54 protein-coding genes and 1 pseudogene (1 of these 55 only partly in view) are annotated in these 54,582 nt (G+C 69.3%); 25 read left to right on the top strand and 30 right to left on the bottom strand.

Features of this window, described 5'->3' with window-relative positions:
* The 4 genes in view from PKA16_RS05715 to PKA16_RS05700 are tightly spaced (at most 19 nt apart) and all read right to left on the bottom strand, a layout consistent with a single transcriptional unit that may run on beyond the window.
* Positions 1 to 1,244: the 5' portion of a TRAP transporter large permease subunit gene (locus PKA16_RS05715; RefSeq protein WP_324401272.1), read on the bottom strand. Its footprint begins 88 nt before the window's first position; 1,244 of the gene's 1,332 nt are visible here — the first part of the coding sequence; the start codon lies at positions 1,242 to 1,244; its stop codon lies beyond the left edge, outside the window.
* The gene (locus PKA16_RS05710; RefSeq protein WP_324401270.1) at positions 1,241 to 1,804 is read right to left on the bottom strand and encodes a TRAP transporter small permease; all 564 of its coding nucleotides are present in this window, start codon (positions 1,802 to 1,804) and stop codon (positions 1,241 to 1,243) included. The genes PKA16_RS05715 and PKA16_RS05710 overlap by 4 nt, the downstream gene beginning before the upstream one ends.
* A gap of 19 nt (positions 1,805 to 1,823) precedes the next feature.
* The gene (locus PKA16_RS05705) at positions 1,824 to 2,891 is read right to left on the bottom strand and encodes a C4-dicarboxylate TRAP transporter substrate-binding protein (protein WP_324401269.1); all 1,068 of its coding nucleotides are present in this window, start codon (positions 2,889 to 2,891) and stop codon (positions 1,824 to 1,826) included.
* A 16-nt stretch (positions 2,892 to 2,907) separates the two neighbouring features.
* Positions 2,908 to 3,588, bottom strand: coding sequence for a TetR/AcrR family transcriptional regulator (locus PKA16_RS05700; protein ID WP_324401267.1), 681 nt, complete (start codon positions 3,586 to 3,588; stop codon positions 2,908 to 2,910).
* Between the two features lie 108 nt (positions 3,589 to 3,696).
* Between PKA16_RS05700 and PKA16_RS05695 the strand changes: the two genes are divergently transcribed.
* The 6 genes from PKA16_RS05695 (at position 3,697) to PKA16_RS05670 (ending at position 10,737) form a co-directional block, all read left to right on the top strand.
* Positions 3,697 to 5,784 carry an acetoacetate--CoA ligase gene (locus PKA16_RS05695; RefSeq protein WP_324401265.1) on the top strand — a complete coding sequence of 696 codons (2,088 nt, stop codon included), beginning with the start codon at positions 3,697 to 3,699 and terminating at the stop codon, positions 5,782 to 5,784.
* A 147-nt stretch (positions 5,785 to 5,931) separates the two neighbouring features.
* A complete protein-coding gene (locus PKA16_RS05690; protein ID WP_324401264.1) occupies positions 5,932 to 7,047 on the top strand; it encodes a hypothetical protein in 1,116 nt (371 codons plus the stop codon).
* Positions 7,048 to 7,057: 10 nt separating this feature from the next.
* On the top strand, positions 7,058 to 8,164 hold the full coding sequence (locus PKA16_RS05685; RefSeq protein WP_324401262.1) for a hypothetical protein: 1,107 nt from the start codon (positions 7,058 to 7,060) through the stop codon (positions 8,162 to 8,164).
* Between the two features lie 14 nt (positions 8,165 to 8,178).
* The gene (locus PKA16_RS05680) at positions 8,179 to 9,162 is read left to right on the top strand and encodes a polysaccharide pyruvyl transferase family protein (RefSeq protein ID WP_324401260.1); all 984 of its coding nucleotides are present in this window, start codon (positions 8,179 to 8,181) and stop codon (positions 9,160 to 9,162) included.
* A complete protein-coding gene (locus PKA16_RS05675; RefSeq protein ID WP_324401258.1) occupies positions 9,071 to 9,811 on the top strand; it encodes a glycosyltransferase family 25 protein in 741 nt (246 codons plus the stop codon). The genes PKA16_RS05680 and PKA16_RS05675 overlap by 92 nt, the downstream gene beginning before the upstream one ends.
* A 20-nt stretch (positions 9,812 to 9,831) precedes the next feature.
* Positions 9,832 to 10,737, top strand: coding sequence for an SDR family oxidoreductase (locus tag PKA16_RS05670; protein ID WP_324401255.1), 906 nt, complete (start codon positions 9,832 to 9,834; stop codon positions 10,735 to 10,737).
* 22 nt (positions 10,738 to 10,759) lie between these two features.
* Here PKA16_RS05670 and PKA16_RS05665 read toward each other — a convergent pair whose 3' ends face one another.
* The 4 genes from PKA16_RS05665 to PKA16_RS05650 all read right to left on the bottom strand — a co-directional run bounded on the left by PKA16_RS05665 (position 10,760) and on the right by PKA16_RS05650 (position 13,704).
* Positions 10,760 to 10,990, bottom strand: coding sequence for a DUF2501 domain-containing protein (locus tag PKA16_RS05665; protein WP_324401254.1), 231 nt, complete (start codon positions 10,988 to 10,990; stop codon positions 10,760 to 10,762).
* Between the two features lie 280 nt (positions 10,991 to 11,270).
* Positions 11,271 to 11,861: a peroxidase-related enzyme gene (locus PKA16_RS05660; protein ID WP_324401252.1), complete on the bottom strand. Its 591-nt coding sequence runs from the start codon at positions 11,859 to 11,861 to the stop codon at positions 11,271 to 11,273.
* A 64-nt stretch (positions 11,862 to 11,925) separates the two neighbouring features.
* A complete protein-coding gene (locus PKA16_RS05655) occupies positions 11,926 to 12,783 on the bottom strand; it encodes a hypothetical protein (RefSeq protein ID WP_324401250.1) in 858 nt (285 codons plus the stop codon).
* A 75-nt stretch (positions 12,784 to 12,858) separates the two neighbouring features.
* Positions 12,859 to 13,704 (bottom strand): aldo/keto reductase, encoded by an 846-nt coding sequence (locus PKA16_RS05650; protein WP_324401249.1) that lies wholly within the window; start codon positions 13,702 to 13,704, stop codon positions 12,859 to 12,861.
* Positions 13,705 to 13,838: 134 nt separating this feature from the next.
* Between PKA16_RS05650 and PKA16_RS05645 the strand changes: the two genes are divergently transcribed.
* The 4 genes from PKA16_RS05645 to PKA16_RS05630 all read left to right on the top strand — a co-directional run bounded on the left by PKA16_RS05645 (position 13,839) and on the right by PKA16_RS05630 (position 15,935).
* Positions 13,839 to 14,177, top strand: a complete 339-nt coding sequence (locus PKA16_RS05645) for a hypothetical protein (protein ID WP_324401247.1) — start codon at positions 13,839 to 13,841, stop codon at positions 14,175 to 14,177.
* Between the two features lie 49 nt (positions 14,178 to 14,226).
* Positions 14,227 to 14,613 carry an MAPEG family protein gene (locus PKA16_RS05640; protein ID WP_324401246.1) on the top strand — a complete coding sequence of 129 codons (387 nt, stop codon included), beginning with the start codon at positions 14,227 to 14,229 and terminating at the stop codon, positions 14,611 to 14,613.
* 19 nt (positions 14,614 to 14,632) lie between these two features.
* Positions 14,633 to 14,920 carry a DUF1330 domain-containing protein gene (locus PKA16_RS05635; RefSeq protein WP_324401244.1) on the top strand — a complete coding sequence of 96 codons (288 nt, stop codon included), beginning with the start codon at positions 14,633 to 14,635 and terminating at the stop codon, positions 14,918 to 14,920.
* 256 nt (positions 14,921 to 15,176) lie between these two features.
* On the top strand, positions 15,177 to 15,935 hold the full coding sequence (locus PKA16_RS05630; RefSeq protein WP_324401242.1) for a glycine zipper 2TM domain-containing protein: 759 nt from the start codon (positions 15,177 to 15,179) through the stop codon (positions 15,933 to 15,935).
* Between the two features lie 15 nt (positions 15,936 to 15,950).
* On the opposite strand, the gene PKA16_RS05625 is transcribed toward PKA16_RS05630, so the two are convergent.
* The 4 genes from PKA16_RS05625 to PKA16_RS05610 form a co-directional block, all read right to left on the bottom strand.
* Positions 15,951 to 16,265, bottom strand: a complete 315-nt coding sequence (locus tag PKA16_RS05625; protein WP_324401241.1) for a MerR family transcriptional regulator — start codon at positions 16,263 to 16,265, stop codon at positions 15,951 to 15,953.
* Positions 16,266 to 16,403: 138 nt separating this feature from the next.
* Positions 16,404 to 17,360: a DnaJ C-terminal domain-containing protein gene (locus PKA16_RS05620; protein WP_324401239.1), complete on the bottom strand. Its 957-nt coding sequence runs from the start codon at positions 17,358 to 17,360 to the stop codon at positions 16,404 to 16,406.
* A gap of 56 nt (positions 17,361 to 17,416) precedes the next feature.
* Positions 17,417 to 18,346, bottom strand: coding sequence for a DMT family transporter (locus PKA16_RS05615; RefSeq protein ID WP_324401237.1), 930 nt, complete (start codon positions 18,344 to 18,346; stop codon positions 17,417 to 17,419).
* Positions 18,347 to 18,376: 30 nt separating this feature from the next.
* Complete coding sequence (locus tag PKA16_RS05610; protein WP_324401235.1) at positions 18,377 to 18,913, bottom strand: flavin reductase family protein; 537 nt, start codon at positions 18,911 to 18,913, stop codon at positions 18,377 to 18,379.
* A gap of 66 nt (positions 18,914 to 18,979) precedes the next feature.
* Here PKA16_RS05610 and PKA16_RS05605 point away from each other — a divergent pair, with 66 nt between their 5' ends.
* Positions 18,980 to 19,768: an alpha/beta fold hydrolase gene (locus tag PKA16_RS05605; protein ID WP_324401233.1), complete on the top strand. Its 789-nt coding sequence runs from the start codon at positions 18,980 to 18,982 to the stop codon at positions 19,766 to 19,768.
* Between the two features lie 135 nt (positions 19,769 to 19,903).
* Positions 19,904 to 20,794, top strand: coding sequence for a fructose bisphosphate aldolase (locus tag PKA16_RS05600; protein WP_324401231.1), 891 nt, complete (start codon positions 19,904 to 19,906; stop codon positions 20,792 to 20,794).
* A gap of 57 nt (positions 20,795 to 20,851) precedes the next feature.
* Here the strand turns inward: PKA16_RS05600 and PKA16_RS05595 are convergent, their stop codons facing one another.
* Positions 20,852 to 21,697: a hypothetical protein gene (locus PKA16_RS05595; protein WP_324401229.1), complete on the bottom strand. Its 846-nt coding sequence runs from the start codon at positions 21,695 to 21,697 to the stop codon at positions 20,852 to 20,854.
* 70 nt (positions 21,698 to 21,767) lie between these two features.
* On the opposite strand from PKA16_RS05595, the gene PKA16_RS05590 reads away from it, so the two are divergent.
* Positions 21,768 to 22,670, top strand: a complete 903-nt coding sequence (locus PKA16_RS05590) for a phosphoribosylaminoimidazolesuccinocarboxamide synthase (RefSeq protein WP_324401227.1) — start codon at positions 21,768 to 21,770, stop codon at positions 22,668 to 22,670.
* A gap of 271 nt (positions 22,671 to 22,941) precedes the next feature.
* Here PKA16_RS05590 and PKA16_RS05585 read toward each other — a convergent pair.
* The 4 genes and pseudogenes from PKA16_RS05585 to PKA16_RS05570 all read right to left on the bottom strand — a co-directional run.
* Positions 22,942 to 23,208, bottom strand: a pseudogene (locus PKA16_RS05585) (DUF302 domain-containing protein); the annotation flags it as partial.
* 12 nt (positions 23,209 to 23,220) lie between these two features.
* The gene (locus tag PKA16_RS05580) at positions 23,221 to 24,438 is read right to left on the bottom strand and encodes an MFS transporter (RefSeq protein WP_324401225.1); all 1,218 of its coding nucleotides are present in this window, start codon (positions 24,436 to 24,438) and stop codon (positions 23,221 to 23,223) included.
* A 118-nt stretch (positions 24,439 to 24,556) separates the two neighbouring features.
* On the bottom strand, positions 24,557 to 25,363 hold the full coding sequence (locus PKA16_RS05575) for a YggS family pyridoxal phosphate-dependent enzyme (protein WP_324401223.1): 807 nt from the start codon (positions 25,361 to 25,363) through the stop codon (positions 24,557 to 24,559).
* Complete coding sequence (locus tag PKA16_RS05570; protein ID WP_324401222.1) at positions 25,347 to 26,465, bottom strand: phosphoserine transaminase; 1,119 nt, start codon at positions 26,463 to 26,465, stop codon at positions 25,347 to 25,349. The genes PKA16_RS05575 and PKA16_RS05570 overlap by 17 nt, the downstream gene beginning before the upstream one ends.
* A 123-nt stretch (positions 26,466 to 26,588) precedes the next feature.
* Between PKA16_RS05570 and pyrF the strand changes: the two genes are divergently transcribed.
* The 3 genes from pyrF (at position 26,589) to PKA16_RS05555 (ending at position 30,977) form a co-directional block, all read left to right on the top strand.
* Positions 26,589 to 27,413, top strand: a complete 825-nt coding sequence (gene pyrF, locus PKA16_RS05565) for an orotidine-5'-phosphate decarboxylase (protein WP_324401220.1) — start codon at positions 26,589 to 26,591, stop codon at positions 27,411 to 27,413.
* An 860-nt stretch (positions 27,414 to 28,273) separates the two neighbouring features.
* Positions 28,274 to 28,537: a hypothetical protein gene (locus PKA16_RS05560; RefSeq protein ID WP_324401218.1), complete on the top strand. Its 264-nt coding sequence runs from the start codon at positions 28,274 to 28,276 to the stop codon at positions 28,535 to 28,537.
* An 82-nt stretch (positions 28,538 to 28,619) separates the two neighbouring features.
* Positions 28,620 to 30,977 (top strand): hypothetical protein, encoded by a 2,358-nt coding sequence (locus PKA16_RS05555; protein WP_324401216.1) that lies wholly within the window; start codon positions 28,620 to 28,622, stop codon positions 30,975 to 30,977.
* A gap of 33 nt (positions 30,978 to 31,010) precedes the next feature.
* On the opposite strand, the gene PKA16_RS05550 is transcribed toward PKA16_RS05555, so the two are convergent.
* The 8 genes from PKA16_RS05550 to PKA16_RS05515 form a co-directional block, all read right to left on the bottom strand.
* Complete coding sequence (locus PKA16_RS05550) at positions 31,011 to 32,216, bottom strand: DNA methyltransferase (RefSeq protein WP_324401214.1); 1,206 nt, start codon at positions 32,214 to 32,216, stop codon at positions 31,011 to 31,013.
* 7 nt (positions 32,217 to 32,223) lie between these two features.
* Positions 32,224 to 32,418 carry a ribbon-helix-helix protein, CopG family gene (locus tag PKA16_RS05545; protein WP_324401212.1) on the bottom strand — a complete coding sequence of 65 codons (195 nt, stop codon included), beginning with the start codon at positions 32,416 to 32,418 and terminating at the stop codon, positions 32,224 to 32,226.
* A gap of 236 nt (positions 32,419 to 32,654) precedes the next feature.
* Entirely contained in the window at positions 32,655 to 33,086 is a 432-nt protein-coding gene (tnpA, locus tag PKA16_RS05540) for an IS200/IS605 family transposase (RefSeq protein WP_324401323.1), read from the bottom strand.
* Positions 33,087 to 33,157: 71 nt separating this feature from the next.
* Complete coding sequence (locus tag PKA16_RS05535) at positions 33,158 to 35,122, bottom strand: sodium:proton antiporter (RefSeq protein ID WP_324401210.1); 1,965 nt, start codon at positions 35,120 to 35,122, stop codon at positions 33,158 to 33,160.
* Between the two features lie 210 nt (positions 35,123 to 35,332).
* On the bottom strand, positions 35,333 to 36,148 hold the full coding sequence (locus PKA16_RS05530; protein ID WP_324401208.1) for a M48 family metallopeptidase: 816 nt from the start codon (positions 36,146 to 36,148) through the stop codon (positions 35,333 to 35,335).
* Positions 36,149 to 36,231: 83 nt separating this feature from the next.
* Positions 36,232 to 36,405: a hypothetical protein gene (locus PKA16_RS05525; RefSeq protein ID WP_324401206.1), complete on the bottom strand. Its 174-nt coding sequence runs from the start codon at positions 36,403 to 36,405 to the stop codon at positions 36,232 to 36,234.
* Positions 36,402 to 37,562 carry a YeeE/YedE thiosulfate transporter family protein gene (locus tag PKA16_RS05520; protein WP_324401204.1) on the bottom strand — a complete coding sequence of 387 codons (1,161 nt, stop codon included), beginning with the start codon at positions 37,560 to 37,562 and terminating at the stop codon, positions 36,402 to 36,404. Before PKA16_RS05520 ends, PKA16_RS05525 begins: the two co-directional genes overlap by 4 nt.
* An 11-nt stretch (positions 37,563 to 37,573) precedes the next feature.
* Positions 37,574 to 38,548 carry a rhodanese-like domain-containing protein gene (locus PKA16_RS05515; protein WP_324401202.1) on the bottom strand — a complete coding sequence of 325 codons (975 nt, stop codon included), beginning with the start codon at positions 38,546 to 38,548 and terminating at the stop codon, positions 37,574 to 37,576.
* A gap of 176 nt (positions 38,549 to 38,724) precedes the next feature.
* On the opposite strand from PKA16_RS05515, the gene PKA16_RS05510 reads away from it, so the two are divergent.
* Entirely contained in the window at positions 38,725 to 39,345 is a 621-nt protein-coding gene (locus PKA16_RS05510) for a glutathione S-transferase family protein (protein ID WP_324401200.1), read from the top strand.
* Positions 39,346 to 39,664: 319 nt separating this feature from the next.
* Positions 39,665 to 39,916: a hypothetical protein gene (locus PKA16_RS05505; RefSeq protein ID WP_324401198.1), complete on the top strand. Its 252-nt coding sequence runs from the start codon at positions 39,665 to 39,667 to the stop codon at positions 39,914 to 39,916.
* Positions 39,917 to 39,951: 35 nt separating this feature from the next.
* Here the strand turns inward: PKA16_RS05505 and uvrA are convergent, their stop codons facing one another.
* On the bottom strand, positions 39,952 to 42,963 hold the full coding sequence (uvrA, locus tag PKA16_RS05500) for an excinuclease ABC subunit UvrA (RefSeq protein ID WP_324401197.1): 3,012 nt from the start codon (positions 42,961 to 42,963) through the stop codon (positions 39,952 to 39,954).
* 170 nt (positions 42,964 to 43,133) lie between these two features.
* On the opposite strand from uvrA, the gene PKA16_RS05495 reads away from it, so the two are divergent.
* Positions 43,134 to 43,655, top strand: coding sequence for a DsrE family protein (locus PKA16_RS05495; RefSeq protein ID WP_324401195.1), 522 nt, complete (start codon positions 43,134 to 43,136; stop codon positions 43,653 to 43,655).
* 29 nt (positions 43,656 to 43,684) lie between these two features.
* On the opposite strand, the gene corA is transcribed toward PKA16_RS05495, so the two are convergent.
* The 3 genes from corA to PKA16_RS05480 all read right to left on the bottom strand — a co-directional run bounded on the left by corA (position 43,685) and on the right by PKA16_RS05480 (position 46,206).
* Positions 43,685 to 44,809, bottom strand: coding sequence for a magnesium/cobalt transporter CorA (gene corA, locus PKA16_RS05490; RefSeq protein ID WP_324401193.1), 1,125 nt, complete (start codon positions 44,807 to 44,809; stop codon positions 43,685 to 43,687).
* 277 nt (positions 44,810 to 45,086) lie between these two features.
* On the bottom strand, positions 45,087 to 45,665 hold the full coding sequence (locus tag PKA16_RS05485; protein ID WP_324401191.1) for a DedA family protein: 579 nt from the start codon (positions 45,663 to 45,665) through the stop codon (positions 45,087 to 45,089).
* Positions 45,666 to 45,699: 34 nt separating this feature from the next.
* Positions 45,700 to 46,206: an ecotin family protein gene (locus PKA16_RS05480; protein WP_324401189.1), complete on the bottom strand. Its 507-nt coding sequence runs from the start codon at positions 46,204 to 46,206 to the stop codon at positions 45,700 to 45,702.
* A gap of 124 nt (positions 46,207 to 46,330) precedes the next feature.
* On the opposite strand from PKA16_RS05480, the gene PKA16_RS05475 reads away from it, so the two are divergent.
* The 3 genes from PKA16_RS05475 to PKA16_RS05465 all read left to right on the top strand — a co-directional run bounded on the left by PKA16_RS05475 (position 46,331) and on the right by PKA16_RS05465 (position 49,203).
* On the top strand, positions 46,331 to 47,509 hold the full coding sequence (locus PKA16_RS05475) for an MFS transporter (RefSeq protein ID WP_324401321.1): 1,179 nt from the start codon (positions 46,331 to 46,333) through the stop codon (positions 47,507 to 47,509).
* Positions 47,510 to 47,578: 69 nt separating this feature from the next.
* Positions 47,579 to 48,064: a single-stranded DNA-binding protein gene (gene ssb, locus PKA16_RS05470; RefSeq protein ID WP_324401187.1), complete on the top strand. Its 486-nt coding sequence runs from the start codon at positions 47,579 to 47,581 to the stop codon at positions 48,062 to 48,064.
* A gap of 116 nt (positions 48,065 to 48,180) precedes the next feature.
* Positions 48,181 to 49,203: a C4-dicarboxylate ABC transporter gene (locus PKA16_RS05465; protein ID WP_324401185.1), complete on the top strand. Its 1,023-nt coding sequence runs from the start codon at positions 48,181 to 48,183 to the stop codon at positions 49,201 to 49,203.
* 127 nt (positions 49,204 to 49,330) lie between these two features.
* Here PKA16_RS05465 and PKA16_RS05460 read toward each other — a convergent pair whose 3' ends face one another.
* Positions 49,331 to 50,845: an aminomethyltransferase beta-barrel domain-containing protein gene (locus tag PKA16_RS05460; RefSeq protein ID WP_324401183.1), complete on the bottom strand. Its 1,515-nt coding sequence runs from the start codon at positions 50,843 to 50,845 to the stop codon at positions 49,331 to 49,333.
* 251 nt (positions 50,846 to 51,096) lie between these two features.
* Between PKA16_RS05460 and rpsL the strand changes: the two genes are divergently transcribed.
* From rpsL to fusA, 3 genes are all read left to right on the top strand, one after another.
* Positions 51,097 to 51,474 (top strand): 30S ribosomal protein S12, encoded by a 378-nt coding sequence (gene rpsL / locus PKA16_RS05455; protein ID WP_324401181.1) that lies wholly within the window; start codon positions 51,097 to 51,099, stop codon positions 51,472 to 51,474.
* Between the two features lie 170 nt (positions 51,475 to 51,644).
* Positions 51,645 to 52,115, top strand: coding sequence for a 30S ribosomal protein S7 (rpsG, locus tag PKA16_RS05450; RefSeq protein WP_324401179.1), 471 nt, complete (start codon positions 51,645 to 51,647; stop codon positions 52,113 to 52,115).
* Positions 52,116 to 52,198: 83 nt separating this feature from the next.
* The gene (gene fusA, locus PKA16_RS05445; RefSeq protein WP_324401177.1) at positions 52,199 to 54,307 is read left to right on the top strand and encodes an elongation factor G; all 2,109 of its coding nucleotides are present in this window, start codon (positions 52,199 to 52,201) and stop codon (positions 54,305 to 54,307) included.
* The last annotated feature ends 275 nt before the right edge of the window (positions 54,308 to 54,582 follow it).

The raw sequence follows: 54,582 nt of genomic DNA, 5'->3' as shown, positions 1-54,582 counted from the left end.
GGCGCCGTGCCGCGGAAGATGTCGCCCAGCGAGATGCGCGGGTCGTTCAGCGTGCTCTTGATCACGTACACGGAAAGGCCGAAGGGCGGCGTCAGCAGGCCGATCTCGACGGCCACCACCGTGAGCACGCCGAACCAGATCAGGTTCAGGCCGAACTGCTCGGCCATCGGCAGCATCAACGGCAGCATGATCAGCAGGATCGACGATGAGTCGATGATGGTGCCCAGCGCCACCGCGATCAGCACGTAGATGATCAGGAAGCCGGTGGCCCCCAGGCCCGCCTGCGTCAGCCACTCCACCAGGAACTGCGGCATGCCCGACATCGCCAGCATGCGCGTGTAGATGGTGGCGCAGATGATCAGGAAGCTCACCGACACCGTCACGTGCCCGGTCTCGGTCAGCACGCCCCACAGCGACTTCAGGTTCAGCTTGCGCCGCAGCAGGGCGATCGCCAGCGCTACCGCGGCCCCGGTGGCGCCGGCCTCGGTGGCGGTGAAGAAGCCCGCGTACAGCCCGCCCAGCACCGAGGCGATCAGCAGCACGCTGGGCAGCAGCTTGGCCAGCAGCGTGCCCACGGGCATCAGGGCCTGGGGCTCCGCGCTCTGGGGCCGCCCGTGCTCGTACACGGAGCGTGGCCACAACGTCGCCATCAGCACGATGCCGATGGCATACACCGTGGCCAGCAGCAGGCCCGGCACGATGCCGGCGGTGAACAGATCGCCCACCGACTGGTTGGCCAGGAATCCGTACAGGATCATCAGCAGGCTGGGCGGGATCAGCATGCCCAGCACCGAGGAGCCGGCCACCACGCCGACGGCAAAGCGCCGGTCATAGCCGAAGCGCAGCATCTCCGGCACCGCGACGCGCGTGAACACTGCGGCCGACGCGATCGAGATGCCGGTGATGGCCGCGAACACCGCATTCGACGCCACGGTGGCAATGCCCAGGCCGCCACGGATGCGGCGCAGCACCTGGTTGGCGACCTCGAAGGCGTCCTTGCCGACGTCGGCGATCGCCACCAGGAAGCCCGTCAGCACGAACAGCGGCACCACGCCGAAGATGTGGCTGGCGATCGCGTCCTGGCTCGCCTGCGCCAGCAGGCTGGCGGCGATGTCCATGTCGCCGCGGATCAGCCAGACGCCGACGAACGACACCACCGCCAGCACCACCGCGACGTGCAGGCCGGCCCAGATCAGCCCCAGCATCGCCAGCAGCGACAGGCCGGCCACCAGGATCGGGCTCATCCGCCGCCTCCCGTCAGCCGGCGCATGCGCCACAGGTCCAGCCACGCCAGCAGCAGGAAGGTGACGAGCGTCGCCACCATGCCCACCAGCATGATCAGGCGCACCGGCCACACCGGCGCGGTGAAGTCGCCCAGCGCGCCCACGTATTCCCGGATGCGGATCGATTCCACCAGCGGCTCCCATGCAGCCCACAGGATCACGGCCATCAGCAAGGCGCCCACCACATGGTAGATGGCCTGCAGCAACGCGGCGAGCCGGGGCTGGTTGCGCTTGAGGCGGTCCAGCAGCACGTCGGCGCGGGTCAGGCGGCCGGTTGCCAGCGTGTCGGCCAGTTGCAGGAAGACGATGCCGACGATCGACAGCGACACCAGCTCGGTCGTGCCGCGCACCGGTGCATTCATCAGCTCGCGTCCCAGCACGTCGCTGTTGATCAGCACCATCAGTGCCACGATCCACAGCGTGCCCAGCGCGTTGAGCGCCTGCGTCACGCGTTCGAAGCGCCCCGGGAGCGGCTGTCCGTAGGAATCCGGCGGCGCGGTGCCCTGATTGGCGCCACTCATCGCGAATCCGCGCAGCGCCTCAGTTGGCCCAGTCGCGCGCCGGGTGGGCGCCGGCCTTCTTCAGTCCGTTCATGAAGCCGTGCAGCACCTGGTCGCCTGGCAGGTTCCTGGCCTGCAGATCCGCCGCAAAGGTCTTGGCGATCGGGGGCAGGGTGTCGGCCCAGCGCGTGCGCTCGGCGGGCGTCAGCTCGCTGATCCTGGCGCCAGCCTCCTCGGCCTTCTTCAGCAGCGCGGCCGCCGTCTGGGTCTGCGTCGCGGCAAAGCGCTCGCTGTACTCGGCACCTACCTCGCGCATCACCTTCTGCACTTCGGCCGGGAGCTTGTCGAAGCGCTTCTTGTTGATCGCCAGGCCGCCCGCGTACTGCGCGCCGAAGTTGACCTTGGTGATATAGGGCGCCACCTCGTGCACCTTGGCGCCCCAGGCGCCGGTGGCGAAGGTGACGACGCCGTTGGAGACGCCGGACTTGATGTCCTCGTAGTAGGTGTTCAGGTTGCCCGCCACCGCGACGGCGCCGGTGCCCTTGATCCAGTTGGCGGCCGGCCCGGGGGCGGTGATCTTCTTGCCCTTCAGGTCGTCGATCGACTTGAGCGGGAAATTGGTCCAGATGTGATAGGCATCCAGCGCCGCGCCGCCCAGGTAGACCAGGTTGTTGCTGGTCCATGCCTGGCCCATGGCGGGAATGCTGTTCTGCATGTCGTTGACCACCCGGGTGACGATGCCGATGTCGTCGGTGCCGAACGGCGCGTAGTAGCTCACGTTCTGCATCGGGAACTTGGCGGCCTCGAAGATGGTGCCGACGAAGCCCAGGTCGGCGACGCCGTCGGCGATGCCCTTGGACTCGGCGCCCAGCTTGATCAGCGTGCCGCCCCAGGCCCGGGTCCATTCGATCCGGACCTTGCTGCCGGCGTCGGCCAGCCGCTTGTCCACCTCGGGGATGAAGAACTCGTCCACCAGCTTGACCCACAGGAACACGGGCGGGTGGCCGGCGGCCGCGGTCAGGCGAATGGTCTGCTGTGCCTGCGCGGGGACGGTCAGGCTGGCAGCGGCCAGCAGGGCAGCGGTGGCAATCAGGCGGCGCGTCATCATGGGTGGGTCTCCTGCTTCAGGTGGATGGGGCGGAAGGCAGCACGGCCTCGAGGCCGGCGGTGATGAAATCGATCAGCAATGGCCCGGCGTGGGGGTCGTTGCACGTGTTCTGATGGTGCGACAGGCGCTCCACCCGGTAATCCGCCAGGTGATGCAGCAGTGCACCGATGGCGAACTGGTAGGCCCAGGCCACGCGCGCGCGCGACCAGTGCGGGCGCAGTTGCTGCAGCGCATCGATGAAGGCGTGCGCCATCGGGTCGAAGGTGTCGGCCAGGATGCGTTCGGTCTCGGGCGTGCGGTACTGCAGCTCGCGTGCCACCAGCATGGCGTAGGACTCGCCCTCGCTGCTGGCACGCAAGGCCAGCACGGGCGCCACGAAGGCCTGCACGATGCGCCGCAGCGTGGGCGGCTCGTCCTCCGCCAGCGCTTCGCTCAGCAGCGCCAGCCGCTGCTCGATGCTCGGCAGCCAGTGCAGGAAGATGCTGTGAAACAGCGCCTGCTTGCTACCGTAGTAATAGCCCACCAGCGCAAGCGGGACCTCGGCCTCGGCGGCGATCTGGCGGATCGAGACGGCGTGGTAGCCGTGCTGCGCGAACAGCCGCTCGGCCGCCAGCAGGATGGCCGACTTGCGATCCGGACGCGGCGCATCGTCCAGCGTCGAGGGTGTCGGAACCAGATCGGCTTGCACGGCGCGCATCCCGCTGATTGAACGATCGTTCAAACTTTTTGTACAACCGTACAAACCCCTAGCCGACGCGCGGGCGCACCCAGTGGACAAGCGGGTGTTGTTGCGAATAATGCGCGCATGACCACCGCTGCCGCTCCGTATACCCCCCTCATCCGCATCTACCAGGACTGGCTGCGCGAGCGCCACGGCCTCTCGTTCGCCAGCTACCACGACCTGTGGCGCTGGTCGGTGACGGACCTGGATGCCTTCTGGCAGAGCATGTGGGACTTCTTCGACCTGCAGTCGCCGACGCCGCACCGCGCCGTGCTGGGCCGCAACGTGATGCCGGGCGCCCAGTGGTTCCCCGGCGCCCAGGTCAACTACACCCAGCAGGCGCTGCGCCACGTCGACGCCGCGCACGCCGCCGGCCTGCCGGCCATCATCAGCGAGAACGAGAAGGGCGTGGTGCGCGAGCTGTCCTGGCCCGAACTGCGCCGCCAGGTCGCCTCGTTCGCGCTGCATCTGCAGGCGCAGGGCGTGCAGCCGGGCGACCGCGTGGCAGCCTACCTGCCCAACATCCCCGAGGCCATGGTGGCCTTCCTCGCGGTTGCGGCGATCGGCGCCGTGTGGAGCGTGTGCGCGCCCGACATGGGCACCAGCGCCGTGCTCGACCGCTTCCGCCAGATCGAGCCGAAGGTGCTGATCGCCGTCGACGGCCTGGCCTGGGCCGGGCGCGACATCGACCGCAGCGACGTGGTGCGCCAGTTGCGCGCCGAGCTGCCGACGCTGCGCCACGTCGTCGCCGTGCGCTATCTCCAGGGTGCCGGTGCCATCCCGGACGCGGCCGACTTCGCCGACGCCTGCGCGCGCCACGATGCGCAGACCGATGCCTTCACGCCCGCCTGGCTGCCCTTCGACCACCCGCTCTGGGTGGTCTATTCCAGCGGCACCACCGGCCTGCCCAAGCCGATCGTGCATTCGCATGGCGGCATCCTGCTGGTGGCCGTGGCTGGCGCGGTGCACACGGACATCGGCTGCAGCTACGCGCCCAACAGCTTCGGCGAGCGCTTCTGCTGGTACAGCTCCACGGGCTGGATCATGTGGAACATGCAGGTCGCGGGGCTGCTGTCGGGCACCACCTGCGTCATCCTGGACGGCAGCCCGGCCGGCTCGCGCGACGCGCCCGACTGGGGCACCCTCTGGCGCTTTGCCGGGCGACACCGCGTCACCTTCCTCGGCACCGGCGCGGCGGTCTATGCCGGTTGCCTGAAGGCCGGGGTCGACCTGTCGCGCTGTGGTGACCTGTCGAGCATCCGCGCCATCGGCACCACCGGCTCGCCGCTCTCTCCCGAGGTACAGCAGTGGGGCACCGACCAGTTCCGCGCCATCGCCCGCACCGAAGCGCAGCAGGACATCTGGTGGTTCAACATCTCGGGCGGCACCGACTTCGCGGGGGGATTCATCGGCGGCCTGCGCACGCTGCCGCAGCAGCCGGGGGTGATGCAGTGCCGCATCCTGGGTGCGGCCGTGGAAGCCTGGAACGACGCGGGCGCGCCGGTCGTGGGCGAGGTCGGCGAGCTGGTGTGCACCCAGCCGATTCCGTCGATGCCGCTGCATTTCCTGAATGACCCCGGCAACGCGCGCTACCTGGCCAGTTACTTCGAGATGTACCCGCCGGGGCACGGCCGCAAGCCCGGTGGCGGCGACCTGGGCCCGGAGGCCGGCAGCGTCTGGCGTCACGGCGACTGGTTGCGCATCGGCGACGAGCATGGCGAGGGCGAGTGGTGCGTGATCTTCGGGCGCTCGGACGCCACCATCAACCGCCACGGCCTGCGCATGGGCACGAGCGAGATCTACAGCGCCGTCGAGGGCCTGCCCGAGGTGCTGGACAGCATGGTGGTGGACCTGGAATTCCTCGGTCGTGCCAGCTACATGCCGTTGTTCGTGGTGCTGCGTCCCGGCGTGGCGCTGGACGATGCGCTCAAGCAGCGCATCGGTGATGCCATCCGCACGGCCTTGAGCCCGCGCTTCGTGCCCGACGAGATCCTGCAGGTGCCCGAGATCCCGCGCACCCTGTCGGGCAAGAAGCAGGAACTGCCGATCAAGAAGCTGCTGCTGGGCCAGCCGTTGGAGAAGGTGGTGAACCGGGAAGCCATGGCCAATCCGGGATCACTGGCGTGGTATGTAGAATTTGCGAGCGCGCGGCTGGCGGCCGCCGGGGCCTGAGACGATCGCCCAGGGCCGGGTCAGGGTGCCCGGCAGCGCCTCTGCCGGCAAGGCGGTCGCCCGGGCAGTGTCCGTCCGGGTCGTGCAGCGCCGTGTGCCGTGCAGGTGCCTGGCGCCGCAGTCGCTGCCTGCTTTCGATCCGGCACCATGAGACTGCTTTCGCGCCTCTCCAACCGCCTGCGTTCCGATGTCCGCATCGATGGCGCAGTCCGCAGCGGCAACACGGTGAGCATGCGGGTGGATCAGCAGCGCCTGCTGGTCCGCTGCGACAGCCATCGCCTGCGCTTGATGCCGGAAGCGGTGGCGAGCGCCTTGCAGGTTCCGGCGCTGTCTCAGGGGCGCCGGCTGGTGATGGCGGATGCCGATGCGACCTGGCATCGCAACCAGGCTGACTACCAGAAGATCGTGTGTGGGTGGTGGGGCTACCCGCCGCAGCCGATCCAGGCCGGAGTGCTGCGGCCGCCGGCTCGGCGTCCGGCTGGGCGCGTCGGCCTGGCTTTCAGCCTGGGCGTGGATTCACTGCATTCCTGCTTCTTCGAGGCGCGGCAGCCGGACCTGCTCATCTTGGTAGGCGGCTTCGATGTCCCTTACGCCGATCATGCGGTGTTCGGGGCCATGCAGGCGTCGACGCGCCAGGTGGCCGCTGAACTGGGTATCGGGTATGCCGTGCTGCGCACCAACCTCCGCACATTGCATTTGTTCCGACGCGAGAACTGGGAGCGCACGCATGGCGGCGCGCTCGCCCTGGTCGGCCTGTGCATGGCCGAGCACGTCGGCGCGCTGCAGATCAGTTCCAGCATGAGCTGGGACAACATCATGGCCTGGGGAACTCACCCCGAGCTGGATCACCTCATGGGCACCAGCGACTTCCAGTTCCACCACCTGGGGGCGGAAACGTCCCGCCTCGACAAGGTGGCGCGGCTGCTGTCGGACCCGGTGAGTCGCACCCTGTTTCGCCAGCACGTGCGCGTCTGCTGGGAGGATCCCAGCGCCGAAGGCGGGTGTGGACGTTGCGAAAAGTGCATGCACCTCAAGCTCATCCTGTTGGCGCTGGATGCCGGCTTCATTCCGGATCGGATGCGCGCTGCGCCGCCGCTCGAGGTTCTGCTCGACGCAGCGCCTGCGCTGCGCAATCCAGTGGTGATTCGAAATCGGCGGCGCTTGCTGGGCTTGCGTGATCGGCGAGTCAACGCAGCGTTGCAACGGTACGTCGATCGCAGTGAAGCGGCACTGGCGCAGGCCAGCGGCCGCACTGACCCATGAAGGGTTCGCCATGAAGCTCCTGTCCAAGCTCGCCAACCGCCTCGGCACCGAGGTCTGCTTCCACTGCGCCGCGCCGCGGGGCCATGCACTGTCCGTCGGCGTGGATCACCAGCGCATCACGCTGGATTGCCCGAGCCACGAACTGCAGCTGCAGCCCGAGGCCCTGGGCACGGCCTTCCTGATCCCGAGCCTGTCCCAGCGGCGCCAGATGGTGCTGGATTCGGCCAACGCGAGCTGGCACGCGAACCAGCCGAAGCTGCAGTCGATGCTGGCCGACTGGTGGGGTTACGAGCCGCGGCCGGTGCAGGTCGGGACCGTGCGTCCGCCCGCGCCGCGCGGGCTGGGGCGCGTCGGCCTGGCCTTCAGCCTCGGCATCGATTCGATGTATTCGTGCTTCTTTGCCGAACCGCGTCCGAACCTGCTGCTGCTGGTGGGCGGCTTCGACGTGCCGCACAACCAGCACGCCACCATCGACGCCATGGCGGCCTCGGCGCGTGCGGTGGCGGCCGAGCTCGGCATGGACTGCGCCGTGGTGCGCACCAACCTGCGGCGCAACCACCTGTTCCGGCGCCAGAGCTGGGAGCGCACCTACGGCAGCGCCGTCGCCTTCGTCGGCCTGGCACTGGCCGAGCACATCGACACCCTGCTCATCAGCGCCGGCCAGCACCGCGACGACCTGATGCCGCACGGCAGTCACCCCGAGCTGGACCCGCTCTGGGGCACGAGCTACCTGCGCATCCAGCATGTCGGCCATGAAGCCACCCGGCTCGAGAAGATGCAGCGCATCGTGTCGGATCCGGTCAGCCGCGAGCTGTTCCGCAAGCACATGCGCGTCTGCTTCATCAGCCCCAACCCGCAGGGCAACTGCGGCCGCTGCCGCAAGTGCGTCGGCGTCAAGCTCGGGCTGCTCAAGCTGGACGCGGGCTTCTGCCCAGAGACCATGCCCAACGACCGGCCGTTGCACGAGCTGATCGACCAGATGGAACTGCTCACCGACCCGGCCTCCATTGCCTACCGCAAGGAGCTGCTGGGGCTCTCCGACGCCCGCGTCGACCAGGCGCTGCGGCGCTACCTCGAGCGCAGCGAGGCGGCGCTCGAAGCCCGGTCCGCGAACTGAGCGACGCCGTCGAGATGCAACCGCCACTCGAGGATCGCCTGCGCCGGTGGCTGGATCCACAGGCCCGGACGCTCTACATCCCCAACCCCGGCAACGCCGGCGATGCGGCCATCGCCAGTGCCACGATGCAGATGCTGCGCCGCACCGGCGTGCCGCTGGCCTGCGGCACGGCGCCGGACATCGCTTCCGGCATGGACGTCATCATCGGTGGCGGCGGCAACCTCGTGCCCGACTACAACGACGTGCGCGAGCTCCTGCGGGCCTGCGTGGCGCGCTCGGTGCGTCGCTGCCTGCTGCTGTCGCACACGGTGCGCGGCCATGCCGACGTGCTGGCGCAGCTGGATGGGCGCTTCCTGCTCTGGTGCCGCGATCGGGAAAGCCTTGCCCACGTGAAACAGCAGGCGCCGCGGGCACAGGCCGAGCTGGTGCCGGACATGGTGCTGGTGCTCGACATTCCCGAGCTTGCACGCCGCACCGCGAGCCGGGCGCATCGGCTGGCGCTGCTGCGCGATGGGCGCTGGCTGCGCCGGCTGCCGCGCTGGCGCCTCGCGCTGGCGCGCATCCGGCCCGGAGCCGACGGCACCCTGCACATCCTGCGGTATGACGTCGAGTCGGCCGACCTGGCACAGGCCCGGCCCGGCCATGACCTGATGCGTCACCACGGCATCCGCGGCTACGGCGCGGCCGCCGACCAGATCACGATGGACGTGGTGCGCTGCATCGACCGTGCGCAGCGCGTCGTCACCGATCGCCTGCACGTGTCACTGATCGCGGCGCTGCTCGGCAAGCCGGTGTGCCTGGTCGAGAACAGCTATGGCAAGCTGTCGGCGGTGTGGGAAGTGGCGCAGCAAGCCTGGTCCAGGGAGGCCAGGACGCGACCGGAACAACAACAGGAAGAAAAACGGCATGGACCAGACGGAAGTGGTGGTGATCTCGCTCACGCGCGCAGCGGCGCGCCGGGACGGCGTGGCCCGGGAGCTCGGGCGGCTGGGCATTGATTTTCGGTTCTTCGACGCCGTCGACGGCGCGCGGCTCGAGTCCCTGCCGGCGCAATACGACCGCCAGCGTCGCCTGCGGCAGTACGGCGTCGACCTGTCTGCCGGCGAGCTGGGCTGCTTCCTGTCGCATCGCGCGGTCTGGCAGGAATGCGTGGCCAGCCAGCGCGACTTCCTGGTGCTGGAGGACGACTTCCGCGTGGCGGGCGACCTGGCGGCCATCGTCGACGGCATCGCGCAGGTCAGCGAACCGTGGGACTTCATTCGCCTGAGCGGCGATCGCGAGCAGCGCCGGATTGCGGTGCCGGTGCGCAGCCTGGGCGCGTTCACCGTGGTGGAGGAACTCAGCGAATCGCTGCTGACCACGGGCTACGTGGTGAATCCGCGCGGCGCGGCGCGCCTGCTGCGCAGCTCGGAGCGCTTCTGGATGCCGGTCGACAACTTCATGGAGATGCGCTACGCGCACGGGATCCGCTCGCTTTCCGTGCTGCCGTATCCGATCGAGCACCTGCCGCTGGGTTCGACCATCGGCGATCGGGCGGTGCGCGACAAGCCCATGGGCTGGCGCCTGTGGTTCCGTTCGCTGCACGACCTGAACCGCTATGCTTGGGTGGCGCGCCGGTTCTGCGCGCGCAAGCTGTACGGTTCATGACGGCACAAGAGGAGCGCGCGATGCGAACAACCAGCCCTGTCGAGCCACCCCTCATCCTCATCACCGGCGCAACCGGGCAGATCGGCGGCGCCGTGCTTTCCATCCTGTCGCGCCAGGGGCAGCGACTGCGCGCCCTGGCGCGCGGACCGGCGCCGACCGGTGGCCCGGAAGGCGTGCAGTGGGTGCAGGGCGACTACGACCAACCGGCGTCGCTGGCAGCCGCGCTGGACGGCGTCGACGTGCTGCTGCTCACCGGCCGCGACAACCCGCAGGCCGTGGCCCAGGGCCTGCGCGTGCTGGATGCCGCGCGTGCCGCGGGCGTGCGCCACGTGGTCCGGCTGTCGGCGCTGGGCGCGCGCGCCGATTCGCCCATTGCGCTGATGCGCGAGCACGCCGAGGTCGATGCCGCGCTGCGCGCCAGCGGCATGGCCTGGACGCTGGTCCAGCCGCACCTCTACATGCAGAACCTGCTGCGCGCGGCCGAGGCCGTGCGGCGCGACGGCGTACTCGCCGCGCCCATGGGGCGGCAGGCCTTCCCGCTGGTGGACACGCGCGACGTGGCGGCCGCCGCGGCGGTCATCCTGCGCGATGTCGCTCGCCACGCGGGCCGGACCCATGTGCTCACCGGCCCGGCGCCGGTCGATTACGCCGAAGTGGCGGCGACGCTCGGGCGGGCGCTCGGGCGCACGGTGACCTACGAGGCGGTGCCGCCCACCGAATACGAGCAGCGCCTGCTGGCGGCCGGCATGCCGGGCTGGCGCGCCTTCGACCTGGCGCACATCGCGTCCGCCTATGGCGAGGCCGACCATGCGGTGCGGGCGGACCTGGGCGAACTGCTGGGTCATGCGCCAGGCACGCTGGCGCGCTTCGTGGCCGATCACGTCGCGGTGTTTGCCGGCGTGGCGGCCGACGACGCCGGCGCTTGAGCGCGTGCCCGGCGCCGGCCGCTCAGAGCAGCGAGCCGGCGTGGTCGAGCACGAAGTCGCAGGCCTTTTCGCGCAGGTCGCCCTTGACCTTGTCGATGTCGAAGCGCTTGCCGCCCGAGCCGGTGACCAGGCCGGCCAGGCCGCTCTGGTAGCCCGCGTCCTTCGGCTCCTCCTTCGCGCCCAGGCCCATCTTGCCCAGCAACTGCCCCTTCATCCGCGCCGCCTTGTCGAGGTTGAGGTAGTTGTTCTTCATGCAGTAGGTGATGACGCCGGCGGCATTGCCCAGGCTGGACGGGCCGACCAGGCCGGCGGCCGAAAGCGCTGCCGCGCCGGTACCGCCGCCCAGCGCACCGCCGAGGCCCGAGGCGCCGCCGAGCTTGTCCCCCAGTGCGTTTTGCCCAGGCCGGCTGCCTGCAGGCTCGTGGTCAGGCTGCCGAGGCTGATCGCGATGGCGAGGACGGTTGTCTTTCGCATGGTGCCTTCCTTTCGATGTCGGGCGCAGGGAGCGTGTTGGCGCGCGGACGGGCGCCGGTTCAGCGCTTTTCGCGCAGCACGCGTCCCATCAGGTAGTACTCGGGGTTGGGCATGATGTTGCCGAAGTTGGCGCTGCGGTTGCCCATGCAGTAGAAGCCCACGATGTGGGCGATGTCCCACGCGTCCTCGTCGTCGAAGCCGTGTGCGTGCAGGGCCTCGAAGTCGGCATCCTGCAGCGCGTTCGACTGGTGCAGCACCTTCATCGCGAATTCCAGCATGGCGCGCTGGCGCGGGCTGATGTCGGCCTTGCGCCAGTTCACCGCCACCTGGTCGGCCACCAGCGGCTTCTTCTCGTAGAGACGCAGCGCCGCGCCGTGCATGACGACGCAGTTCATGCAGCCGTTGGCGCTGCTCACGGCAACCACGATCATCTCGCGGTCGCCCTTGCTCAGGTGGCTGCTGCGGCCGCAGCTTTCGGGGTCCATCAGCGCGTCGTGGTAGGCGAAGAAGGCGCGCCATTCGGCTGGCCGGCGCGCCAGCACCATGAACACGTTGGGCACGAAGCCGAGCTTCTCCTGCACCGCGAGCAGCTTCTCCTTGATGTCGGCGGGCAGGGTGTCGATGTCGGGATGCGGGTAGCGATTGCTCATGGCTGGGTTTCGTCGGGTTTGCGGGGTTGGACAACCCGCATCTTCGCATCAAGGGACCGGCGCCTCATTTGCCTCCGAGTTCGATGCGGTACAGGTCCTCCCACCGCTTCCAGTCATTGCCGTCGCGGCGCATCAGCACCAGGCCGGAAACCCCGCTGCCGTCGTTCGTGTCGCCGCGGATCTGCAGCGCGGCCTGGCTGTCGGTGGCGCGGCCGCTGGTGACGGTGACGTGGCGCAGGCGCAGCTTCTTCATCATCGGCATCAGGACTTCGTCCACGCGCTCGGGCACCACGGTCTGGCGCACGGCCTGCTCGTCCTCCTGCCGGATGGCCGCCACCCCCCGCAGCAGTGCGGCGCCGGGAGCGCCGCCACCCGCGCCCAGGGGATTGCCGGCCAGCGCGCCACGCCCGACCCGGGCATCGAAATCCAGGCTGTACTGGTAGCGTTCACCCAGGTGGTCTTCCTCGCCGTTCGTCCGCACCTGGCCCGCGATCCGGTCGGCACCGGCCTTGCGCAAGGTCAGGCGACCGGCGGCATTCTGTCCGGCTGGGTACTCGCCATCGATGTGCAGCATGACCCGCTCGATGCGTGCCTCTTTCAGGTCGAGCGGTACCAGCAGCATGAGATGGCTGCCACCAGCTTGCTTGACTTGATCCGCGAGAACGCTCTGCGGAAGGAAGCTCGCGTCGGCTGCAGTGCAGTCGAGCGGCCGGTCCGCGGCGAACACCAGCCGCACGGTCGCCTCGTCCGGAAACGCCTGTCCGCCGGGGACTTCGTGCGCGCACACGGCCTTCAGCTCCACCCGCTGGCCGTCGCGTTGCAGGAAGCCGCTGGCCGTATCGGCCGCCAGGGCCGCGTCGGGCGGCGCCAGCAGGGCGACGCCGAGGGTACAGGCGAGTTGGAGGCGTGCGTGTGCGTTCACGGGATCTCTCCTGCCGGCCTGCGGGCCGGCCTGGGCGCACGGTACGACGCGCGCACGGGTGCGTCAATGCCTCCTTCAGATCATCGGCAGGTGGTGCGGCTTGCGCCCGCGCGGAAAGGCGGCGTCGATGCGGAGCAGTTCCGCCTCGCTGAGCACCAGGTCGCCCGCGCCGGCGTTGTCCTCGGTGTGCGCCGGCGTGGACGACTTGGGGATGGTGAACAGCCCCGGCAGGCGCATCAGGAAGGCCAGCGCCACCTGGCGCGGCGTGGCGCCGTGGGCGGCGGCGATCTCGGCCAGCACGCGGCCGCCGGCGCTGGCGGCGGCGGGAAAGCCGTCGTGGCCGAACGGGCTGTAGGCCACCACCGCCACGCCGTGGCGCTGGCACCAGGGAATGACGGCGTGCTCGATCGCGCGCTCCTGCAGGTGGTAGAGCACCTGGTTGCAGGCGATGCGGCCCGGGCCGGCGACGTCCAGCGCCTCCTGCAGGTCGCCCTCATCGAAATTGCTCACGCCCCAGTCCAGGATCTTGCCGTCCTGCTGCAGCCGCTCGAAGGCGTCGAAGGTCTCGGCCAGCGGGTGCGCGCCGCGCCAGTGCAGCAGGTAGCAGTCCAGCCGGTCGGTGCGCAGTGCCTTGAGCGAGCGCTCGCAGGCGGCGATGGTGCCGCGCACGGACGCGTTGGAAGGCAGCACCTTGGAGACCAGGAACACCTCGTCGCGGCGACCGGCGATGGCCTCGCCGACCAGCGTCTCGGCGGCGCCGGAGCCATACATCTCGGCCGTGTCGATGTGCGTCATCCCCAGGTCCAGCCCGCGTTGCAGCGCGGCGATTCCCTGCTTGCGGCTGCCGGCGTCGAGATACCAGGTGCCCTGGCCGATGACGGAGACCTCGCGCCCGGTGGATCCGAAGCGACGCTGTTGCATGGCGGGTTCCTTTCTGTTCCTGTGCTGCGTGCCGGCTCGCCCCGATTGTTCGACTTCGTGTCGCCTGCGACAATGCCCAGCACGCGCTCGCGCCCGGAGTCGAGGCGCGCGCCTGCAGGCCAAGGAGCTGGATCATGAGCATACCGGTTGAACTGCCACGGCTGGGCGAGACGCTGGCGCGCTTCGACTTCGCCTATCTGCTCACCCATGGCGGCGAGGGCGCGCCGCGGGCGCTTGCCGTGCGCCCGGTGCTGCGCGAGGGCGTGCTGTGCATCGACGGCGTCGGCGAGCGCATGCGCAACAAGGCCGAGGCGCATCCGGCCGTCGGCCTGGTGTGGCCGCCGCAGGCGGAAGACGGGTATTCGCTCATCGTCGACGGCGAGGCCAGGGTGGTTGACGCCCAGGTGCGCGTGACGCCCTCGCACGCCGTGCTGCACCGGCCGGCGCCCAAGGCCACGGCCGGACAGGGTTGAAGGCGCGCTGTCGCAGCACGCCACGGGCAGGGCTGCCAGAATGGCCGGCATGAACTGGATCCACCTCGTCGCCGTGCTGGCCCTGCTCGAATACCTGGCATTCACCGTGCTGACGGGCCGGGCGCGTGTCAAGTACAAGATCAGGGCCCCGGCAACGTCCGGGCACGAGATGTTCGAACGCGCCTACCGCGTGCAGATGAATACGCTGGAGCAGCTGGTGGTGTTCCTGCCGGTGCTGTTTCTGGCGGGCCGGTACTGGCCGCCCGCGGTCGTCGCCGGCGTGGGTGCGGTGTTCCTGCTGGGCCGCGTGCTGTATCGCCATCAATACGTGAAGGATCCGGCCAGCCGCGCGCCGGGCTTCATCCTCACCCTGCTGCCCAACGCGGCTCTGCTGCTGGCAGCGCTGCTGGGCGCGCTGCGCGGCGCGGCGGCATGAGCGCGCAAGGAGGACGGACGTGAGCCAAGCCTACGTGGTCGGCCACATCAAGGTGCGGGACGGCCAGAAGTGGACCGAATACCAGTCGCGCGTGCCGGCAACCCTGGCGCCCTGGGGCGCCGAACTGCAGTTCCGCGCCCGGCAGGCGGCGGCGTTCTCGGGCGAGCTGCCCTATACCGACATCGTCGTGATCCGCTTTGCCAGCCTCGCCGACGCGCAGGGCTGGTTTTCCTCGGCCGCCTACCAGGCACTGCTGCCCCTGCGCACGCAGGCGGCCGACGTGCTGCTGCATGCGTACGAAGCCTGACGGGTCACGACTTGTTGTCGCACGGTAAAGCCTGGTAAAGCCGGTCGGCTGCGGGACCGAGTGACCCGTTGTCGTGGGTGTGCGCTGCCGTACCTGCATTTGGCAGTCGGCTGCTTGCAAACGTCTCGAAAGCCGCATGAGCATTGACCTTGGCCGCTGCGACTGGGGCCACCGGTCGGGCGAGGGCACATGCAGCTGGCGCAGGTGAGTTGAAGCGGCCATGCGGTTCGGGCAGCGCATCGGAAAGGAGCCGACCATGAACAGACTTTCTGCCATCACGCTGGCGCTCGCGGCTGTGCTGGCCGCCACGGGCGCGCAGGCGCAGGCGACCGTGAATGCGCGCGTGCTCGCGGCCACCCCCGTGTATGAGAACGTGCCGGTGCAGCAGTGCGCGCCGGCTGGCTACGGTGGCTACACGAACGGCGCCGGCGCCGCGATCGGGGCACTGCTGGGCGGACTGATCGGCAGCCAGTTCGGCAGTGGCAGCGGCCATGCCGCGGGTGCCGTCCTGGGCACGATCGGGGGCGCCTTCCTCGGCAACGCGGCCGAGGCGCAGCAACGCGGCCATTCCGGCGGCGGCTGCGATACCGCTTACGAGACGCACCTGACCGGCTACGACGTGACCTATGAATACGGCGGCCGCCAGTACCAGACCCGCACGGATCGCGCCCCGGGGCGCTGGCTCCAGGTGCCGGTCGCGGACGCCTACGGCGGTGGCTATGGTGCACCGGCGCAGGCCTACCCGGTGGCGCCGCCGCCAGTGGGCGGATATCCGTTACCCGGTCATCCGGCTGCGGGTGCGCCAGTGGTGACCGCCCCGACTGGCGTGGTGGGCGGAGGCGCCTATCCGCATGCCGTACCGGCCGGCGCGGCTCCGGCGCATGCGGCTCCCGCCTACGCGGAGCAGGTCGTGCGCGCGCCGGCCTATGTCACGCCGGTGGGGATCAGCCTGTCGGCGGGCGGCGGCGCCGGCCGCCATGGGGGCTGGGGCGTGGGCGTCGGCGATGCGTGGTGAGGCGGCGGATCGCCGTCAGAGGCCGTGCAGCGCGCGACGCAACCGCGCGACCTCCTCGATCAGGTCCGCGGTCAGCGCCGCCAGTTGCGGGTCGGCATCGTAGGTCCGTTCCAGTTGCACGATGCGGCGCGCGCGCATCACCGTGGTGCTGGCAAAGCGCCACTCCACCGCGCGTTCGCCCTGTGCCACCTGCAGCGTGCCGGCTTCGACGTGGCGCATCACCCATTCGGGCGTGACGCGGCAACACACGGCAAGCTCGTGTAGCGTGAGCGCTGCATCGCCCAGCAACTCGACCTGGCCGGGCGGGACGGGAATCGGCGGGTTCGGCATCTCGTTCGTCTCCATCGTTCAGCCCAGATCCGGCAGCCGGCTGTGCCGGCCCGACCGGTGAACGCAGTCGAAGGGGTCAAGATCAATGTTCATGCGGGTTTCCGGGCATTCACGAGCGGTCGGCTGCCGGGTTGGGGCTCAGGCGCCGCGCGGGTCGAAGCCGGGGTAGGCCTTGCCCAGGCCCTCCCAGGCGGCCTTCTGCTCGGGCGTGATGGCGCCCGGCACGGCGATGTCGAGCACCAGGTAGAGGTCGCCCGGCGCACTGGCCGACGGAATGCCGCGGCCCTTCAGGCGCAGCTTGCGCCCGCTGCCCGAGCCGGGCGGCACGCCGACCTCGACCGCCACGCCGTCGGGCGTGTGGGTGCGCACCTGGGCGCCGAGCGCGGCTTCCCAGGGCGTGACGCGCAGGCGCTGGCTGACGTCGCGGCCATCGACCTGCCAGCGCGCATCGGGCGCGAAGCGCACCTCCAGCAGCAGGTCGCCGGCCGGTCCGCCGCCGATGCCGGGGCTGCCCTGGCCCGCGAGTCGGATGAGCTGGCCTTCCTTCACCCCCTTGGGGATCTTCACCTGCAGCGTGCGCTCCTCGGGCACGACGTGGCCGCTGGCGTCCAGCCGCGCGCTGCGCAACGTGATCTGGCGTTCGGCGCCGCGGTAGGCGTCGATCAGCCCGAGCTCGATGCGCGCGTGCTGGTCCTCGCCGCGCATGCGTGCCTGCGTGCCGCGACGCGCCTGGGTACCGGCCTGGGCGCGACCGAACATCTGCTCGAAGAACTCGCTGAAGTCGCCGCCGCCGCTGCCGCCGCCGTCGCCGAACTCGTAACCGGCGTTCCAGCCGGGCGGCGGCCGCACGTCGTCGCCCGAGCGCGCGCCGGCGGCCCAGGCCTGGGCACCGACGGTGTCGTAGGCGGCGCGCTTTTCAGCGTCGCCCAGCACCGCATAGGCCTCGTTCACCTCGGCCATGCGCTTCTCGGCATCGCTTTCCTTGCTGACGTCCGGGTGGTACTTGCGCGCCAGCTTGCGGTAGGCCTTCTTGATGGCGTCCGCGCTGGCACCCTTGTCGACGCCGAGGATCTGGTAGTAGTCCTTGAATTCCATCGGATTCCTGCCGTGTGGACGCCGCTGGCCGGCGCCCGATCGTCCATAGGATGAGGTCAATGCGCCGACTTTGCAACCGCCGGCAGCGGCGCGCGCCGGTTCACCAGCACGATGCCGAGCGCCACCAGGGCCAGCCCCGCCAGCAGGCCGGGGCTGACCGGCTCGCCCAGCCACAGCACGCCGGTGACGAGGGCGAACAGGGGCGTCAGGAACACGAAGGCCGAGACCCGGGTGGCCGGGTAGTGCACCAGCAGCCACATCCAGGCCAGGTAGCTGGCAAAGGCCCCCACCAGCACCTGCAGCAGCACCGAGGTCCAGGCGAAGGCGCTCCAGTCCCAGTTCCAGGCTTCACCCAGTCCGAGCGACAGCAGCGGCAGCAGCGCCGTGCTCGCTGCCACCTGGTAGAACAGCGTCTTTTCGGGCGCCACGCGCACCAGCACGCTGGCGCGGATCGTCACCGTCGTCAGTCCCCACAGCGCGCCCGCCAGCAGGCCGAGCGCGTCGCCCTGCCAGCTCACGCGCGGGTCCGGCTGCAGCAGGCCGTCGCGCAGCGCGACGGCGACGCCGGCAAAGGCACACAGCAGACCCAGCCACTGCAGCGCGCGCAGGCGCTCGGCCGGCACCAGCAGGTGCAGCAGCAGCGCGACCCAGAACGGCGAGGTGTAGAGGAACACCGTGATGCGCGAGGCGGTGGTGTGCTGCAGTCCCAGGAACAGGGCGGCGAACTCGGCCGCGAACAGCAGCCCCGCCAGCAGCCCGGCCCAGAGCGTGCCGTCGCGCTTGAACAGGCGCACCCCGCGCCAGGCGCACCAGGCCCAGAGCATCAGGGTGGAGCCGGCAAAGCGCACCGCGGCCTGGAAGATCGGCGCCAGCTCGGGCAGCGTCGCCTTCACCAGCACCTGTTGCACGCCCCAGAACAGGCAGCACGCCAGCAGGATCGAACTGGCCAGGCCGTCCAGGTGGTCCTTGCGCGCGATCGGGGGCATGGGGCGACCTGCGGGTGCGTGCGGCGCGGTTCAGGGACGCGCCGCGGCCGGGTGCGCGCGCAGCTCGTGCTCGGTGTAGTAGCGCCCGCCGTGGAACAGCAGCGGCCGCGCCCGCGGATCGTGGTCGCAGTGCTCGACCAGACCGACGAAGATCACGTGGTCCCCTTCGGCGTAGCGGCTGCGGTTGGCGCACTCGAAGTGTGCCACCGCGCCCTCGATCAGCGGCGCGCCGGCCACGCTGCGGCGCCAGGCCACGCCCTCCCAGCGATCGCGCCCTGGCGCGGCGAAACGCTCCGCCAGCGCCAGCTGGTCGGCTGCCAGCACGTTGATCGCGTAGTGCGTGCCGGCGCGAAACGCGGCCATCGAGGCCGAGCGGTTGCTCAGGCTCCACAACACCAGGGGCGGGTGCAGCGAGACCGAATTGAAGGAATTGGCGGTCAGCCCGACCGGCTGGCCGCGCCCACCGCACGCGGTGACGATGGTCACGCCGGTGGCGAACATGCCCAGCGCGGCGCGGAACTGGGAGGCCGAAAAGGCGGCGGTGGCGGCAGCGGCGGGCGGTGACATGAGGCGGGGCCATGATAGCAAGCGCCCCGTGCGCCTGCACCGCACGGGCTGGCTTACCATGCGCCCATGCCGCTGCCGACCTTCACCACGCTGGGCCATGGGCCGCTGGTGCTGATGCTGCACGGTTCGGGCGGCGGCTTTCGCGCGTTCGCGCCGCAGGTCGAGACCCTGGCCAGCCTGGGCTGGCGCGCCGTCGCCTGGGACATGCCGGGCTACGGCTACAGCCCGCCGATCGAACCCTATGCCTTCAAGGGCCTGGCTGAGCGCTGCAGCGCGCTGATCGAGGCCTTGCAGCCCGGCGGTGGCGGCGTGATCCTGGTTGGCCAGGGCATGGGCGGCATGGTGGCTCAGGAGGTGGCGGCGCGCCGCCCCGACCAGGTGCGTGCCCTGGTGCTGGTGGCCACCAGCGCTGCCGTGCCGGCCGGCGAGGCCTACGCGCGCCACATCGCCGACTGCCTCGACTGGCTGGCGGCCGGCCACGACATGGAGGCGATCGCCGAGCTGCGCCTGCCGCGCATGGTCGGCCCGGCAGCCCTGCCCGAGGGCGTGCGCCTGGCCGCCTTCTGCCAGGGCCAAGCGCGCGCCGCCACCTGGCGCCGCGCGCTGGCGGCGATGCGCGACTTCGACCGGCGTGCCGCGCTCGCGCACCTGGCCGTGCCCACCCTGCTGGTGGCGGGCGCGCAGGATCGCCTCACGCCGCCGCCGCTGCTGCGCGACATGGCGGCAGCCATCGCCGGCAGTCACTACCTCGAGCTGCCCGGCGTCGGCCATCTGCCGCACCTGGAGGCGCCAGACGCCTTCGACGCCGCCCTGCTGGACTTCCTGCGGGCGGCGCCCCCGGTGCAGCGGCACTGAGCGCCGCGCTTGCAGCGCTACGGCGCCACAAGCCTTGGCACGCGGGCCGCAGCCTACAATCGGCGCTGGTCACCACGGCCCTGCCGCGGCGGCGCGGGGCCGTTCATGCAGCATCCACAGCAAAGGACATACTCCGTGAATCAGGAACAGTTGAACAAGATCGCCAGGGGCCAGGGTTTCATCGCGGCGCTCGACCAGAGCGGGGGCAGCACGCCCAAGGCGCTGCGCCTGTATGGCATCGACGAGTCGGCCTACCAGGGCGACGATCAGATGTTCGACCTGGTGCACGCCATGCGCACGCGCATCGTCACCGACCCGGCCTTCAACGGCCAGCGCGTGATCGGCGCGATCCTGTTCGAGATGACGATGGATCGCCAGTTCGATGGCGTCGACGCCGCTACCTACCTGTGGGAGAAGAAGCAGGTGGTGCCGTTCCTGAAGGTGGACAAGGGCCTGGCCGCCGAGGCCGATGGCGTGCAGCTGATGAAGCCCATGCCCGGCCTCGACGCGCTGCTGGCGCGCGCGCGCGCCAAGGGCATCTTCGGCACCAAGATGCGCTCGGTCGTGAACGGCGCCAACCCGCAGGGCGTCGAGGCGGCGGTGGCGCAGCAGTTCGAGGTCGGCAAGCAGATCCTGGCCGCCGGCCTGATGCCCATCCTCGAGCCCGAGGTCAACATCAAGGCCGCCGACAAGGCGCAGGCCGAGGTGCTGCTCAAGGCCAGCATACTCAAGCACCTGGACACGCTAGCCGACGGCCAGCAGATCATGCTCAAGCTCACCCTGCCCAGTGTCGACGGCTTCTTCACCGAGCTGGTGCAGCACCCGCGCGTGCTGCGCGTGGTGGCGCTGTCGGGCGGCTATACGCGTGCCGAGTCGAACCAGCTGCTGGCGCGCAACCCCGGCGTCGTCGCCAGCTTCAGCCGCGCCCTGACCGAGGGCCTGACGGCGCAGCAGAGCGACGCCGAGTTCCACGCCATGCTGGACGAGTCGATCGAGTCGATCTGCCAGGCGTCGATCGCGAGCTGACGGCTTGGGTGGTCACGTGCCGCTTCCCGCCGGCGCTGCACGACTGCGTCGCCGGGTTCAGCGTTCCACGACCCCGAACAGCGCCCGCACCAGGCGCCACAACAACCACAGCAGGCCGATCGGCACCACCACGGTCTGCAGCAGGAACACCGCCAGCAGCCGCACCAGGTCACCCACGGCCTGGCTGACGGTGGCCTTGATGCGCGCGTAGACGGCGCCCAGGTCCGGCAGGCGCGGCGCCAGGCGCTTGAGGCGCTCCAGCACGCCCTCGTCCGCGCGTGCCGCGTTCTCGGCCTGCGGCAGCTCCTGTTTCACCACCTCGCCGGCGTTCGTGAGCGCGGTTTGTGCGGCCGCGTAGTCGCGCGCCATGAAGGCGTGGTACACGGCCTCGTTGCCCAGCCCGATCAGCGGCGCGCCGAAGCGCAGCAGCAGCAGGGCCATCAGCAGTGGCGCCAGGCGCCGCAGCGCGCGACTGCTTTCGCTCACCGTGGGCGCCGCGGCCTGCCAGCGCAGTGCCAGCCAGGCCACGAGCACCACGCTCAGCACGGCCGACAGCAGCCAGTGCGCGCCCATCGCCAGCAGCACCAGGTGCACGCCGAACACCACGCTGGCCGCCAGCATCAGGGTCGAGAACTGCTCGATCAGGTCGCTGATCGGCTTGAGTGCCTGGCCGGGCGCCAGCGCCACGCCCACGCCGGCTGGCTGCAGCGAGAGTTCTGTTCCCTGCACGGCGGCGACGGCCGCGCCGAGGGTGCGCGCCGCCGCGTAAGTGGTCAGCGCGCGCGTCAGCCCGGCCTGCACCTCGCGCCTGGCAACGGCGTCCGGCGGCACCAGCCAGGTGCCGGTGAGCACCACCAGCGCGATCAGCAGCAAGCCCACGCGGCGCAGCAAGGGAGGGGTCATGTGGCAAGCATAGTCGCTGCCTGTCGCACAATTCGGCTCTCCGATCCTGCCGCCCGAGAGCCTTCACTTCATGACCGCCGCCCTGCACACCAGCACCTTGCACAGCCTGCCCCTGCTCGCGCGCGGGAAGGTGCGCGACAACTACGCCGTCGGCGCCGACCGCATCCTGATGGTGGCGAGCGACCGCATCAGCGCCTTCGACGTCATCATGGACCAGCCGATCCCGGGCAAGGGCCAGCTCCTGACGCAGATGGCGCTGTGGTGGTTCGGCCAGCTCCAAGACATCGTGCCGAACCACCTCACAGGCGAGTCGCCGGAAAGCGTGGTCGCGCCCGACGAGGTCGCGCAGGTCGCCGGACGCAGCATGCTGGTGCGCCGCCTGAAGCCCCTGCCGATCGAGGCCGTGGTGCGCGGCTACCTGGCGGGCAGTGGCTGGAAGGAATACCAGCAGGGCCAGTCGGTCTGCGGCGTGCAACTGCCGCCGGGCCTGAAGAACGCCAGCAAGCTCCCCGCGCCGATCTACACCCCGGCCGCCAAGGCGGCGCTGGGCGAGCACGACGAGAACATCACCTACGAGCGCACGGTCGCCATGGTCGGCCCCGAACTGGCCGTGCGCATTCGCGACGTCAGCCTGCGCCTGTACCGGCGTGCCGCCGACATCGCACTGGCCAAGGGCATCATCATCGCCGACACCAAGTTCGAGTTTGGCCTCGACGCCGCCGGCGAACTGGTGCTGATGGACGAGGTGCTCACGCCCGACTCCTCGCGCTACTGGCCGCTGGACGGCTGGGCCGAGGGCACGAACCCGCCCAGTTTCGACAAGCAGTACCTGCGCGACTGGCTGGAGCAGGCGCAGGTGGGCGGCCAGCCTTGGAACAAGCAGGTGCCGCCCCCACACCTGCCGGACGAAGTCATCGAGGCCACGGCAGCGCGGTATCGCGAGGCGCTGCGGCGGCTGGTGGGCGAAGCGTAGGGCAGCCGGCGCTGGCTGAATCCTGGTTCCGCAGTGCTCGAACCTAAATCCGGCAGTTGACCGCTGATCGTCGTCTTGAAACCCGCATGAGTGTTGGCTGCGGCTGCACTGCTGAGGTTCACCTGCTGGGTGAGAGCGCTATGCGCCTACCAGCACCACCCGCGCCACGCCATGCTGCGTTGCTCGTCGTTGCGCACACCAGTGCGCGGCCTCCTCGCGCCTTGCCCGGCACGTCGCGGGCGGCACTCGCAGGCACATTCAACTGCCGGATTTAGGTTGAAGCGCGGCGGGGGCGCCCATCCTGCCGGGTGCAAGCCTGCTTCAGGCTTCCTGGCCGAGCACCGCCGCTTAGCGCGAAATACTGCACTAGCCGTTCGGCGGGTTCCAGGTTCGCCGCCAGCTCGGACGGCAGGGCGTGGTGCTCGATCAGCGCCGCGGCGGGGGTGAACAGCACGCTCACTTCGCCGGACCTTGCCTCGCTGACCAGCAGCTTCAGCGGCAGGTCGACGCCGACGGCGGGATTCGCCAGCATCAGCGGCGTCCCGGCCTTTCAACCCTGCGACCGGTCGGGTGCCGGCGCCAGTGCCTTGCCGCGTCCCACGGGCAGGCCCGACAGGATGACGCCGACGCTGGTCAGCGCCAGCACGGCCAGCGGCCCGAGCGGACCCAGCGCCTGCAGCGCACCGGCGCCCCACAGGATCAGCGCCGCCAGTCCGTAGCCGACGGACTGCGACATCGCCGACAGCTTGCCGGCCGCGGCGAGGTCGCCGGCGCGCAGCGCCATCAGGCTCAGGGCGACGACGAAGGTCGTGCCCGTGGCCAGCCCCAGCACCAACACCCACAGGCCGACCCAGGCGGGCGCGAGGTAGATGCCGCCCACGGCCAGCAGCGCCGCGGCGCCGGGCAGCGTCGCCGCCAGCCGCTGGTCGCCGCCGGCTCGCATCAGCACCGGTGCCACCAGGTTGCCCACGGTGCCGGCCACCTGCAGCAGCAGCATGTGCCAGCCGGCAGTGGCCAGCGCCACGCTCAGCGCCTGCTCGACCGAAGGCAGCCAGGTCAGCGCGACGTAGAACACGCTCGACTGCAGGCCCATGTAGAGCGACAGCTGCCAGGCCAGCCGGCTGCGCCAGATCGGGGCGGCGGCTGCCGCTGCTGCCGGCCCCGGAGCGGTGCGGCCGGTCGGCGGGCGCGCGGTGTGGTGGGCGCGGTGCAGCCAGAAGGCGGTGGCAACCAGGGTCAGCAGCGCCCAGGCGCCGAGCGACAGGCGCCAGCCGAGCGGCGAGCCGTCCGCCAGCGGCACGGCCAGCGCGGCCGCCAGCCCGGCAAACAGCCCGAGGACGGCGACGTAGATGCTGGTGATCAGCGCCGTCGACTTGGGAAAGCGCTGCTTGACGAGCACCGGCACCGTGACGTTGCCGACCGCGATCGACGAGCCGACCAGCACCGTGCCGAGCCACAGGTTGGCCTCGGGGCCGGGCCAGGAGCGCCACACCGTGGCCACGGTCAGCACCGCCAGCGCGCCGGCGGTCGTGCGCTCGACGCCGAAGCGCGCCATCAGCGGCTGCACCGCGAACGACACCAGGCCGAAGCAGGCCAACGGCAGCGCGCCCAGGATGCCCAGGCTCGACGGCCCCAGCCCGAGGTCGGCGCCGATCATCGGCATCACCGGCCCGATCGCGGTGATGGCCGGCCGCAGGTTGATGGCCACCAGCAGCAGGGTCAGCAGCGATACCAGGGGCGTGCCTGTGTTCTTGGTCTTGTGGTTCAAATCCGCCCGTCCCGTGCCGCCTGGCACCCGCGCACTCGCTGGTGCGCCATCACGCGGGTGTCTGGATCGTAGCGCACGGCGGGACGGGTCGTCCGCGCCACCGCCGCGGCAGCCGGCTTCAGCCGGGCCAGTAATGGCTGTCCGGCAGCGTGCGCGAGCCGAAGATGGCCTGGCCGACGCGCACCACGGTGGCGCCTTCCTCGATCGCGATCTCGTAGTCGCCCGACATGCCCATCGACAGGCCGTCCAGCTGGGCGCCGACCGGCGCGTCCTGCCGCAACGCGTCGCGCAGCGCGCGCAGACGCGCAAAGCAGGCGCGCACCCGGTCCGCGTCGGCCGAGAACATGGCCAGCGTCATCAGGCCACGCACGCGCAGCGCCGGGTAGGCTCCGAGCGCGCGCAGGAACGGTCCGGCTTCCTCGGGCGGCAGGCCCCACTTGCTCGCCTCGCCCGAGGTGTTCACCTGCACGAAGACGTCCAGTCCCCGGCCCGCGGCCTGCAGGCGGCGCTCCAGCGCCTCGGCCACGCGCAGGCGGTCGAGCGCGTGAAACTCGTGCGCGAAGCGGGCCACCAGCCGGGCCTTGTTGGTCTGCAGATGGCCGATGACGCACCAGCGCAGGTCGGCGAGGTCCGCCATGGCCTCTGCCTTGGCCGCCAGCTCCTGCGGCTTGTTCTCGCCCAGTTCGCGGCAACCCGCCGCGTAAGCGAGGCGGATGTGCGCCTCGTCGATGGTCTTGCTCACGGGCAGCAGCCGCACCTCGGCGGCGTCGCGTCCGACGCGCGCGCAGGCGGCGGCGATGCGCGCATGGACGGCGGCCAGTCGTTCGCGGAATTCGGCGACGTTCTGCGCGTGCGGGTAATGGCCGTGCAGCTCGGCGTGGGGCTGGGTATCCAGGGGCGGCTGCGCCTCAGCGGACCTGCTCATGGCCCCACTCCACCCACGCCATCAACGCCGCCACGTCGCTCGTCTCCACCGTGGCGCCGCACCAGATGCGGATGCCGGGGGGCGCTTCCTTGTAGGAGCCGATGTCGTAGGCCACGCCTTCGCCTTCCAGCAGCCTGGCCAGAGCCTTGACGCGCTCGGGCGGCAGGTCGAGCGAAAGGCAGACGCTGGTGTTGGAGCGCGTCTCGGGCGTGCGGGCCAGGAACGAGATCCATGGATGCGTGGCGACGAAGTCCTCGATCACCTTCAGGCTGGCCTGGCTGCGCGCGATCAGGCCGGGCACGCCGCCCTCGCGCTCGCACCAGTCCAGCGCGTCCAGGTAGTCGGCCACGCAGAGCATGCTGGGGGTGTTGATGACGTCGCCCTCGAAGATGCCTTCCATGAGCTTGCCGCCGCTGGTCATGCGGAAGATCTTGGGCAGCGGCCAGGGCGGGGTGTGGCTTTCCAGCCGTTCGACGGCGCGCGGACCCAGGATCAGCATGCCGTGCGCGGCCTCGCCGCCCAGCACCTTCTGCCACGACCAGGTGACGACGTCGAGCTTGTGCCAGGGCAGCTCCATGGCAAACACGGCGCTGGTGGCGTCGCAGATCACGAGGCCGGCGCGCTCGTCGGGGATCCAGTCGCCATCGGGCACGCGCACGCCGCTGGTGGTGCCGTTCCAGGTGAAGACGACGTCGTGGTCGAAGTTCACCCGCGACAGGTCCGGCAGCTCGCCGTAGCCGGCCTCGTGGCGCGTGACATCGGGCAGCTTGAGCTGCTCCACCACGTCCTTGATCCAGCCGGCGCCGAAGGACTCCCAGGCCAGCATGTCGACCGGGCGCGGACCGAGCAGCGACCACAGCGCCATTTCCACCGCCCCGGTGTCGGAGGCGGGCACGATGCCGATGCGGTAGCCGGCCGGCAGGCCCAGGATGCGTGCCGTGTCGCGGCAGGCGCGGCCGAGCAGCTCCTTGCCCAGCGCCGAGCGGTGCGAGCGCCCGAGCGCGCGCAGGTCGAGCTGGCTGACGTCGTAGCCCGGGCGCTTGGCGCACGGCCCGGAGGAAAAATTGGGAACGCGGGGCTTGCGGGAGGGCTTGGCGGTCATGCTCGAAAGGCGGGATGGAAAGGGCAACCGGTCATTCTAGGCGCCGGCCCCGTCGCATTGCGCCGTGTCCGGACGTGCCAACGGGCGCTGCGGGAGCCGCCCACACTCCTAGAATCAGCCGCCATGACCTTCATCGAGCAGTTGCGCCACGCCCAGGCGCAGAACGATTCCCTGCTGTGCGTCGGGCTGGACCCGGAGCCGAGCCGCTTCCCGGACGGCGTGGCGCGCGACGCGGACGGCATGCTGGCCTTCTGCCTGGCGATCGCGCGCGCCACGGCCGACCTGGTGTGCGCCTTCAAGCCGCAGATCGCCTATTTCGCGGCGCGGCGCGCGGAGGCGCAGCTGGAGCGCCTGATCGAGGGCCTGCGCGAGCTGGCGCCCCAGGTGCCGGTCATCCTCGATGCCAAGCGCGGCGACATCGGCAGTACCGCCGAGCAGTACGCACGCGAGGCCTTCGAGCGCTATGGTGCCGACGCGGTCACGCTGTCGCCCTTCATGGGCTTCGATTCGATCGAGCCCTACCTGAAGTACGAGGGCAAGGGCGCCTTCCTGCTGTGCCGTACCTCCAACCCAGGGGGCGGCGATCTGCAGGCCCAGCGCCTGGCCGACGCGCCCGGGCAGCCGCTGCTCTACGAGCACGTGGCGGCGCTGGCGCAGGGGCCCTGGAACACCAATGGCCAGCTCGGCCTGGTGGTGGGCGCCACCTATCCGCGCGAGATCGAGCGCGTGCGCGCGCTGGCGCCCACCGTGCCGCTGCTGATCCCCGGCGTCGGCGCGCAGGGCGGCGACGCCGTGGCCACGGTGCGCGCCGGCTGGCGCGCCGATGGCCCGATCGTCGTCAACAGCTCGCGCGCCATCCTCTACGCCGGCAACGGCGCCGACTTTGCCGAACGCGCACGGACGGCAGCGCAGGCGACGCGCGAGCAGCTCAACGCGGCGCGCCCTTGATGCTCCGGTAATCGGAGCTATTCGCGCTTGATGGGTGCGCGCTGGAGCCTGATTTCTCTTCAGCAAGTCGCTGGCTTGAGGCGGATCACCGACCGTTAGTGCAATGTTTCGGGCTGTCAGGCACTTATAGAAGCCAGAAAAAGGCTCGCGGCGGCGTTGTGGTTCTTGCCAAGGCCGCTAGTAGCATTGGCCGCGAACCGCGCCTTGCCGCAAGCCTTTTTCTGGCTTCCCGCCGGGCGAGCCGCCAAGGGGCCATCTGCCTTGTTGCGCGGCCTTGACATGGGCCCACCATGTCTGTGGCCACGCGCCGCGCAGCTGGCCCCTTGGCGACTCGCTATAGGTATCTCACGGCGCGAAACACTGCAGTAACGATCCCCCGCCAGAGCCGGGGGCCTCCTTCGGTAGCTAGCGGAACGCTTTCGCAAGGTGCCGAAGCCGCCGCGCATACAGCGTTTGCCCTCGGCACTTGGGAATCAAGATGTCCTGACATTTCCACTCCCGTGCCCTATGGCTCAGAGGTTTCGAACGTGCCCATCGCGGCGCTTCCTTTCGTGTGCTTGTCGGCTCACGCTTGGCAGTCTCTATGGTGCTCTACGGTGGACACCCCTCAAACGTCAGACTTCTGCTGCCTCCCTGGCAGAGCCGGGGGCCTCCCTTGGGAGCCACCACAATGCCGACACCACAAGGCTGCGCCGACCCGTCCGAATGCTCCACCAGCGCACCCTTGGATCACAAAACTGGCCTATTTGACGAACTAAAAAATCGCCGCATTTAGCGTCGTTGTGCTTCTTCATTGCAACACATCAATATCTATGATAAAATTAAACTTATAGCCACGTATTTGACGAAGGAATCAGCCCATGAAAGCGCAGATCAATGGCATCAAGACGCTCGAGAATACGAGCAATGAGAAGCGAGAAAAGTTCGTTAAGCTAGCCCAAAGCCGAACCGTGAACGCCATCAAGGCGATCCGGGTGATTGGCAAGCTGGGCAACAAGTCACACTATGAGTACGACGAAAAGGACGTAAAGAAGATCGTCGGGGCGCTCACCAAGGAGATCGAGGCACTAAAGGCCCGCATGGCCGACCCGAGCGGCAAGGCCGAGGTCGAGTTCTCGCTCTAAGCTCCGAGAGAGCGGGATCACAGCACCACTCCCACCATCAACATCATCGCCAAGCGCGTCGTCACTGGCGCGACGTAAGACCATGCGTGACATTGAATTGCTACAGGCCCTCCTGGCATCTGAGACCGAGGACGCCGTGATCAAGGTTCTAGAGGTCCGCGGCCTGCTCGACGAGAAGGTCCGGGCGACACGATGGAAATATCTCGGCAACATGCCGAACAACCAGTCGATCGTGCTGAACCAGCAAAGCACACCCGCGGCCGCGTTGGTCGAGAAGTTCACCAACGCGCAAGATGCGCTGCTGCTGCGCTACTGTAAGGCGGCGGGCATCGATCCTCGCAGCGCTGCGGCGCCGATCACGATGTCCGACGCGGTGGATAAGTTCCTGGGAGCGAAGGCTGAGGCCTTCAGTAACCCGGACGACAACAAGGCGCGTGCGGCCCGCAACGCCTACGCTGAGGAGCACCTGGTTCTCTACGCGACAGGCACGAAGTCTCGCCCGTCGCTGTCCCTCTACGACGCCGGTGAGGGTCAGCTGGCCGAGAACTTCTCGACCACGTTCTGCTCACTAATCTATGGCGACGCCAACGGCTCGTATAAGGGTGCCATCCAGTTCGTGCAAGGCCGCTTCAACATGGGCAGCAGCGGTGTGCTGCCGTTCTGCTCGGAGAAGCACAAGTTGCAGCTAATCGTCTCTCGAGTGCCCAGCGACGTGGTGGGCGGGGACGCGCACGAATGGGCCTTCACGTTGTTGTGCTTCTTCCCATCGGCGCAGAACCCCTCGTGGCACTACCTGCTCGGCGAAGACGGCGAAGTCATGACGGCGGGGACCGCACCGATGGCGCTGCTCCCGCGTTCCGGCGCCAAGTCTGGAGAGCTCACTCCGCCGCGCGAACGCAAGGTGTCGTCCGGCACACTGATCAAGATGTACGACTTCAAGGCACCTCTGTCGAACATCTGCGGCGAGCTGTACCGGAAGATCGAGGAATTCCTGCTGAGGCCGCCCCTGCCGCTGCGCGTCATCGAGTGCCGAGAAGGCTACAAGGCCAACGTGATGCGCAACACGGTCTGGGATCGCCTCGTGACGTGGAAGGACCGCATGGAGCCCGGCTTCGAGAATGGCGCCAGCGTGTCCGTGCAGTTGCAGACCGGCGAGACGATTCCGGTCGAGATCTACGCCTACAAGGCGGTCAAAAAGAACGGCGGCGAACTGCAAGACGATCCCGACCGGCAGACGGGTCTGCGCGCCTTGATCAACGGCCAGTCGCACGCGAAGCGCGATACGCAGTTCTTCAAGACTCAGGCCGTGGACAAGGAGTACATCGCCGGCAGCATGCTGGTGCTGCTCGATTGCACTAAACTGACGCAGTCCTCGCGCAATGCGCTGTTCATGAGCAACCGCGAGACGTTCCGCGACGATCCGCTGCTGCAGGACCTGTTCAAGAAGATCCAGCGTGAGCTGAAGCAACATGAGGGCCTTAAGGAGCTGAACGACAAGCGGTACGCCGACAAGGTGAAGGACGCGGTCAGCGACGACGACGGCGTCAAGGCGCTCGAAGAGCTGTTGATCAGCGGCCCCGATCTCGCCGATCTGTTCGGAACGATGAAGCCGGGCAAGGCGGGGGCGAGGATCGTTGGCGACGGCCCGGGCGGAGTGCTCAATGAGCCGGTGAAGCCCTTCAAGGGCGTGCAGTACCCGAGCTACTTCAAGCGCAGGGATGGCTCGACGATGGTCGAGGCCGAGATCGAGCAGGGGGAGCTTGGCCGCGTCTCGTTCCTCACTGACGTACGTAACGACTACTTCACGCGCAAACGCGTGCGGGGGCAACAGTCCTTTTCCGGCGACATCGTCCCGACGACCCGATTGTTCAATGGGCGCTACACGCTGACCTTCGCCCCCGACAGGAAGCTGCCCGTCGGGGCGAAGCTCAGCTGCCAGGTCACGATCACCGATAGCAAGGGCAGTGGCCCGTTCAATCTCGACGTGCAGCTCGCCGTGATCGCGCCCGTCGCAAAGGAGTCAAAGAAGGCAAAGCCTCCCAAGCCGCCCAAGGCCTTGACTGCGCCTAGCCGTCCGAACATCAAGGATGTGAAGAAAGGCCCGGACGCGCCGCCGCTGACGATTGAGAAGGATTCCAAGAGCGACCGGCTGGAGCTTCTGCTGAACGTCGAGTCGTCGTACCTGGCTCAGGCCAAATCAATGCGGGAGCCGGAGGAAGCCGCGGCGGTTGATTTCGTGTTTAAGTACGGACTCGCTCTCACGGCCATGGGCCTGATCGACGCCGCGAAGAAGACGCCGAAATGGGAGAAGGAGCAGGCCGCGTGCCGCGAGCATATCCAGCAAACGATTACCGGGATCGCGCGCGTCATCGTGCCGCTCTGCCTCTCGCTGCCCAGCAAGCTACCAAAAAAGAAGGCAAAGCTCGTCGCCGTGGCGTGATGGTGACCTCGCTGCAGCGGCGGTAGCTTCGCGCTACGCGCCCCGCCTGCGGTGAAACAGCACCACTTCCTGGCTGCCGTTGGTCCTGCCGCGCTGATCGGCGTACCAGCGCCGGTTCGGCACGGTACGCCATAGTCTCCCGTCCGAGGTGTCGGTCCCGCTCGGCAGCAGACACTCATCCAGCCCAACATCGTCGGCTACCGAAAGGTAACGTGATAGCTGCCATTCTGGCTTCGAGAATGCGACGACCTGCACGATCATGGTGTCGCGGTCGCACAAGGCAGCAACTGATTGCAGGGACGCCTTGAGGTTGGCGAAGTAACTGTTCAGCTCCTTCGTGCGCGCACCCATCGTGTAGTAGGCCGCGCCGTCGCCGTCGAGCCGATTCGCGATCCAGAACGGCGCGGGCGTTTCCTTGCGACCGTCAACCTGCCAGCGGTGATAGAGGACATGCACGCCGGGGTACGGCGGCGACGTGACCACCAGGCGCGGTCGTCGGCCGTCGGCGAACGTAGCATCGCTCTCCAGGCCCTTCGTCGTGCGGTTCAGACACGTGATGTCCGTGAAGCCGTACCCTGAAGCCAGGATCGTCTGCCGCAGCTCTCGCGCGCCTTCGATCATTGCGGTGGCGTCGGTCACCAGCATGGCGCGGAAGTCGGCAATGCTGGGCAGCTTTTTGCGGCCGTTCAGGGCCCATTGCGAAGTACGCAGCAGTACGCAGCGCGCGAAGTCCTCCAGCCGCTTCGGCTTCAGCTTGCTCGCTGTCGCCATTGCCTGCACGATCGCCTTCTTGAGGTGCCAGTTCGCCGCACTATCGAGGTGCTTGGTGTAGCCCGCTTCCTCGTAGTACGCGTCGATCGCCACTGGCTTGCACGTGTTGTTGCCTTCGGCGATGCCCTCGCACCAGCGCTGCAGCTTGGCCAGGTCGCGGTCGCTGTAGATCGCCGTCTTCACCTCGCTGACAAACGTTGCGAGCGCGCTGATGTCCGTGCCGACAGCATGGCGGCCGCTAACCATTGCTTCCACAAGCGTCGTACCCCCACCAACGAACGGATCGAGCACGAGATCACCAGGCTCGGTGAAGGCGTCGATAGCGGCGCGGACCAGCTTTGGCGAGAAGCGCGCCGGATACCGATAAAAGTTGTGCGTCAAGCCAGCGATCGGCGACGTGTCCCGCGCCGCATCGATCAGCCTGGCCAGGCTCTCCGGGTGACCGCGGACGAATGGTGTAGTGACCATGATGGGTCTACCCCTTCTGTGCTAGCAACGGCCAACGGTCGCTGATGTACTTTTCTGCGGCGTCGCGAATGACCCATCCCACGGACACCTTCTGCTGGTCCGCGATCTGTTCCAGGGTCGCCAGAAGCTCGGGTGGAAAGCCGACCGACATGCGCTTCATGCGCCTCAAGTCGTCTACCTTCGCCTTGCGTTTAGTGGCCATGGTGAAGTTACGGAGTAATGTTGCACCACTTTACACCACTTTGGTGATCCGTAGTGACAAGGTTTCCTCTGGGCATGTCGCTGACATGTCACCTCGCCACGGATGAGTACACGCGGCATGTCTCGGTAACGATCGCCCGGCAGAGCTGGGGGCATTCCGATTGTGAGCCGCTAGAAGCGGCTGGAAGGGATCGCTGACGCGACCCCTCGTTCTTGGTGCCACCTATCGGTGGCCGTTCACCTCCACAGGCCGAGCTGCTCCAGCCTCTGGTCTTCGCCCTCCTGCTTCCTGATGCACTCGCGGATCACCGCTTCGTCTCGCCCAACGGTCGAGACGAAGTACCCCCTGGCCCAGAGGTGCTGCCCAACGAAGTTCCGCTTACGCTCCCCGTACACCCGAGCCAGGTGAATCGCGGTCTTACCCTTAATGAATCCCACCACCTGCGATACCGCATACTTCGGCGGAATCGACAGCATCATGTGCACGAGATCCGGCATCAGGTGCCCTCCCTCGATTCGGCTTTCCTTCTGCGCGGCCAGCTTGCGGAATACTTCCCCAAGGTGCGGACGTAGCCGCAAATACAGCGTTCGCCTGCGACACTTGGGGATGAACATGACGTGATATTTGCACTCCCATGCCGTGTGGCTCAGACTTTCGAACTTGTCCATCATGCTTCTTCGTTTCGTGTGCTTGGCGGCTCACGGGTGGAAGTCTCTACGATGGACACCCCCTTCAAACGTCAAACTTCTCCTGTCTCCCCTGCAGATCCGGGGGATCTGCCTTGGTAGCTAGGCGCCGCGCTCGCGCCCGCCTCCGTGGCGGCGCGCACGGCGGCACTGGCGGCGGCTTCGGCGACGGCCTTGGCGATCTTCAGCGCGCGGCCGGCCGGCGGGGCGAAGTAGATGGCGGTCCAGTCCGCCTCCAGCCGGAAGCGCTGCTCGGGCGAGTAGAGGCGGAACACCCCCTTGGGGCTGATGCCGCCCAGCAGCAGCCAGTCGGGGTCGCTTTCGTCCAGCCGGCGCTTGAACGCATCCCAGCCGTGGCTCTCGGTGAGGCGCGTGTTCAGGATCGCCCAGCCCTCGGCCACGCGCGTGGCCAGCAGCGTGGAGCTGGCGTCGCGCGCAAACGCGAAGTAGCCGCGCGAGTCGATCGACAGGCGCTTGAATTCCGCCGCCGAGGCGTCGTGCGTGGCGGTCTGGAAGGTGCGATGGTGGCCGAAGGCGTCATCCTGCGCCTTGCACACCAGGGCGTTGTAGAAATCGTTGTCGGTGGCGCACAGCAGGTGGCTCAGGCGCCGCGTGTCGAGCCCGTGCTCGCCTTCCTCCGACAACACCTCGGCGTAGTGCACCGGCACGCCCGCCATGCGTGCCGCCTTGAGCTGGCTCCAGCTGCCGTCGACGATCTGCACCTCGATCTGCAGGCGCTGCAGGGCCTGCGCCAGCGCCACCGTGAAGTCCGAGGCACCGACGATGAGCAGGCCGTTGCCCTCGGGGACGGCCAGTTTCAGGCGCAGTGCCAGCGGCCGGATCGTCAGCCCGTGCGCCAGCACGGTGGCGAAGATGATCAGGAACATCAGCGGCAGCAGCTTGTCGGCGTCGGCGTGGCCGGCTTCCACCAGCGCCGGACCGAACAGGCCCGCGGTGGCCGCGGCGACGATGCCGCGCGGCGCTATCCAGGCCAGCAGTCGCTTGTCTTCGTACGACACCGGCGCCAGCAGCGTCACGATGGCGATGGTGATCGGTCGCACCAGGAACATCAGCACCAGCACGAACAGCAGCGCACGCCAGTCGATCAGTGCCAGGTGCTGCCAGTCGAGCTGCGCCGGGATGACGATGAACAGCACCGACAGCAGCACGGCCGCGAGGTTTTCCTGGAAGGTCTGCAGCGCCTGGCGCTCGACCAGCTGCAGGTTGCCGATCACCATGCCCATCAGGGTGACCGCGAGCAGGCCGGCCTCGTTGCGCACCAGGTTGGTGAGCCAGTAGACCGCCAGCACCAGCACCATCAGGATCGGTGCCTTCAGGTGCACCGGGACGGCGCCCCGCCGGAACAGCCAGCCCGTGAGCCAGCCGCCGGCGCCCCCGATGACGGCGCCGGCGGCCAAGGCGATGCCCAGGTTCTGCAGGCTCGCCGAGAGCTGCGTGCTCGGCCCGGTGAAGTACTGGAAGCTCATCACCGCCAGCAGCACGCCCATCGGGTCGTTGGCGATCGCCTCCCACTTGAGCAGGGCGGCGGTGCGGCGGTTCAGGCGCGCCTGGCGCAGCAGGGGCAGGATCACGGTGGGTCCGGTCACCACCAGGATGGCGCCCAGCACGATGGCCACGGGCCAGCTCAGGCCCGCGACGTAATGCGCGGCCCAGGCGCCCATCGACCAGGCCAGCGGCGGACCGAGCAGCACCAGCACGCCGACGCCACCCCAAGTCTCGCGCAGCTCGCGCAGCTTCAGGTACATGCCGCCTTCGAACAGGATGATGGCCACGCCCAGGCCGATCAGGCCGCTCAGCTCGCGCGGCGAGTGCGAGGGCGGGATCACGCCGCTGACCGGGCCCAGCAACAGGCCGGCAGCGATCAGGATCACGATGGCCGGCAGCTTGAGCTGCCAGGCCAGCCATTGACTGGCCAGGCCGGCCGTGAGGACGATGAGCAGGAGCGTGGCCATGGCGGGCGCGTGGCCGAGCGGCGCGCGGGCGCCACGGGCAGTCACCGGGCGATGTTAAGGCAACGCTGAACGAGTCCCTCGCGCGCGGTGCTCCCCCGCCTGCGGCGTTGCAAATCCTCGCAATGGCGGTGGTTATTGCTGGGCTTTGCGTCTTGCATCCCACCCCAGGCGGGGCACGCCACATGACGGAGACTTGTTCAGCGTCGCCTTGACCGCCACGCACCGACCCCCCGGACCGCGGGGTGGGCCGGGCGGTCAGCGCCGGGCGCGCGCCGCCTCGTACAGCGGCAGCACGCGCGGCATGGCGCGCTCCAGCCCCGCCAGGCGATCGCCCGAGCTCGGGTGGGTGGACAGGAAGCTCGGCCCGTTGCCCCCAAGCTGCGCCATCTTCTGCCACAACGTGATGGCGGCGCGCGGATCGTAGCCGGCACGCGCCGCCAGCTCCAGGCCGTACAGGTCGGCCTCGCTTTCCATGCTGCGCGAGAACGGCAGGTCCAGCGCCAGCTGCTTGCCCAGGCTGGCCATCTGCACCGCGCCCTGGCCGACGCCCAGCAGCGCGCCGCCGATCGAGATCGCCAGGTCGCCGGCCGCGGCCTGCGAGATCTTCTCGCGCGTGTGCTCGCGCAGCGCGTGTGCCATCTCGTGGCCCATGACGGCGGCGATCTCGTCGTCGCTCAGGCGCAGCTTGCGCAGCAGGCCGGTGTAGACGGTGATCTTGCCGCCCGCCATGACGTGGGCGTTGACGGTGTCCTCGTCGATCAGCACCAGCTGCCATGGCCAGCGCGCGGCGTCGGGCCGGAACACGCCGACCTGTTGCACCAGGCGCTGCATGATTGCGTTCACGCGGCTCCACTCGGCCCCGCTGGTGATGAGCTGGCCCTTGGCGCGCGCCTCGCGGTTCTGCTCGTCGTAGTACTGCAAGGACTGCTGCATCACCTGCTCGGACGACACCAGCAGCAGCTGCGAGCGGCCGGAGCCGCCGGCGGCGACGCTGCCGCGGGTGGTGCTGACGCAGCCGGAGACGAGCAGGGCGCTGCAGGCCAGCGCGGCAAGGATGGGGCGGTACTTCATGGCCGGGCGATTTCGTGCGGCGAGGACAGGACGGCCCGATTGTGCCGCCTGCACTGCACGCACGCGATCCCCGGCCCCCTTGCCTACCTGGGCATGGCGCAGTGCCCACCGGTGGCGGGCACGCCGGAGCCGGCCGTGATCATGGGCGGCTCCAGCCGCAGGTTGACCGGCGCCGAGATGGCAAGGTCCCAGGCGACGAAGGCAATGGCCGCGAGCCAGAACAGCCAGCGGAGCGCCTGTGTGCCCCGGCCGCTCATTTCGCGCCTCCGCCCGACACCCAGTGGCGCACGCGCAGACCCACCAGCGAACCCAGGAAGGCCATCGGCACCCACAGCCAGCCGTGCAGGCTGCCGGTGCTGATGCCACTGACCATGGCGCCGACGTTGCAGCCGAACGCCAGGCGCGAGCTGTAGCCGAGCAGGAAACCTGCGACCAGCCCAGCGACCCACTGCGCGCGCGGCGTCGGCCCGCTGCCGGCCGGGCGGCGCGGCGCCACCCACAGCGCGCCGGCCAGAATGCCGATGTTGGTGATGCTGGTCACGTCCAGCAGCAGCGTCTGGCGCAGCCGCTCGGCGTGGCCGGGGTCGCTCCAGAAGGCGTTGGCGGCCGGGTCGAACAGGCCGAGCGAAGTCGCTGCCTTGGCGCCCCACAGGCCGAAACCGTAGACGATGCCCCAGGGCTGGCCGGCGATCAGCAGGTTCAGCGCCGCCAGCAGCGCCAGCGCCAGCGCGCCCCAGACCCAGCGGCGCGGGATGCGCCGCAGATTGAAGGCCTGGCCGCTCCACCAGCCGACGCCCAGGGTCACCACCAGCAGGCCGGCCAGCGTCAGGCCCAGGGCCCAGCCCGCGCCCAGCTCGCTCACCAGCCCGACCGGCTCCAGCGCGCCCAGCGCCAGCCAGCCGTTCAGGTGCACCGAACCCAGGAAGCTGCCGAGAATGAACATCGGCAGGATTGCCATGTTGAGCGGAAGGCCCAGCCCCGCCTTGTACAGCTGGCCCGAGCCGCAGCCGTCGGCCACCTGCATGGCGCCGCCGAACACGAAGGCGCCGACCAGCAGGCTGATCGACAGCGGGCCGAGCGCGGCGGTGGTCTCGGGGAAGTGCTCCAGCAGCGGAATCGACAGCAGGGCCAGCAGGCCGATCAGGATCACCTGGCCGTACACGCCGGACGGGTCGCGGCTTTCCACGAGGTTGCGCCAGCCGGTGGTGAAGCCGAAGCGCGGCGAGGCCAGTGCCGCCCCGAGGCCCGTGCCGACCAGCAGCAGCAGGGCCTGGCGCGCCGACACCGTCCACGCCAGCCAGCCGAACAGGGCCAGGATCGCCAGCGTCAGCGGCAGGCGCTGCGGCCATTGACGCGGCGGCGCGGCGGCGGTTGCGGCTGCGGCTGCGGCAGGGGAGGCGGGCGCGGAGGACATGGCGAGCGCGTTCATGGGGCTCGGGTTCCCAGGTTGCGGTGGGCCCAGGACAGCGCCGCATAGCGCAGCTGGTCCCAGCGGCCCGGTTCGTGGATCATCGGCAGCGGGTCGGGCGCGCGCGTCCAGTCGATCATCGAGCCGGGGTACATGCGTACCGCCGGACGGCCCAGCACCTCGGACAGCACGAACCAGTCGGTGGCCGACCAGTGGCCGGCATTGCAGAAGGCGATGACCGGCGTCTCGGCCGGGACGTCGCCCAGCAACGTCTGCGCCTCGTCTTCCAGCGCGGCCGCGTCCATCAGCTCGGCGCTGCCCAGCTCGAAGAAGGCCTCGCTGTCGGCGTGGCGCGCGCCCGGCAACGTGCCGCGCGCGCGGGCGTTGTCGTGCGCGATGCGGCCCTGGAAGTAGGGGGCCGGCCGGGCGTCGACGCGCAGCACGTCCGGTTGGCCGAGGCTGGCCAGCACCTCGTCGCGCGTCGCCAGCCACCGGGTGTCCAGACGCGGCTGCCAGTGGCTGCGGGGCGCCGTGGCGGCCACGTCGCTTACCGGCAGGCCGGCGGCCTTCCAGGCCGTCAGTCCGCCATTCAGGATCGACAGTTGCCGCACGCCGAGCGACTTCAGCGTCCAGTAGGCACGCGCCGCGCCGCCGAAGTCGGTGGCGTCGATGCCGGTGTAGACCAGCACCACGCGCGTGTCGGGCGTCAGGCCCAGGTCCTGCACCAGCGCCACCAGCTCATCGGCAGTGGGCGGCAGGCCCAGGTTCTGGTCCACCAGGCGCCAGCGGCCGTAGGGCGCCGACACCGCGCCCGGCAGGTGCTGCAGGGCGTAGGCCGGGCCTTCGCGCACGTCGACCAGGCGCACGCCGGGGTCTTCCTGCAACAGGGCCTGCAGCTGCGTCGGCGTCAGCAACGGCTGCCCTGCTGCGGTCGTGCCGATGAGGCAGGCCAGCGCCAGCAACAACAGTCGGAGCAGGGCGGGAGGGGGCATGCAGGCAGGTCGGACGCAGATCTCGAACCCTGGATTGTCCCGGCTCGGGCGCGTGCGACCAACGAACATTTGGTCAGATGCTTATATTCGTCCTCGCGCAACTGGCCCGAAGGTGGTCTCGGCTAGCATTGACGAGACCGCGCACCAGCCCGCCAACCCTGACCGGAAACTCGACCATGAAGCTCTTCACCGCCACCCGCGCCCCCAATCCACGCCGCGTGCTGATGTTCATGCACGAAAAGGGCATCGGCGGCATTCAGCTGGTGCCGGTGGACCTGAACGCCGGTGAGCACAGGGACGCCGCCTACCGCGCCAAGGTGCCGGTTTCCCGCGTGCCGGCGCTGGAGCTTCAGGATGGCCGCGTGTTGAGCGAGACGCGCGCCATCTGCACCTACCTGGAAGGCCTGCATCCGGAGCCCAATCTGATGGGGGACGGCTACGACGAGCGCGCCTTCGTCGAGATGCACGACCGGCGCGTCGAGTGGTACTGGTTGCTGCCGATCGCCAACTGCGTGCGCCACACGCACCCGGGCCTGGCCGCCCTGGAGCAGCCGCAGTTCCCCGACTTCGGCCATTCCCAGGGTACCAAGGTGCGCGACGCGGCGCGCTGGCTCGACGACACGCTCGCCACTCAGCCGTGGATCGCCGGCGAACGCTTCACCATCGCCGACATCACCGCGTTCTGCGCCATCGAATTTGCCCGGCTGATGAAGTTCAACGCGGGCGCCGAGGGCTTTGCCGCCCTGCAGGCCTGGCGCGACCGGGTGGCAGCACGGGAGAGCGCGCGGGCGGGGTGAGACAGGCCGGGCAGGTTGGGACGCAACAGGGCGCGCAGGCCACTCGAGTTCCGTCTGGACGGTCGGTCGGTGGACCGCTGATCGGGGCGCGCCGATCGACTTGGCCTGGAGCATGCGCTGTGCCGAGTCGTGACCGCCGCTGCACCAGCGCCCGATTCAAGGGGCCTCGTGCCCGGGCGGCTCCAGGGGCGTGAACATCGCGGGGGTGATCCGGCTGCCGCGGACTGGGCCTGGGCCACGCTATCGTGATCGTGCTGGCCGATTCCGGCAGCGCTACCAGCAGAAGCGCTTCAGTTCCCAACCGTTGCGGGACAAGGGCATGTCTGTGCCAGACTGGGATGCGGGATCCGGCGGGCTGAAACCTGCAGCGCCACAAAATACGTCAATTTGCTCCATTTTTGGCTTTACATGCAATAAAATGCGTGAATATCGCGGAACGGAAGCCGATCAACTCGACCCGATCAAGACGACAGGGAGTCAGCTTGGATCAGCCGGAAAGCCCGCCTTCTGGGTTCAGGAGTCCGACTGCAAATTGGTTAAATTAATGGTAAAAAACACCGACCTGATCTGATTTGCAATCAATTCGAGGCAATTTCAGATCGATCATCAAGACGACGCTGCCTGGCCGGACAGGCAGGCCTGCAGATAGCGTCCCGTATGGCTGCCCGCTGTGGCCGCCACCTGCTCCGGCGTGCCCTGCGCCACGATGCGGCCGCCGCCGTCGCCGCCTTCCGGCCCCAGGTCGATGATCCAGTCAGCAGTCTTGATGACGTCCAGGTTGTGTTCGATCACGACGATGGTGTTGCCGGCGTCGCGCAGCTGGTGCAGCACCTTCAGCAGCAGCTCGATGTCGGCGAAGTGCAGGCCGGTGGTGGGTTCGTCCAGCACGTAGAGCGTGCGCCCGGTGTCACGCTTGGACAGCTCCAGCGCCAGCTTGACGCGCTGGGCCTCGCCGCCCGACAGCGTGGTGGCGCTCTGGCCCAGGGTGATGTAGGACAGGCCGACGTCGAGCAGGGTCTGCAGCTTGCGGGCGATGGGCGGCTGGTCCTGGAAGAAGGCGTGCGCTTCCTCCACCGTCATGTCCAGGATCTGCGCGATGTCGCGGCCCTTCCACTGCACCTCCAGCGTCTCGCGGTTGTAGCGTCGGCCGTGGCAGACGTCGCAGGCGACGTAGACGTCGGGCAGGAAGTGCATCTCGACTTTCAGCAGGCCGTCGCCCTGGCAGGCCTCGCAGCGGCCGCCGCCGGAGGACTGCGGCACGTTGAAGGAAAAGCGTCCCGGGCCGTAGCCGCGCTCGCGCGCCATCGCGGTCTCGGCCATGAGTTCGCGGATCGGCGTGAACAGCCCGGTGTACGTGGCGGGGTTGCTGCGCGGCGTGCGCCCGATTGGTGCCTGGTCGACCGCGATCACCTTGTCGAACCGGGCCAGGCCCTCGATCGCCTCGTGCGGCGCGGGTTCGGCGTGCGCGCGGTGCACCTCGCGCGCCGCGGCGGTGTAGAGCGTGTCGTTGACCAGGGTGCTCTTGCCCGAGCCGGAGACGCCGGTGACGCAGGTCAGCAGGCCGACCGGAAAGTCCACCGTCAGGTTCCGAAGGTTGTGGCCGCGCGCCCCGGCGACGCGCAGCACGCCCGCGGGTGCGGGCTCGGTCGCGGCGGCGCCGGCCGACTGGCGCGGGAAGGGCTTGCGCTTGCGCGGCACGGCGATGGCGCGCTCGCCACGCAGGAACTGGCCGGTCACGGAATGGGGTGTCGCCGCCACCTCGTCGAACGTGCCCTGCGCCATGACGCGCCCGCCGTGCACGCCGGCGCCGGGGCCGAGGTCGATGATGTGGTCGGCCGCGCGCATGGTGTCCTCGTCGTGCTCGACCACCAGCACCGTGTTGCCGAGGTCGCGCAGGTGCCGGAGCGTGCCGATCAGGCGGTCGTTGTCGCGCTGGTGCAGGCCGATGCTGGGCTCGTCCAGCACGTACATCACGCCCGTCAGGCCCGAGCCGATCTGGCTCGCCAGGCGGATGCGCTGGGCCTCGCCGCCCGACAGGGTCTCGGCGCGCCGCTCCAGGCTCAGATACGACAGGCCGACGTCGTTCAGGAACTTCAGCCGGCTGGCGATCTCGCGCACCACCTTGGCCGCGATCTCGGCCCTGGCGCCGCTGAGCCGCAGCTGGTCGAACCAGGCCCGGGCCTCGCCCAGGGTGACATGACTGATCTCGTAGATGGCACGGCGCTGCGCGCCCTCGCCGATGAAGACGTGGCGTGCCTCGCGGCGCAGGCGCGTGCCGCCGCAGTCGGGGCAGGGCAGCTGGCTGCGGTAGCGCGACAGTTCCTCGCGCACCACGGCCGAGTCGGTCTCGCGCCAGCGCCGCGCCATGTTGGGCAGGATGCCCTCGAAGGGGTGGCTCTTGCTGACGCTGCGCGCGTCGCCGGCGCGGCGCTCGAGCCGGTAGCGGAAGGCGATTTCCTCGTCGCCCGAGCCGTGCAGGATCACCTCGCGCACGCGTTCGGGCAGGTCCTCGAACGGCGTCTCGGGGTCGAAACCGTAGTGCTCGCCCAGGCTCTCGATGAGGGCGTAGTAGTCGGCATTGCGCCGGTCCCAACCCTTGATGGCGCCGCTGGCCAGGCTGAGCGAGGGAAAGGCGACCACGCGCTGCGGGTCGAACACGTCGGTCGTGCCCAGGCCACCGCAGGTCGGGCAGGCACCGGCCGGCGCGTTGAAGGAGAACAGGCGCGGCTCCAGCTCGGGCAGTGAGTAGTCACACACCGGGCAGGCAAAGCGGCTGTTGAACAGGTGCTCCTGCGCGGGGGCGTCCTGGGCCGTCCCGGCGCCGGCAGGGGCATCCATTTCCAGCGCGATGGCACGCCCGTCGGCCAGGCGCAGCGCGGCCTCGAAGCTGTCGGCCAGGCGGGATTTCATGTCCGGCCGGACCCGCAGCCGGTCGATCACGACGTCGATGTCGTGCTTGTCGTTCTTCTGCAGCGCCGGCAGGCGGTCGGCCAGGGCGATGGCGCCGTCGATGCGCAGGCGCACGTAGCCCAGCGCCTGCATGCGCGCCAGCAGTTCGCCGTGCTCGCCCTTGCGCGCGCGCACCAGCGGCGCCAGGATCATCAGGCGCGTGCCCTCGGGCAGGGCCAGGGTGGCGTCGACCATCTGGCTCACGGTCTGTGCCGTGAGCGGCAGGTCGTGCTCGGGGCAGTGCGGCGTGCCGGCGCGGGCGTACAGCAGGCGCAGGTAGTCGTGGATCTCGGTCACCGTGCCGACGGTGGAGCGCGGGTTGTGGCTGCTGGCCTTCTGCTCGATCGCGATTGCCGGCGACAGGCCGTCGATCGAGTCCACGTCTGGCTTGTCCATCACCTGCAGGAACTGGCGCGCGTAGCTCGACAGGCTTTCCACGTAGCGCCGCTGGCCTTCGGCGTACAGGGTGTCGAAGGCCAGCGATGACTTGCCCGAGCCGGACAGGCCGGTGATCACCACCAAGCGTTCCTTGGGGATGTCGAGGTCGATGTTCTTCAGGTTGTGCGTGCGCGCGCCGCGCACGGCGATGACCGGGCGGCGCAGGGCGGCGGCCAGCGGCAGGCCGTCGGTCGCGGCTGCAGGGGTCGGGCGGGCTGAAAGATCGTTCATGGCAAGCGCCCTGCGTGCAGGGCAACCCTTGATTATCGGAAACCACGGCATCGCGTGCCAGCCGGGTGCGCGACCCGCCCACATGCCGGGCGAATCTGCTAGAAGGGGCGAAGGTGGACGCTGGCTGGCTGATGCGGGCCGCGGCCACTGGCCGCACGAGGAGACCGCACATGAAATGGACACTTGGGCCGCTCCGCGCTGCAGGACTGGCCACGGCACTGCTGCTGGCGCAGCCGGGCGCGAGCGCGGATGACGGCTTCGCGCCGTATGGCCGTGCCAGGGTCGACATGCACCCCACGCCGGAGCTGAACACGGTGTGGGACGTCAACTACAGCCGCCCCGATTCCCTCGGAGCGCTCTACAGCTTCGTGCTGCACACGCGGCGGGAGACGCGCGGCAGGACCGTGGTGGTGACACACGGCCCCGAACTGCGGGCATTCGCCATCGAGAACTACGAGAAATACCAGGGCGTGGTCGACCAGATGGCCGAACTGGCGGCGCAGGGCGTCGAATTCAAGATGTGCAACCAGGCCCTGCGCGCCGCCGGCTTCCTGCCCGAGGACATGCACGGCTTCATCACCGTGGTGCCGATCGGCTTTGCCGAACTGGCGCTGTGGCAGAGCCGGGGCTACCACTACATGAACCCCACGCCGCTCGACGTGCGCGACGTGCGCCGGCTGGAGCAGCCGTAGTCGGGCGGCTTCCGGGGGCCACGCCGCGTTCACAGCCAGCGCTTGCGCCGGAAGTAGATCACCATGCCGATCACCACCCCGCTCATCACGCCCAGCACGTAGGGATAGCCGTAGCGCCAGTGCAGTTCGGGCAGGTTCCAGGGACTGCTGGTGTCGAAGTTCATGCCGTACAGCCCGGTGATGAAAGTGAGCGGCAGGAAGATGGTGGCGATGATGGTGAGCGCCTTCATGATGTCGTTCATGCGCTGGGTCACGGCCGACAGGTAGGTGTCCAGCAGGCTGGAGGTCATCTCGCGGTAGGTCTCGACGAAGTCGATCACGATCACGCAGTGGTCGTAGCAGTCGCGCAGGTACAGGCGCGTGGTGTCGGACAGCCAGTGCTCCTCGTCGCGCATCAGGGCCGCGATCACCTCGCGCTGCGGCCACCAGGCGCGGCGCATCTGCACCAGCTCGCGCTTGGCGCAGTGGATCTGGTTGCGCGCCTCGCGGTTCGGGTCGTCCAGGATCTCGTCTTCCAGCGCCTCCAGGCGGTCACCCAGCTCTTCCAGCAGGGCGAAGGCGCCATCGACGATGACGTCGATCAAGGCGTACAGCAGATAGTCTGCCCCGTGGGCGCGGACCTTGCTGCCGGCCCGGATGCGCTCGCGTACCGGGCCGAACACGTCCTCCGGTCCCTGGTTGATGCTGATGACGTAGTCGGCGCCGAGGAAGAAGCCCACCTGGTCGGTGCAGAAGTCGCCGCTCGCGTCGCGGTGCACCTGGCTCAGCACCACGAACTGCTGGCCGTCGAATTCCTCCACCTTGGCGCGTGCTTCGCGATGCAGTACGTCCTCCAGCGCCAGGGGGTGCAGGCCGAAGCGCTCGCCCAGCGCCTGCAGCTGCGCGGCGTCGGGTCGGCCCTGCAGGTGCAGCCAGGTGACGCGGGCGGCATCGGCGGCGGGCGCCGCCAGCGCATCGAGCGTCGCCAGCGCCTGCTCCTCGACCAGTCCGTGCGCGTCGTAGCGCATCAGCAGCAGGCGCGCGGGAGGTGTCACCGCCGCGGCATCCGTCGTCGCGGCGCCCAGCGAGCCCGGGGCCGTGCCGGGTCGCACGTGGCGCGTGCCGATCGCGTGGCGGCGCAGATAGGACAGCCGGGTCTTGAACGGGGCTTGCATGGCGACAAGTTAGCACAGGGCGGCGCAGCGCGGTGCGCGCCTCGGGGCGACCCCGAACAGGTCTCTCGCGCCCCGTGCATCCCGGTCGGGGGTGGTCTGCTTCGCTGCAAATGCTCGCGCGCCCCAGCTATTGCGGTGCCTTGCCCTTGCAGGGCGCGGGCCACCCGGAGGCTGGCCTTCTTCGTGCCGTCCAGGGGTGCGCAGGCGCCCTGGAGCCGCGGCACTCAGCCTCGCAGCCCGTCCCCCAGGCAGGGCGCGCGTGATCACGGATTCAGTTTCAGTGCCCGGCATGCCGCCGGCGCCGACGCCGCAAGCCGGCCGCCACCAGCGCCATCGCCAGCGCCAGGCCGAGCGCCAGCCACAGCCGCTGGTGTGCGTGCAGGGCGCGGCCCAGGACCTGCTCGGCACCCAGGCCGAAGCCATAGCCGAGCGCGGTGAACAACAGGGCCCAGGCCAGCGCCGACGTGGCGTTGAGCAGCACGAAGCGCCACAGCGGGATTTCCGCCAGGCCCGCCGCCACCCCGCCGACCAGGCGCATGCCGTAGATGTAGCGGTTGGACAGCACGAACAGGTTGGGATGCTGGCGCAGCAGCCGGTCGGCCCGATCGAAGCCGGGGCGCGTGCGCAGCCGTGCGACCCAGGGGTGCTGCGCATAGCGCCGCCCCAGCAGGAAAAACGCGGTGTCGCCCAATGCCGCGCCGCAGAACGCGGCCAGGACCGACTGCCAGGGCGCGAACAGGCGCTGGTGCGCGAAGAAGCCGCCCAGCAGGGCGGCGGTCTCGCCTTCCGCCAGGCAACCGAGGAACACGGCCAGCAGGCCGTACTGCTCGATCAACCCGTGGATCAGCCGGTCCATGGCCACGACCCGATCCGCCGGGGCCGGTGGCCGCTCAGCGCGGCGCGGCGACCTGCAATGCGCCGGCGCTCCAGACCCGGTAGCCCAGGCCCATGCCTTCCGGCACGAACACCACCACCGGCAGCTTGCTGTTGTAGCGCACCAGCGTGCCCGGGGTCTGCACCACGCCCGGGCGCTCGCTCCCCGGTGGGCAGGCCATCATGGTGGTCATCACCTGGCCGCGGCTGTGCAGCACCCAGTAGGTGTAGCCCCAGCCCTGCACGTCGCGCGCCTCGAAGCGGCCGTCCATGCCGCGCGTGTTGCAGTCCACCGTCATGGCCCTGGTGCCGATCAGCTCGAGCTGGTGGTCGGACTCGGCGGGCAGGGCCGGCAGTGCGATCACGTGGCGTCGGTAGCCCTTCAACTCGGTGGGGAAGGCCTTCAGTTCCTTGTCCGCTGCGGGGTTCGGCGCGGCCGGCTGCTGGGCGCAGGCGGCCAGCAGCGCGCCGCAGGCGGGCAGCACGGCAGCCAGGCGGATCAGTCGGGATGCGGTTTTCTTCATGGCTCCAGTGGACGAACGGGCGATGCCCGACAATATAAGCGCGCTCGTCCACGCCGGCACACTGCGCATTCCCCCGATGTCCGATTCCGCCACGCTTTCCGCTCCCGAGCTTCCCGCGCACCGCATGACGGTGCCCGAGCGACGCGCCACCCAGTCACTGGCCGCCATCTTCGCCCTGCGCATGCTGGGCCTGTTCCTGGTGCTGCCGGTGTTCATGCTGGAGGCCGCGCGCTACCCGGGGGGCGACGATCCGGCGCTGATCGGCCTGGCCATGGGCATCTACGGCCTGACGCAGGCGGTGATGCAGGTGCCGCTGGGCCTGGCCTCCGATCGCATCGGTCGCAAGAAGGTGATCGTCTGGGGGCTGGTCGTGTTCGCGCTCGGCAGCGTCGCCGCCGCGCTGGCTGGCAGCGTGCACATGCTGGTGGTCGGGCGCGCGCTGCAGGGCGCGGGCGCGGTGTCGGCCGCGGTGACGGCGCTGCTGGCCGATCTCACGCGCGACATCGTGCGCACCAAGGCGATGGCGGCCGTGGGCATCAGCATCGCCGGCATGTTCGCCCTGTCGCTGGTGGCGGCGCCGCCGCTCGCGGGTGCCATCCACCTTTCGGGCCTGTTCTGGCTGACGGCGCTGCTGGCGATCGGCGGCATCCTGGTGGTGCTGCGCTGGACGCCCGACGAGCCCCGGCGCCACGCCGACCAGCCGCTCGGCCGCCTGCAGGACGTCTGGCTGCACCCGCACCTGTGGCGCCTGGACCTGGGCGTGTTCGTGCTGCACACGGTGCAGATGGCGATGTGGGTGGTGGTGCCCGAGCTGCTGGTGCAGGCCGGCCTGGTCAAGGCGCGCCACTGGCAGCTCTACCTGCCGGCGGTGCTGGCCTCGTTCGTCATGATGGGCGGGCTGTTCGCGCTCGAGCGCCGCGGCTACCTGCGCGCCGTGCTGCGGGCCGGCATCGCCCTGCTGCTGCTGGTGCAGTTCGCGCTGATGCTGATCGCGCCCAATGCGCCGGGACTGTGGACCCTGGGCTGGGTGATGTTCTTCTTCTTCGTGGCCTTCAACCTGATCGAGGCCAGCCAGCCCAGCCTGATCTCGCGCCTGGCTCCTGCCAACGCGCGCGGCGCCGCGCTGGGCGTCTACAACACGCTGCAGTCGCTCGGCCTGTTTGCCGGCGGTGCCCTGGGTGGCTGGCTGTTCAAGCTCGGCGGCCCGGCCGCCGTGCTGAGCGGCACCTCGGTGCTGGTGGCGCTGTGGCTGCTGCTGGGCTGGGCCCAGCCGATGCCCGAAACCCTGCGCCCGCGCGCCTGACGGTCGCGCCGGGGGCATGCGGCACAATGGCAGGTCCTTCGCAACGCCCACCCACGGATCAAGATCGTCATGGCCTCCGTCAACAAAGTCATCCTCGTCGGCAACCTCGGGCGCGACCCCGAGATGCGCTCGTTCCCGAGCGGCGACCAGATCTGCAACATTCGCCTCGCGACCACCGACAAGTGGCGCGACAAGCAGAGTGGCGAGATGCGCGAGCACACCGAATGGCACAGCATCGTGTTCGGTGGCCGCCTGGCCGAGATCGCCGGCCAGTACCTGCGCAAGGGCTCGCAGGTCTATGTCGAAGGGAGCATCCGCACGCGCAAGTGGCAGGACAAGGAAACCGGCCAGGATCGCTATGCCACCGAGATTCGCGGCGACACCATGCAGATGCTCGGCAGCCGCCAGGGCATGGGCGGCCCGACGGACGATGCGGGTTTCGGCGCCCCGGCGGCGCCCCGTGCCCCGGCCGCACGCCCCGCCGCCGCGCCGCGCGCCGCGGCACCGGCCGCGGACGCCGGCTTTGCCGACATGGACGACGACATCCCATTTTGAGGCAGAAAGCGTTTCTCCTTTGTTGATCGAGGGCCCGGGTCTCCGCAGGGGGCCTCAGCCGGTCCGCCGGCCGGCCCGCTGCATCCGCACCCGGGCGCCGTGCCCGCTTCCTCGCCATGGCCCTGCGTCCTGACGCCCTGCAACACCTGTCCTTCAACTGGTTCGCCATCGTCATGAGCGTGGCCGGCCTGGCCCTGGCCTGGCTGCGCGCGGTGCCGGTGCTGGGCGAACTGGCGGGGGCCGGGGCGCTGGTGCTGGCCCTGCTGGCGGCGCTGGCATTTGGCGCGCTGGCGCTGTTTTCCTGGATCCGCTGGCAGGTCCAGGCCCAGGCCGTGGCGGACGAGCTGGCGCATCCGGCGCGCCACGCCTTCCTGGGGGCGGTACCGGTCTCGCTGCTGCTGCTCGCCACGGCGGGGGTGTCGCTGCTCGGCACGAACGCCTGGCTGGCTGCCGTGTGGTGGACCGGCTCGCTGCTGCAATGGGGGGTCACGGTCTGGGTGCTGGTGCGCTGGCTGCGCGTCGATCGCAACACCGGGCTGAATTGGCCGGCCCTGACGCCGGTGCTGTTCATCCCCGTGGTCGGCAACGTGCTGGCGCCGCTGGCGGGTGGCGCACTGGGCGCGGGCGACTGGGCGGCGGCGCAGTTCGGTGTCGGCGTGCTGCTGTGGCCGGTGGTGCTGGCCTTGCTTCTGGTGCGCGTGGCGACGCAGGGCCTGTGGCCCGAGCGCCTGCTGCCCGCCACCTTCATCGCCATCACGCCGCCGGCGCTGATCGGCAGTGGCGTGTTGCAGCTCGGGGGTCCGCCGGTGCTGGCCTGGATGTGCTGGGGCGTGGCCCTGCTGTTCCTGCTGGCGTGCGGATCGCTCGGCCGGCGCATCCTGGCCCAGCCCTTCACCATCGGCTTCTGGGCCATCGGCTTTCCGCTCAGCGCCTTTGCCGCGCTGACGCTGCGCCTGGTGGTCTACCAGCCGGCGCTGCAGCCGCTCGCCATGCTGGCGCTGGCGCTGGCGAGCCTGGCGGTGCTGCTGCTGGCGCTGTCGAGCTGGAAGTCCTGGCAGCAGGGCAGCCTGCTCGTGCCCGACGCGCCGCCACCCGCCCTGAGCGTGACCGCGACGCGCTCGGCGCCGCGCGACGGGTGAGGTCAAGCATCCCCTGTGCCGCCTGCTGCGTCTTCCCCCTGGAAGGGGGACGCAGCCAGTGGCCAGGGAGGCCCCGGCCACGGTCGCCCCGACCGGCCTGCTCCGCAGACCTCGGAGCAGGGTCGGTTCATGTGTCGCGGCTGGCGCTCGGCTCCCGCGTGACCGCGGTGGTGATGACGCCGCCACCGAGGCAGACCTCGCCGTCGTACAGCACCGCGCTCTGCCCCGGCGTGACGGCCCACTGGGGCTGGGCAAAGCGCAGGCGGTAGCTGCCCGCCTCGGCCGCGGCCGCCAGCGTGCAGGCGGCGTCCTGCTGGCGGTAGCGGGTCTTGGCGGCGTAGGCGCCCGGCGCGGGCGGTGTGCCGGCGACCCAGCTGGCATCGTCGAACTCCAGTTCGTGCGCCAGCAGCCAGGGGTGGTCGTGCCCCTGCACCGCGACCAGGGTGTTGCGCGCCAGGTCCTTGCGCGCCACGAACCAGGGCGCATGGTGGCCGCCGCCGCGCGGCGTGCCCCGGTTCTTCAGGCCGCCGATGCCCAGGCCCTGGCGCTGGCCCAGGGTGTAGAAGCTCAGACCGACGTGCTCGCCGATGGTGCGCCCGCGCTCGTCCTGGATCGGGCCTGGCTGCGTCTGCAGGTAGCGTGCCAGGAATTCGCGGAACGGCCGCTCGCCGATGAAGCAGATGCCGGTCGAATCCTTCTTGCGCGCCACCGGCAGCCCGATCTCGGACGCGATGCGGCGCACCTCGCTCTTGTGCAACTCGCCCAGCGGGAACAGCGTGCGTGCCAGTTGTGCCTGAGTCAGCCGGTGCAGGAAGTAGCTCTGGTCCTTGGCCGGATCGAGGCCCTTGAGCAGCTCGAAGCGCACCCGCGCACCCGCGCGTGATGCTCCATCGGGCCTGATGGGCTCACCCGCGTCCGTTGCCACGGGGCGGGCACGGGCGCCATCACGCACGGTCGTCCGTGATGTTTCATTGGGCCCGATGGGCGTACCCGTGTCCGCTGCCACGGGGCGGGCACGGGCGCCATCATGCGCGGTCGCGCGTGATGTTTCATTGGGCCCGATGGGCTCGCCCGTGTCCGCTGCCACGGGGCGGGCACGGGCGCCATCACGCGCGGTCGCGCGTGATGTTTCATTGGGCCCGATGGGCTCGCCCGTGTCCGCTGCCACGGGGCGGGCACGGGCGCCATCACGCGCGGTCGCGCGTGATGTTTCATTGGGCCCCATGGGCTCGCCCGTGTCCGCTGCGACGCAGCGGACACGGGCGTAATGCCCCGTCGCGATCTTGTCCGCGCCCAGGCGGAGGGCATGGTCCAGGAAAGCCTTGAACTTGATCTCGGCATTGCACAGCACGTCCGGATTCGGCGTGCGGCCGGCCCGGTATTCGCGCAGGAACTCGGCGAACACCCGGTCCTTGTACTCGGTGGCGAAGTTGACGTGCTCGAGTTCGATGCCCAACACGTCGGCCACGGCGGCGGCATCGATGAAATCCTGGTTGGATGAACAGTAGGCATCGTCATCGTCGTCTTCCCAGTTCTTCATGAAGATGCCGACCACTTCATACCCGGCCTGCTTGAGCAGCCAGGCACTGACGGCCGAATCCACGCCGCCGGAGAGGCCTACCACCACACGCTGCTTGCTCATAAAATAATTATCCCAGCCCGACCGGGGGCGGTCACTTGTGGCGAGGTCACGCACCGGCTATAATTTAAAGCTTTTCCCGCGTTTGCGAGCGCTTTTGCGTGCCTCTTGGGAGTCTCGGCGGCGTCTTTTTGCCGGCTGCCGAACTTTGGCATGCGCCAGCGCGGCGTGCGGGAGCCGCGCCGCGGGGTCTGCTTCGGACGGCGCATTTTCGTCACGTGGGTGCCACGTGACTTTCACGTTTAGGGAAATTCATGCCAACCATCAGTCAACTGGTGCGTCACGGGCGGGCGGTCGAGACGACCAAGTCCAAGAGCCCGGCGATGCAGAACTGCCCCCAGCGACGCGGGGTGTGCACGCGCGTGTACACCACCACGCCGAAGAAGCCGAACTCGGCGCTGCGCAAGGTCGCCAAGGTGCGCCTGACCAACGGCTTCGAGGTCATCTCCTACATCGGCGGCGAGGGCCACAACCTGCAGGAACACAGCGTGGTGCTGGTGCGCGGCGGCCGGGTCAAGGACCTGCCGGGCGTGCGCTACCACATCGTGCGCGGCGCGCTCGACCTGCAGGGCGTCAAGGACCGCAAGCAATCGCGCTCCAAATACGGCGCCAAGCGCCCGAAGAAGGCCTGAGGGCCAGGTTTCCCCGGTGTTCGCCGGGCGGGGCTGACGACTCCGCGGCGAACGTAGTGACCCCCAGGATGGGGTCGAGTAAGTGCAGGTTCCCGATGGACCTGCGCGGCGGGCGCAGCAGGTGCAACACCGAGTCGCCAGCCAGCTGAAGCAAATGAAAGGTCATTCCAATGCCACGTCGTCGCGAAGTTCCCAAGCGTGAAATCCTGCCGGATCCCAAGTACGGCAATGTCGAGCTGTCCAAGTTCATGAACGTGATCATGGAGGGCGGCAAGAAGGCGGTGGCCGAGCGCATCATCTATGGTGCCTTCGAGCAGATGGAGAAGAAGAGCGGCAAGGATCCGCTCGAGTTGTTCGTCACCGCGATCAACAACGTCAAGCCGATGGTCGAGGTCAAGAGCCGACGCGTCGGCGGCGCGAACTACCAGGTGCCGGTCGAGGTGCGTCCGGTGCGCCGCCTGGCGCTGTCGATGCGCTGGATCAAGGAGGCGGCGCGCAAGCGCGGCGAGAAGTCGATGGCCCTGCGCCTGGCCAACGAGTTGCTGGAGGCCACCGAGGGTCGCGGCGGCGCGATGAAGCGCCGCGACGAGGTGCACCGCATGGCCGAGGCCAACAAGGCCTTCAGTCACTTCCGCTTCTGAGGCCCAACTTCCTGGATCAGGGCTTCGGGGCCCGACCCGCCGGTGCTGGCGGGCGGGCTCTTGGCCGTTAACGAGAGAGCATCATGGCACGCAAAACCCCCATCGAGCGCTACCGCAACATCGGTATCTCGGCGCACATCGACGCTGGCAAGACCACGACGTCCGAGCGCATCCTGTTCTACACCGGCGTGACGCACAAGCTGGGCGAGGTGCACGACGGCGCCGCGACGACCGACTGGATGGAGCAGGAGCAGGAGCGCGGCATCACCATCACGTCGTCCGCCGTGACCTGCTTCTGGAAGGGCATGGACCTGTCGCGCCCCGAATACCGCATCAACATCATCGACACCCCGGGCCACGTCGACTTCACGATCGAGGTCGAGCGCTCGATGCGCGTGCTGGACGGCGCGGTGATGGTGTACTGCGCCGTCGGCGGCGTGCAGCCCCAGTCCGAGACCGTCTGGCGCCAGGCCAACAAGCACAAGGTGCCGCGCCTGGCCTTCGTCAACAAGATGGACCGCGTGGGCGCCAACTTCTTCAAGGTGCACGACCAGATGAAGCTGCGCCTGAAGGCCAATCCCGTGCCGATCGTGATCCCGATCGGTGCCGAGGACCACTTCGAGGGCGTGGTCGACCTGATCAAGATGAAGGCGATCTACTGGGACGAGGCCAGCCAGGGCATGAAGTTCGAATATCGCGACATCCCGGCCGAACTGGTCGACAGCGCCACCGAGTGGCGCGAGAAGATGGTCGAGTCGGCCGCCGAGGCGAACGAGGAACTGATGAACAAGTACCTCGAGGAAGGCGAACTGTCCGAGGCCGACATCATCGCCGGCCTGCGCCAGCGCACCATCGCCACCGAGATCCAGCCCATGCTGTGCGGATCGGCGTTCAAGAACAAGGGCGTGCAGCGCATGCTGGACGCCGTGCTCGACCTGCTGCCCTCGCCGGTCGACATTCCCGACATCGCCGGCACCGACCCGGACGACCACGAGAAGCACCTGACGCGCAAGGCCGACGACAACGAGAAGTTCTCGGCGCTGGCGTTCAAGCTGATGACCGACCCCTTCGTCGGCCAGCTCACCTTCGTGCGCGTGTATTCGGGCGTGCTGACCAAGGGCGACACCGTGTTCAACGCCACCAAGGGCAAGAAGGAGCGCATCGGCCGCATCGTGCAGATGCGGGCCAACGAGCGCATCGAGATCGACGAGATCCGTGCTGGCGACATCGCTGCCTGCGTCGGCCTCAAGGAGGTGACGACGGGCGAGACTCTGTGCGCCATCGACGCGCCGATCGTGCTCGAGAAGATGATCTTCCCCGAGCCGGTGATCGCGCAGGCGGTGGAGCCCAAGTCCAAGGCCGACCAGGAAAAGATGGGCATCGCGCTGTCGCGCCTGGCCGCCGAGGACCCGTCGTTTCGCGTGCGCACTGACGAGGAATCAGGCCAGACCATCATCGCCGGCATGGGCGAGCTGCACCTGGAGATCATCGTCGACCGCATGAAGCGCGAGTTCAACGTCGAGGCGAACGTCGGCAAGCCCCAGGTGGCCTACCGCGAGACCATCCGCAAGACCGTCACCGATGTCGAGGGCAAGTTCGTGCGCCAGTCGGGCGGCAAGGGCCAGTACGGCCACGTGGTGTTCACGGTCGAGCCGCTCGAGCCCGGCAAGGGCTTCGAGTTCGTCGACGAGATCAAGGGCGGCGTGGTGCCGCGCGAGTACATCCCGGCGGTGGAGAAGGGCGTGGTCGAGGCGCTCACCAGCGGTGTGCTGGCCGGCTACCCGGTGGTCGACGTGCGCGTGCGCCTCACCTTCGGCTCCTACCACGACGTCGACTCGTCCGAGCAGGCCTTCAAGATGGCAGCCATCTTCGGCTTCAAGGAGGCCGCGCGCAAGGCCAATCCGGTCATCCTCGAACCGATGATGGCGGTCGAGGTCGAGACGCCCGAGGAATACGCCGGCACGGTGATGGGCGACCTGTCCAGCCGTCGCGGCATGGTGCAGGGCATGGACGACATGGTCGGTGGCGGCAAGGCGATCAAGGGCGAGGTGCCGCTGTCCGAGATGTTCGGCTACGCCACGCAGTTGCGCTCGATGACGCAGGGCCGCGCCACCTACACGATGGAGTTCAAGCACTACGCCGAGGCGCCGAAGAACGTCGCCGAGGCCATCGTCGCCGCGCGCACCAAGTGAGGGGCGGCCGGACGCGGGTGACGCAGCACCCGGGCCCGGCCGGCGCCGGCAGCTGCTGAAACAGGAATCCCGCGGGCGGCCCCTGGCCGCCGGTCTGCGATCCGGAGCCCGCGCCGTGCCCGTGCGGCGCGATCCCGGCATCCGGATGCAGACTTGAAACCCGGTCACGGGCATTTGTTCTTTTTACTGGAGTTTTCCGTCATGGCAAAAGAGAAATTCGAGCGCAGCAAGCCGCACGTCAACGTCGGCACCATCGGTCACGTCGACCACGGCAA

This window comes from Ottowia sp. (assembly GCF_035325765.1).
In the GTDB taxonomy this organism is placed as follows: domain Bacteria; phylum Pseudomonadota; class Gammaproteobacteria; order Burkholderiales; family Burkholderiaceae_C; genus Ottowia.
The sequence above is the reverse complement of the archived record's forward strand: the minus strand, read 5'-3'. Positions and strand labels throughout refer to the sequence as shown.

Excerpts from the sequence above, each read along its gene's own strand:
- ssb (WP_324401187.1), top strand. The coding sequence starts at position 47,579 with ATGGCCTCCGTCAACAAAGTCATCCTCGTCGGCAACCTCGGGCGCGAC.
- PKA16_RS05660 (WP_324401252.1), bottom strand. The coding sequence starts at position 11,861 with ATGAGCAATCGCTACCCGCATCCCGACATCGACACCCTGCCCGCCGAC.
- PKA16_RS05520 (WP_324401204.1), bottom strand. The coding sequence starts at position 37,562 with ATGTCCTCCGCGCCCGCCTCCCCTGCCGCAGCCGCAGCCGCAACCGCC.
- PKA16_RS05460 (WP_324401183.1), bottom strand. The coding sequence starts at position 50,845 with ATGAGCAAGCAGCGTGTGGTGGTAGGCCTCTCCGGCGGCGTGGATTCG.
- tnpA (WP_324401323.1), bottom strand. The coding sequence starts at position 33,086 with ATGGACAAGTTCGAAAGTCTGAGCCACACGGCATGGGAGTGCAAATAT.
- corA (WP_324401193.1), bottom strand. The coding sequence starts at position 44,809 with ATGCAAGCCCCGTTCAAGACCCGGCTGTCCTATCTGCGCCGCCACGCG.
- PKA16_RS05670 (WP_324401255.1), top strand. The coding sequence starts at position 9,832 with ATGCGAACAACCAGCCCTGTCGAGCCACCCCTCATCCTCATCACCGGC.
- PKA16_RS05525 (WP_324401206.1), bottom strand. The coding sequence starts at position 36,405 with ATGAGCGGCCGGGGCACACAGGCGCTCCGCTGGCTGTTCTGGCTCGCG.
- PKA16_RS05475 (WP_324401321.1), top strand. The coding sequence starts at position 46,331 with ATGACGGTGCCCGAGCGACGCGCCACCCAGTCACTGGCCGCCATCTTC.
- PKA16_RS05610 (WP_324401235.1), bottom strand. The coding sequence starts at position 18,913 with ATGTCACCGCCCGCCGCTGCCGCCACCGCCGCCTTTTCGGCCTCCCAG.
- PKA16_RS05680 (WP_324401260.1), top strand. The coding sequence starts at position 8,179 with ATGCAACCGCCACTCGAGGATCGCCTGCGCCGGTGGCTGGATCCACAG.
- PKA16_RS05700 (WP_324401267.1), bottom strand. The coding sequence starts at position 3,588 with ATGCGCGCCGTGCAAGCCGATCTGGTTCCGACACCCTCGACGCTGGAC.
- PKA16_RS05685 (WP_324401262.1), top strand. The coding sequence starts at position 7,058 with ATGAAGCTCCTGTCCAAGCTCGCCAACCGCCTCGGCACCGAGGTCTGC.
- PKA16_RS05515 (WP_324401202.1), bottom strand. The coding sequence starts at position 38,548 with ATGCCCCCTCCCGCCCTGCTCCGACTGTTGTTGCTGGCGCTGGCCTGC.
- uvrA (WP_324401197.1), bottom strand. The coding sequence starts at position 42,963 with ATGAACGATCTTTCAGCCCGCCCGACCCCTGCAGCCGCGACCGACGGC.
- PKA16_RS05705 (WP_324401269.1), bottom strand. The coding sequence starts at position 2,891 with ATGATGACGCGCCGCCTGATTGCCACCGCTGCCCTGCTGGCCGCTGCC.
- PKA16_RS05615 (WP_324401237.1), bottom strand. The coding sequence starts at position 18,346 with ATGCCCCCGATCGCGCGCAAGGACCACCTGGACGGCCTGGCCAGTTCG.
- PKA16_RS05480 (WP_324401189.1), bottom strand. The coding sequence starts at position 46,206 with ATGAAGAAAACCGCATCCCGACTGATCCGCCTGGCTGCCGTGCTGCCC.
- PKA16_RS05555 (WP_324401216.1), top strand. The coding sequence starts at position 28,620 with ATGCGTGACATTGAATTGCTACAGGCCCTCCTGGCATCTGAGACCGAG.
- PKA16_RS05505 (WP_324401198.1), top strand. The coding sequence starts at position 39,665 with ATGTCTGTGCCAGACTGGGATGCGGGATCCGGCGGGCTGAAACCTGCA.
- PKA16_RS05695 (WP_324401265.1), top strand. The coding sequence starts at position 3,697 with ATGACCACCGCTGCCGCTCCGTATACCCCCCTCATCCGCATCTACCAG.
- PKA16_RS05620 (WP_324401239.1), bottom strand. The coding sequence starts at position 17,360 with ATGGAATTCAAGGACTACTACCAGATCCTCGGCGTCGACAAGGGTGCC.
- PKA16_RS05665 (WP_324401254.1), bottom strand. The coding sequence starts at position 10,990 with ATGAAGAACAACTACCTCAACCTCGACAAGGCGGCGCGGATGAAGGGG.
- PKA16_RS05645 (WP_324401247.1), top strand. The coding sequence starts at position 13,839 with ATGAGCATACCGGTTGAACTGCCACGGCTGGGCGAGACGCTGGCGCGC.
- PKA16_RS05530 (WP_324401208.1), bottom strand. The coding sequence starts at position 36,148 with ATGAAGTACCGCCCCATCCTTGCCGCGCTGGCCTGCAGCGCCCTGCTC.
- PKA16_RS05625 (WP_324401241.1), bottom strand. The coding sequence starts at position 16,265 with ATGCCGAACCCGCCGATTCCCGTCCCGCCCGGCCAGGTCGAGTTGCTG.
- pyrF (WP_324401220.1), top strand. The coding sequence starts at position 26,589 with ATGACCTTCATCGAGCAGTTGCGCCACGCCCAGGCGCAGAACGATTCC.
- PKA16_RS05675 (WP_324401258.1), top strand. The coding sequence starts at position 9,071 with ATGGACCAGACGGAAGTGGTGGTGATCTCGCTCACGCGCGCAGCGGCG.
- rpsL (WP_324401181.1), top strand. The coding sequence starts at position 51,097 with ATGCCAACCATCAGTCAACTGGTGCGTCACGGGCGGGCGGTCGAGACG.
- PKA16_RS05650 (WP_324401249.1), bottom strand. The coding sequence starts at position 13,704 with ATGCAACAGCGTCGCTTCGGATCCACCGGGCGCGAGGTCTCCGTCATC.
- PKA16_RS05560 (WP_324401218.1), top strand. The coding sequence starts at position 28,274 with ATGAAAGCGCAGATCAATGGCATCAAGACGCTCGAGAATACGAGCAAT.
- rpsG (WP_324401179.1), top strand. The coding sequence starts at position 51,645 with ATGCCACGTCGTCGCGAAGTTCCCAAGCGTGAAATCCTGCCGGATCCC.
- PKA16_RS05510 (WP_324401200.1), top strand. The coding sequence starts at position 38,725 with ATGAAGCTCTTCACCGCCACCCGCGCCCCCAATCCACGCCGCGTGCTG.
- PKA16_RS05590 (WP_324401227.1), top strand. The coding sequence starts at position 21,768 with ATGACCGCCGCCCTGCACACCAGCACCTTGCACAGCCTGCCCCTGCTC.
- PKA16_RS05570 (WP_324401222.1), bottom strand. The coding sequence starts at position 26,465 with ATGACCGCCAAGCCCTCCCGCAAGCCCCGCGTTCCCAATTTTTCCTCC.
- PKA16_RS05640 (WP_324401246.1), top strand. The coding sequence starts at position 14,227 with ATGAACTGGATCCACCTCGTCGCCGTGCTGGCCCTGCTCGAATACCTG.
- PKA16_RS05575 (WP_324401223.1), bottom strand. The coding sequence starts at position 25,363 with ATGAGCAGGTCCGCTGAGGCGCAGCCGCCCCTGGATACCCAGCCCCAC.
- PKA16_RS05605 (WP_324401233.1), top strand. The coding sequence starts at position 18,980 with ATGCCGCTGCCGACCTTCACCACGCTGGGCCATGGGCCGCTGGTGCTG.
- PKA16_RS05495 (WP_324401195.1), top strand. The coding sequence starts at position 43,134 with ATGAAATGGACACTTGGGCCGCTCCGCGCTGCAGGACTGGCCACGGCA.
- PKA16_RS05550 (WP_324401214.1), bottom strand. The coding sequence starts at position 32,216 with ATGGTCACTACACCATTCGTCCGCGGTCACCCGGAGAGCCTGGCCAGG.
- PKA16_RS05690 (WP_324401264.1), top strand. The coding sequence starts at position 5,932 with ATGAGACTGCTTTCGCGCCTCTCCAACCGCCTGCGTTCCGATGTCCGC.
- PKA16_RS05630 (WP_324401242.1), top strand. The coding sequence starts at position 15,177 with ATGAACAGACTTTCTGCCATCACGCTGGCGCTCGCGGCTGTGCTGGCC.
- PKA16_RS05485 (WP_324401191.1), bottom strand. The coding sequence starts at position 45,665 with ATGGACCGGCTGATCCACGGGTTGATCGAGCAGTACGGCCTGCTGGCC.
- PKA16_RS05545 (WP_324401212.1), bottom strand. The coding sequence starts at position 32,418 with ATGGCCACTAAACGCAAGGCGAAGGTAGACGACTTGAGGCGCATGAAG.
- PKA16_RS05710 (WP_324401270.1), bottom strand. The coding sequence starts at position 1,804 with ATGAGTGGCGCCAATCAGGGCACCGCGCCGCCGGATTCCTACGGACAG.
- PKA16_RS05465 (WP_324401185.1), top strand. The coding sequence starts at position 48,181 with ATGGCCCTGCGTCCTGACGCCCTGCAACACCTGTCCTTCAACTGGTTC.
- PKA16_RS05595 (WP_324401229.1), bottom strand. The coding sequence starts at position 21,697 with ATGACCCCTCCCTTGCTGCGCCGCGTGGGCTTGCTGCTGATCGCGCTG.
- fusA (WP_324401177.1), top strand. The coding sequence starts at position 52,199 with ATGGCACGCAAAACCCCCATCGAGCGCTACCGCAACATCGGTATCTCG.